The sequence below is a fragment of the Rhizobium leguminosarum bv. trifolii WSM2297 genome (genome assembly GCF_000271845.1).
The window spans coordinates 221,742-277,359 of the sequence record NZ_JH719393.1 but is presented as its reverse complement, the minus strand read 5'-3'; the positions used below and the strand labels follow the sequence as shown (position 1 = coordinate 277,359).

General features: G+C 61.4%; 54 protein-coding genes and 1 pseudogene (1 of these 55 running past the window's edge). 23 read left to right on the top strand and 32 right to left on the bottom strand.

Going from position 1 to position 55,618, the window contains the following annotated elements:
- Both putA and RLEG4DRAFT_RS05135 read right to left on the bottom strand, forming a co-directional pair.
- A protein-coding gene (gene putA, locus RLEG4DRAFT_RS05140; RefSeq protein WP_003575784.1) for a trifunctional transcriptional regulator/proline dehydrogenase/L-glutamate gamma-semialdehyde dehydrogenase crosses the window boundary here: on the bottom strand, nt 1-918 show its 5' end (the start). It extends 2,790 nt beyond the left edge of the window; the window shows 918 of its 3,708 coding nt (coding positions 1-918); its start codon is at nt 916-918; its stop codon lies beyond the left edge, outside the window.
- A gap of 28 nt (nt 919-946) precedes the next feature.
- Nucleotides 947-1,153 (bottom strand): hypothetical protein, encoded by a 207-nt coding sequence (locus RLEG4DRAFT_RS05135; RefSeq protein ID WP_003575782.1) that lies wholly within the window; start codon nt 1,151-1,153, stop codon nt 947-949.
- A 170-nt stretch (nt 1,154-1,323) separates the two neighbouring features.
- Between RLEG4DRAFT_RS05135 and RLEG4DRAFT_RS05130 the strand changes: the two genes are divergently transcribed.
- A complete protein-coding gene (locus RLEG4DRAFT_RS05130; RefSeq protein WP_003575779.1) occupies nt 1,324-1,818 on the top strand; it encodes an Lrp/AsnC family transcriptional regulator in 495 nt (164 codons plus the stop codon).
- Between the two features lie 60 nt (nt 1,819-1,878).
- On the opposite strand, the gene RLEG4DRAFT_RS05125 is transcribed toward RLEG4DRAFT_RS05130, so the two are convergent.
- Nucleotides 1,879-2,775 carry a LysR family transcriptional regulator gene (locus RLEG4DRAFT_RS05125; protein ID WP_003575777.1) on the bottom strand — a complete coding sequence of 299 codons (897 nt, stop codon included), beginning with the start codon at nt 2,773-2,775 and terminating at the stop codon, nt 1,879-1,881.
- Nucleotides 2,776-2,870: 95 nt separating this feature from the next.
- On the opposite strand from RLEG4DRAFT_RS05125, the gene RLEG4DRAFT_RS05120 reads away from it, so the two are divergent.
- The 3 genes from RLEG4DRAFT_RS05120 to RLEG4DRAFT_RS05110 all read left to right on the top strand — a co-directional run bounded on the left by RLEG4DRAFT_RS05120 (nt 2,871) and on the right by RLEG4DRAFT_RS05110 (nt 6,620).
- Nucleotides 2,871-4,058, top strand: coding sequence for an MFS transporter (locus RLEG4DRAFT_RS05120; protein ID WP_003575775.1), 1,188 nt, complete (start codon nt 2,871-2,873; stop codon nt 4,056-4,058).
- Nucleotides 4,059-4,089: 31 nt separating this feature from the next.
- The gene (locus RLEG4DRAFT_RS05115; protein WP_003575774.1) at nt 4,090-4,836 is read left to right on the top strand and encodes an SDR family oxidoreductase; all 747 of its coding nucleotides are present in this window, start codon (nt 4,090-4,092) and stop codon (nt 4,834-4,836) included.
- 131 nt (nt 4,837-4,967) lie between these two features.
- Nucleotides 4,968-6,620: an acyltransferase gene (locus RLEG4DRAFT_RS05110; RefSeq protein WP_003575771.1), complete on the top strand. Its 1,653-nt coding sequence runs from the start codon at nt 4,968-4,970 to the stop codon at nt 6,618-6,620.
- Here the strand turns inward: RLEG4DRAFT_RS05110 and RLEG4DRAFT_RS05105 are convergent, their stop codons facing one another.
- Nucleotides 6,621-7,508 (bottom strand): LysR substrate-binding domain-containing protein, encoded by an 888-nt coding sequence (locus RLEG4DRAFT_RS05105; RefSeq protein WP_003575769.1) that lies wholly within the window; start codon nt 7,506-7,508, stop codon nt 6,621-6,623.
- 107 nt (nt 7,509-7,615) lie between these two features.
- On the opposite strand from RLEG4DRAFT_RS05105, the gene RLEG4DRAFT_RS05100 reads away from it, so the two are divergent.
- From RLEG4DRAFT_RS05100 to RLEG4DRAFT_RS05090, 3 genes are read left to right on the top strand one after another with little or no spacing between them, the layout of a single operon-like run.
- Nucleotides 7,616-8,869 carry an aromatic ring-hydroxylating oxygenase subunit alpha gene (locus RLEG4DRAFT_RS05100; RefSeq protein WP_003575767.1) on the top strand — a complete coding sequence of 418 codons (1,254 nt, stop codon included), beginning with the start codon at nt 7,616-7,618 and terminating at the stop codon, nt 8,867-8,869.
- Nucleotides 8,859-9,947: a hybrid-cluster NAD(P)-dependent oxidoreductase gene (locus tag RLEG4DRAFT_RS05095; protein WP_003575765.1), complete on the top strand. Its 1,089-nt coding sequence runs from the start codon at nt 8,859-8,861 to the stop codon at nt 9,945-9,947. The genes RLEG4DRAFT_RS05100 and RLEG4DRAFT_RS05095 overlap by 11 nt, the downstream gene beginning before the upstream one ends.
- 39 nt (nt 9,948-9,986) lie before the next feature.
- Entirely contained in the window at nt 9,987-11,267 is a 1,281-nt protein-coding gene (locus RLEG4DRAFT_RS05090) for a M24 family metallopeptidase (protein WP_003575763.1), read from the top strand.
- Nucleotides 11,268-11,274: 7 nt separating this feature from the next.
- Here RLEG4DRAFT_RS05090 and RLEG4DRAFT_RS05085 read toward each other — a convergent pair whose 3' ends face one another.
- The 11 genes and pseudogenes from RLEG4DRAFT_RS05085 to RLEG4DRAFT_RS05040 all read right to left on the bottom strand — a co-directional run bounded on the left by RLEG4DRAFT_RS05085 (nt 11,275) and on the right by RLEG4DRAFT_RS05040 (nt 20,883).
- Nucleotides 11,275-12,288 (bottom strand): GlxA family transcriptional regulator, encoded by a 1,014-nt coding sequence (locus RLEG4DRAFT_RS05085; protein WP_003575760.1) that lies wholly within the window; start codon nt 12,286-12,288, stop codon nt 11,275-11,277.
- Nucleotides 12,289-12,324: 36 nt separating this feature from the next.
- A pseudogene (locus RLEG4DRAFT_RS54115) lies at nt 12,325-12,467 on the bottom strand (proline racemase family protein); the annotation flags it as partial.
- 59 nt (nt 12,468-12,526) lie between these two features.
- Nucleotides 12,527-12,721 (bottom strand): hypothetical protein, encoded by a 195-nt coding sequence (locus RLEG4DRAFT_RS05080; protein WP_037093259.1) that lies wholly within the window; start codon nt 12,719-12,721, stop codon nt 12,527-12,529.
- Between the two features lie 332 nt (nt 12,722-13,053).
- A complete protein-coding gene (gene gfa, locus RLEG4DRAFT_RS05075) occupies nt 13,054-13,623 on the bottom strand; it encodes an S-(hydroxymethyl)glutathione synthase (protein WP_003575758.1) in 570 nt (189 codons plus the stop codon).
- A gap of 55 nt (nt 13,624-13,678) precedes the next feature.
- Complete coding sequence (gene fghA, locus RLEG4DRAFT_RS05070; RefSeq protein ID WP_003575757.1) at nt 13,679-14,515, bottom strand: S-formylglutathione hydrolase; 837 nt, start codon at nt 14,513-14,515, stop codon at nt 13,679-13,681.
- 3 nt (nt 14,516-14,518) lie between these two features.
- Entirely contained in the window at nt 14,519-15,646 is a 1,128-nt protein-coding gene (locus tag RLEG4DRAFT_RS05065) for an S-(hydroxymethyl)glutathione dehydrogenase/class III alcohol dehydrogenase (protein WP_003575755.1), read from the bottom strand.
- A gap of 98 nt (nt 15,647-15,744) precedes the next feature.
- On the bottom strand, nt 15,745-16,443 hold the full coding sequence (locus RLEG4DRAFT_RS05060; protein ID WP_003575754.1) for a dimethylsulfonioproprionate lyase family protein: 699 nt from the start codon (nt 16,441-16,443) through the stop codon (nt 15,745-15,747).
- Between the two features lie 15 nt (nt 16,444-16,458).
- On the bottom strand, nt 16,459-17,388 hold the full coding sequence (locus RLEG4DRAFT_RS05055; RefSeq protein WP_003575751.1) for an electron transfer flavoprotein subunit alpha/FixB family protein: 930 nt from the start codon (nt 17,386-17,388) through the stop codon (nt 16,459-16,461).
- Nucleotides 17,389-17,411: 23 nt separating this feature from the next.
- Nucleotides 17,412-18,161, bottom strand: coding sequence for an electron transfer flavoprotein subunit beta/FixA family protein (locus RLEG4DRAFT_RS05050; protein WP_003575748.1), 750 nt, complete (start codon nt 18,159-18,161; stop codon nt 17,412-17,414).
- 34 nt (nt 18,162-18,195) lie between these two features.
- A complete protein-coding gene (locus tag RLEG4DRAFT_RS05045) occupies nt 18,196-18,801 on the bottom strand; it encodes a dimethylsulfoniopropionate lyase (protein WP_003575746.1) in 606 nt (201 codons plus the stop codon).
- A gap of 45 nt (nt 18,802-18,846) precedes the next feature.
- Nucleotides 18,847-20,883: an NADH:flavin oxidoreductase gene (locus RLEG4DRAFT_RS05040; protein WP_003575743.1), complete on the bottom strand. Its 2,037-nt coding sequence runs from the start codon at nt 20,881-20,883 to the stop codon at nt 18,847-18,849.
- 146 nt (nt 20,884-21,029) lie between these two features.
- Here RLEG4DRAFT_RS05040 and RLEG4DRAFT_RS05035 point away from each other — a divergent pair, with 146 nt between their 5' ends.
- The 6 genes from RLEG4DRAFT_RS05035 to RLEG4DRAFT_RS05010 all read left to right on the top strand — a co-directional run bounded on the left by RLEG4DRAFT_RS05035 (nt 21,030) and on the right by RLEG4DRAFT_RS05010 (nt 27,732).
- Entirely contained in the window at nt 21,030-21,659 is a 630-nt protein-coding gene (locus RLEG4DRAFT_RS05035; protein WP_003575741.1) for a TetR/AcrR family transcriptional regulator, read from the top strand.
- Between the two features lie 12 nt (nt 21,660-21,671).
- Entirely contained in the window at nt 21,672-22,466 is a 795-nt protein-coding gene (locus RLEG4DRAFT_RS05030; protein WP_003575739.1) for a pyrroline-5-carboxylate reductase family protein, read from the top strand.
- Between the two features lie 67 nt (nt 22,467-22,533).
- On the top strand, nt 22,534-23,535 hold the full coding sequence (locus RLEG4DRAFT_RS05025; protein ID WP_003575737.1) for an ABC transporter substrate-binding protein: 1,002 nt from the start codon (nt 22,534-22,536) through the stop codon (nt 23,533-23,535).
- Between the two features lie 92 nt (nt 23,536-23,627).
- A complete protein-coding gene (locus RLEG4DRAFT_RS05020) occupies nt 23,628-24,515 on the top strand; it encodes an ABC transporter permease (RefSeq protein WP_003575734.1) in 888 nt (295 codons plus the stop codon).
- Nucleotides 24,508-25,587, top strand: a complete 1,080-nt coding sequence (locus RLEG4DRAFT_RS05015; protein WP_003575733.1) for a quaternary amine ABC transporter ATP-binding protein — start codon at nt 24,508-24,510, stop codon at nt 25,585-25,587. Before RLEG4DRAFT_RS05020 ends, RLEG4DRAFT_RS05015 begins: the two co-directional genes overlap by 8 nt.
- A gap of 1,146 nt (nt 25,588-26,733) precedes the next feature.
- Nucleotides 26,734-27,732, top strand: coding sequence for an AraC family transcriptional regulator (locus RLEG4DRAFT_RS05010; RefSeq protein WP_003575731.1), 999 nt, complete (start codon nt 26,734-26,736; stop codon nt 27,730-27,732).
- 68 nt (nt 27,733-27,800) lie between these two features.
- Here RLEG4DRAFT_RS05010 and RLEG4DRAFT_RS05005 read toward each other — a convergent pair whose 3' ends face one another.
- The 7 genes from RLEG4DRAFT_RS05005 to RLEG4DRAFT_RS04975 all read right to left on the bottom strand — a co-directional run bounded on the left by RLEG4DRAFT_RS05005 (nt 27,801) and on the right by RLEG4DRAFT_RS04975 (nt 37,771).
- Nucleotides 27,801-28,085: a hypothetical protein gene (locus RLEG4DRAFT_RS05005; RefSeq protein ID WP_003575728.1), complete on the bottom strand. Its 285-nt coding sequence runs from the start codon at nt 28,083-28,085 to the stop codon at nt 27,801-27,803.
- Nucleotides 28,082-30,379 carry an FdhF/YdeP family oxidoreductase gene (locus RLEG4DRAFT_RS05000; protein ID WP_003575725.1) on the bottom strand — a complete coding sequence of 766 codons (2,298 nt, stop codon included), beginning with the start codon at nt 30,377-30,379 and terminating at the stop codon, nt 28,082-28,084. The genes RLEG4DRAFT_RS05005 and RLEG4DRAFT_RS05000 overlap by 4 nt, the downstream gene beginning before the upstream one ends.
- Nucleotides 30,380-30,465: 86 nt before the next feature.
- Nucleotides 30,466-32,394: a diguanylate cyclase gene (locus RLEG4DRAFT_RS04995; RefSeq protein WP_051040881.1), complete on the bottom strand. Its 1,929-nt coding sequence runs from the start codon at nt 32,392-32,394 to the stop codon at nt 30,466-30,468.
- Nucleotides 32,395-32,675: 281 nt separating this feature from the next.
- Complete coding sequence (locus tag RLEG4DRAFT_RS04990) at nt 32,676-34,118, bottom strand: coniferyl aldehyde dehydrogenase (protein ID WP_003575721.1); 1,443 nt, start codon at nt 34,116-34,118, stop codon at nt 32,676-32,678.
- 21 nt (nt 34,119-34,139) lie between these two features.
- The gene (locus RLEG4DRAFT_RS04985; RefSeq protein WP_003575719.1) at nt 34,140-35,246 is read right to left on the bottom strand and encodes an NAD(P)-dependent alcohol dehydrogenase; all 1,107 of its coding nucleotides are present in this window, start codon (nt 35,244-35,246) and stop codon (nt 34,140-34,142) included.
- 57 nt (nt 35,247-35,303) lie between these two features.
- Nucleotides 35,304-36,143, bottom strand: coding sequence for a p-hydroxycinnamoyl CoA hydratase/lyase (locus RLEG4DRAFT_RS04980; protein ID WP_003575716.1), 840 nt, complete (start codon nt 36,141-36,143; stop codon nt 35,304-35,306).
- A gap of 44 nt (nt 36,144-36,187) precedes the next feature.
- Nucleotides 36,188-37,771 (bottom strand): AMP-binding protein, encoded by a 1,584-nt coding sequence (locus tag RLEG4DRAFT_RS04975; RefSeq protein ID WP_003575715.1) that lies wholly within the window; start codon nt 37,769-37,771, stop codon nt 36,188-36,190.
- A gap of 198 nt (nt 37,772-37,969) precedes the next feature.
- On the opposite strand from RLEG4DRAFT_RS04975, the gene RLEG4DRAFT_RS04970 reads away from it, so the two are divergent.
- Nucleotides 37,970-38,455: a MarR family winged helix-turn-helix transcriptional regulator gene (locus tag RLEG4DRAFT_RS04970; RefSeq protein WP_003575713.1), complete on the top strand. Its 486-nt coding sequence runs from the start codon at nt 37,970-37,972 to the stop codon at nt 38,453-38,455.
- Between the two features lie 169 nt (nt 38,456-38,624).
- Nucleotides 38,625-40,031 carry an adenylate/guanylate cyclase domain-containing protein gene (locus RLEG4DRAFT_RS04965; protein ID WP_003575710.1) on the top strand — a complete coding sequence of 469 codons (1,407 nt, stop codon included), beginning with the start codon at nt 38,625-38,627 and terminating at the stop codon, nt 40,029-40,031.
- A 130-nt stretch (nt 40,032-40,161) separates the two neighbouring features.
- Here RLEG4DRAFT_RS04965 and RLEG4DRAFT_RS04960 read toward each other — a convergent pair whose 3' ends face one another.
- From RLEG4DRAFT_RS04960 to RLEG4DRAFT_RS04950, 3 genes are all read right to left on the bottom strand, one after another.
- Nucleotides 40,162-40,665, bottom strand: coding sequence for an SRPBCC family protein (locus tag RLEG4DRAFT_RS04960; RefSeq protein WP_003575707.1), 504 nt, complete (start codon nt 40,663-40,665; stop codon nt 40,162-40,164).
- A complete protein-coding gene (locus RLEG4DRAFT_RS04955) occupies nt 40,658-41,005 on the bottom strand; it encodes an ArsR/SmtB family transcription factor (RefSeq protein WP_037093439.1) in 348 nt (115 codons plus the stop codon). The genes RLEG4DRAFT_RS04960 and RLEG4DRAFT_RS04955 overlap by 8 nt, the downstream gene beginning before the upstream one ends.
- Nucleotides 41,006-41,188: 183 nt before the next feature.
- A complete protein-coding gene (locus tag RLEG4DRAFT_RS04950) occupies nt 41,189-42,088 on the bottom strand; it encodes a helix-turn-helix transcriptional regulator (protein WP_003575703.1) in 900 nt (299 codons plus the stop codon).
- Between the two features lie 224 nt (nt 42,089-42,312).
- Between RLEG4DRAFT_RS04950 and RLEG4DRAFT_RS04945 the strand changes: the two genes are divergently transcribed.
- The 8 genes from RLEG4DRAFT_RS04945 to RLEG4DRAFT_RS04910 are packed head-to-tail and all read left to right on the top strand — an operon-like array spanning nt 42,313 to nt 50,868.
- The gene (locus tag RLEG4DRAFT_RS04945) at nt 42,313-43,776 is read left to right on the top strand and encodes an aldehyde dehydrogenase (protein ID WP_171898179.1); all 1,464 of its coding nucleotides are present in this window, start codon (nt 42,313-42,315) and stop codon (nt 43,774-43,776) included.
- Nucleotides 43,777-43,836: 60 nt separating this feature from the next.
- Nucleotides 43,837-45,156, top strand: coding sequence for an ABC transporter substrate-binding protein (locus tag RLEG4DRAFT_RS04940; protein WP_003575699.1), 1,320 nt, complete (start codon nt 43,837-43,839; stop codon nt 45,154-45,156).
- 5 nt (nt 45,157-45,161) lie between these two features.
- A complete protein-coding gene (locus tag RLEG4DRAFT_RS04935; protein WP_003575697.1) occupies nt 45,162-45,914 on the top strand; it encodes an ABC transporter ATP-binding protein in 753 nt (250 codons plus the stop codon).
- Complete coding sequence (locus tag RLEG4DRAFT_RS04930; RefSeq protein WP_003575695.1) at nt 45,911-46,639, top strand: ABC transporter ATP-binding protein; 729 nt, start codon at nt 45,911-45,913, stop codon at nt 46,637-46,639. The genes RLEG4DRAFT_RS04935 and RLEG4DRAFT_RS04930 overlap by 4 nt, the downstream gene beginning before the upstream one ends.
- Nucleotides 46,636-47,550 (top strand): branched-chain amino acid ABC transporter permease, encoded by a 915-nt coding sequence (locus RLEG4DRAFT_RS04925; protein WP_003575693.1) that lies wholly within the window; start codon nt 46,636-46,638, stop codon nt 47,548-47,550. The genes RLEG4DRAFT_RS04930 and RLEG4DRAFT_RS04925 overlap by 4 nt, the downstream gene beginning before the upstream one ends.
- Entirely contained in the window at nt 47,547-48,572 is a 1,026-nt protein-coding gene (locus RLEG4DRAFT_RS04920; RefSeq protein ID WP_003575691.1) for a branched-chain amino acid ABC transporter permease, read from the top strand. Before RLEG4DRAFT_RS04925 ends, RLEG4DRAFT_RS04920 begins: the two co-directional genes overlap by 4 nt.
- Nucleotides 48,573-48,613: 41 nt before the next feature.
- Nucleotides 48,614-49,399, top strand: coding sequence for a coniferyl-alcohol dehydrogenase (locus RLEG4DRAFT_RS04915; RefSeq protein WP_003575690.1), 786 nt, complete (start codon nt 48,614-48,616; stop codon nt 49,397-49,399).
- 23 nt (nt 49,400-49,422) lie between these two features.
- Nucleotides 49,423-50,868, top strand: coding sequence for an aldehyde dehydrogenase (locus RLEG4DRAFT_RS04910; RefSeq protein ID WP_003575689.1), 1,446 nt, complete (start codon nt 49,423-49,425; stop codon nt 50,866-50,868).
- Between the two features lie 57 nt (nt 50,869-50,925).
- Here the strand turns inward: RLEG4DRAFT_RS04910 and RLEG4DRAFT_RS04905 are convergent, their stop codons facing one another.
- The 7 genes from RLEG4DRAFT_RS04905 to RLEG4DRAFT_RS04875 form a co-directional block, all read right to left on the bottom strand.
- Nucleotides 50,926-51,501, bottom strand: a complete 576-nt coding sequence (locus RLEG4DRAFT_RS04905) for a methyl-accepting chemotaxis protein (RefSeq protein ID WP_037093255.1) — start codon at nt 51,499-51,501, stop codon at nt 50,926-50,928.
- 317 nt (nt 51,502-51,818) lie between these two features.
- Nucleotides 51,819-52,529, bottom strand: a complete 711-nt coding sequence (locus RLEG4DRAFT_RS04900) for a GAD-like domain-containing protein (RefSeq protein WP_003575688.1) — start codon at nt 52,527-52,529, stop codon at nt 51,819-51,821.
- 112 nt (nt 52,530-52,641) lie between these two features.
- Entirely contained in the window at nt 52,642-52,884 is a 243-nt protein-coding gene (locus tag RLEG4DRAFT_RS04895; protein WP_051040880.1) for a PAAR domain-containing protein, read from the bottom strand.
- A 69-nt stretch (nt 52,885-52,953) separates the two neighbouring features.
- Nucleotides 52,954-53,457, bottom strand: a complete 504-nt coding sequence (locus tag RLEG4DRAFT_RS04890; RefSeq protein ID WP_003575686.1) for a hypothetical protein — start codon at nt 53,455-53,457, stop codon at nt 52,954-52,956.
- Nucleotides 53,458-53,712: 255 nt separating this feature from the next.
- Nucleotides 53,713-54,321, bottom strand: coding sequence for a hypothetical protein (locus RLEG4DRAFT_RS04885; protein ID WP_003575685.1), 609 nt, complete (start codon nt 54,319-54,321; stop codon nt 53,713-53,715).
- Between the two features lie 40 nt (nt 54,322-54,361).
- A complete protein-coding gene (locus tag RLEG4DRAFT_RS39960) occupies nt 54,362-54,889 on the bottom strand; it encodes a hypothetical protein (RefSeq protein ID WP_125869617.1) in 528 nt (175 codons plus the stop codon).
- A 366-nt stretch (nt 54,890-55,255) separates the two neighbouring features.
- The gene (locus RLEG4DRAFT_RS04875) at nt 55,256-55,558 is read right to left on the bottom strand and encodes a PAAR domain-containing protein (protein ID WP_003575684.1); all 303 of its coding nucleotides are present in this window, start codon (nt 55,556-55,558) and stop codon (nt 55,256-55,258) included.
- Nucleotides 55,559-55,618: the final 60 nt, after the last annotated feature.

Below are 55,618 nucleotides of genomic sequence, written 5' to 3'. Positions count from 1 at the left end.
GTTGAGGCCGATGTCATAAGACTTTGCGAGCGCGGCCAGCGCCTTGACCTTCGGCAGCAGCTCGCCGATCACCCGGCCGGCCTGTGCCCTCACATAGCGGGGATGCAGGGCCGAAAGCTTGATCGAAATGCCAGGGCCGTCATAGATGCCGCGTCCGTTCGACGCCTTGCCGATGGCATGGATCGCCTTCTCATAGTCCTTGAAATAACGTTCAGCGTCGGCGGCGGTCGTCGCGGCCTCGCCCAGCATGTCGTAGGAATAGCGGAAGCCGCGCGCTTCGAGCGGCCGGGCGCGTTTCAGCGCCTCTTCGATGGTTTCGCCGGTGACGAATTGCTCGCCCATCATGCGCATCGCCATATCGACGCCGCGGCGAATGACCGGCTCGCCGGCGCGCGCGATCAGCCGTGTCAGCGCCGCCGACAGGCTGCGGTCGTTGACCGTCGACGTCAGCTTGCCGGTGACAACGAGACCCCAGGTGGCGGCGTTGACAAACATGGATTTGCCGCCGCCGATATGCGAGGTCCAGTTTCCCTCGGAGATCTTGTCGCGGATCAGCGCATCGCGGGTATCGGTATCGGGAATGCGCAGCAGCGCTTCGGCAAGGCACATGAGCGCCACGCCCTCCTGGCTGGAGAGCGAATATTCCTGCACCAGCCCCTCGACGCCGGTGCCCTTGTGCTTGGCGCGCAGCGCCTCGATCAGCGTGCGGGCCGTGCTGCGAATGTCATAGCGCTTCGCCTCGGAGACGCGTGCGGCAGCCACGAGCGGCGGCAGGCATTCGGTTTCCGGACGGCGATAGGCCGCCGTGATCGCCTGGCGAAGCTCGGATTGCGGCCGGATCGGCGGGGCAAAGCCGGCGAACGGCGCCCTATCGGCGGGATCATTGGAGGATGCGGGGTCGATCGCTGCGTTCAACATGGGAGTTCCTGATCAATCAATGTTTCGTCTAACGGATAAATGGAACACCGGGCTCATCGTCCCAGTGCGCATCATCGATAAAAGCGGGGCCGGAATATTCCGTCTCGCGAAGCGGGCGCGCATCCGGCTTGTCGCGCTTCAGGGTGAATGCCGCTGCAACCGCTCTGATCGCCACCGGCCGGTAGTGAACGAGCAGGTCGGGTTTCTGATCGTCATCCGATTTTTTCTCGTGCATCCATGATCCCCATTGGTGCGGCGTCGATACCGATTTCGGCAATGCGCCAGGCGCTCACGCCTTCCTCCCGCTATCGACGCATAATCTATCATAGCCGTAAATTGCGATCTCACTTGATTTTAGCGCTTTTCAAGCTGTATGAACTTAATAAGCGATCACTGAGAGTTCAGATGGCCACAGAAATCGACGTCTTTAGTGAATTAGACCAGTTCGACAGGAAGATTCTCGCGGCGCTCGCCGAGGACGGCAGGCTGTCGATCACCGATCTCGCGGCGCGCGTGGGGCTTTCGAAGACACCCTGCCAGATCCGCTTCAAGCGGCTGATCAGCGACGGATACATCGAAGGCTTCAAGGCCGTGCTCAATCCTGCGAAAATGCAGCTCGACCATATCGCTTTCGTCGAGGTGAAGCTCTCCGACACCCGTGAGGCTGCGCTGAAAAGCTTCAACGACGCCATCAAGAAGATCAAGGAAGTCGAAGAGTGCCACATGATCGCCGGCCGGTTCGACTATCTCCTGAAGATTCGCACCCGCGATATCGGCCGCTATCGCCGCGTTCTCGGCGAGCGCATCTCGACACTGCCGCACGTTGCCAACACGTCGACGAACGTCGCGATGGAGACGATCAAGGAAGGCTGGGACAAGTTCGGTTCGAGCCTTTCGTGATTATATGACCCTGGCGGATACAACTACTTTCTCGCATGAAGCCCCGACCTGCGTTTGGGCCTACCTATGCCGGTAGCGAAAGGCTTCGACAAATGCAGAGAAAGCCGGCGATGGATGGCGCCGGCTGGGGTAATAGAGGCGATAGCCTTGAAAGGTCGGAGCCCAGTCCGCCAGCACTTCCTGCAACTGGCCGCTGTCGAGGTATGGCCGGACGAGATCCTTCGGCGCATAGGCGAGGCCGATGCCGTCAAGGGCGGCATTGATCGCCGGTCCTATATGGCTCATCGTCAGCTGGCCCTCGACCCGGACACTAAAGTCGCGACCGTCCCTTTCGAACTCCCAGGCGTAGAGCCCGCCCGAAGTCGGAAGCCGAAGGTTGACGCAATTGTGGTCCGTCAGGTCTTGCGGGGTCGAAGGCGCGGCGCGGCGCGCAAGATACTGCGGTGATCCGACGACGGCATAGGTGACGTCGGGGCCGATGCGAACAGCCACCATGTCGCGGGCAATCGCTTCTCCAAGCCGGACGCCGGCGTCGAACTGGCGTTCGACGATATTTGTGAATCCATTGTCGACGAAGAGTTCCACGGCAATCTCAGGGTAATCGCTCAGAAATGCCGGCAGTCGCGGACGGAACACCAGGTCGACGGCGTCGTCGGGACAGACGATCCGGACTTCCCCTGAGGGCCTGCCACGCAGTGCGCTGATTGCACTGATTCCGGCGGCAATGCTCTCGAAATGCGGTTGAATGCTTTCCACGAGGCGCGCGCCAGCCGCCGTCGGGGCGACATCGCGTGTCGTCCGCGACAGAAGACGGACGCCGAGCCGCTCTTCAAGCGCGCCGATCGTGTGGCTGAGCGCCGATCGCGTCACACCCAGCTTCGATGCGGCGCGCGTGAAACTCCGTTCCCGAGCCACTTCCAGGAAAGCCCGCATTTCGGTGAACTCGTCCCGCCGCATTGTTGAATCTCCTTCATCACGACATTCAGATTATAGCTCCTAGTCGCGCAAAACCAGCGCGGTTATTTATCTCCGCAACGGACAGGAGAGCATGGATGACCATTGAGCTGACATTGGATGAGGCGCCGACGATTGAAGGCGCAGCAACCCCGTGGGCGGCGGTGACCTGTCTCTCGCTTCTTACCTTTCTTCTCGTGGGGCTGGAGTTCCTGCCTGTCAGCCTTCTGATCCCGATCGCTGCGGAGCTCTCGGTGTCTGAGGGCCAGGCCGGGATGGCGATCACCGTGTCGGGCGTCTTTGCGGTTGTCACCAGCCTTTTCGGCAATGCTTTCCTGGCGAAGATCGACCGGAAGACTGTCGTCCTGCTCTATACGGTGGTTCTGGTTGCTTCGAGCCTGGCGGTTGCCCTTGCGCCGAACTTCCTCGTCTTTCTCGTCGGACGGGCTCTGGTCGGCATGTCGATCGGCGGCTTCTGGTCGCTGTCGACGGCTATTCTGTCACGCCTGGCCTCCAGCCATGACCTGCCCAAGGCTATCGCCCTGCTGCAGGGCGGCACCGCATTCGCGCTCGTCCTTGCCGCACCGCTCGGCAGCTTCCTCGGCGGGCTGATCGGATGGCGCGGTGCCTTCCTGGTCACCGTGCCGATCGGAATGGCCGCACTCGCCTGGCAACTGGTCGTCCTGCCGAGGATGCCGGCAACTGCCATCGTCTCGGCGGCCAACATCCTCGGGCTGCTGCGAAATCGCACATTCGCGGTTGGAATGGCGGCGACCGGTCTCGCCTTCATCGGCCAGAACGCACTCTCCATTTACCTTCGTCCGTTCCTCGAGGTCGTCACGGGATTGGGATTGAATACCCTGTCCATGGTGCTTCTCGGCCTTGGCGTCGGCGGCCTGGCAGGAACCTCCGTTATCGGCTTCCTCGCCCGGCGGCACCTCCTGCTCTTTCTCGTCGGATTGCCGGCTGCTCTGGCGATCCTTGCCTTGCTGCTGATCGCTCTCAGCCCGATTGCGGCGATTACCGTATCTCTGCTCGTCCTGTGGGGATTTTTCTCCACCCCTATTCCGGTCGCCTGGAACACCTGGATGGCCGCGATCGTCCCCGGCGAGCTGGAAGCGGCAGGTGGACTGCAAGTGGCGCTGATCCAACTCGCCATTGCTGGCGGCGCTTTCGCCGGCGGCGTATTGTTCGACACCACGGGATGGTGGAGCACCTTCCTTCTGGCCGCCTGCCTTCTCACCGGTTCGGCTGCCCTTGCCGCCCTAGCCGGCCGTCGTGCCTGAACCTTCCGAAGCCTCAAACCAGGAGATCGTCATGTCTGAAGGAATCACAAACAAAGTCGTCGTCATCACCGGGGCAAGCAGCGGACTTGGCGAAGCCACCGCACGTCACCTCGCCGAGCGCGGCGCCTCGGTCGTCCTCGGGGCGCGCCGCAGCGATCGCATCACCGCACTGGCTGCGGAACTGACCGGCAAAGGCTATAGGGCCAAGGCCGTCCAGACCGATGTAACGGATCGATATCAGGTCAAGAACCTCGTCGACGCGGCGGTCGATGCGTACGGTCGTATCGATGTGATGCTGAACAATGCGGGCCTGATGCCGCTCGCGCCGCTCGAACGGCTCAAAGTCGACGAATGGGATCGCATGATCGACGTGAATATAAAGGGCGTGCTCTACGGCATCGCGGCAGCGCTTCCCCATATGAAGACGCAGAAGTCTGGGCACATCATCAACGTGTCCTCGGTCTACGGCCATGTGGTCGATCCAGGTGCTGCCGTCTATTGCGCCACGAAGTTCGCCGTCCGCGCCCTCTCGGAAGGGCTGCGAGGGGAAGTGAAGCCGTATAATATTCGCACGACGATCATTTCACCCGGCGCGGTCAGCACCGAGCTCCTCGAACATATCAGCGAAAAGGACATTCAGGCGGGCACGAAGGAGTTCGTCAGCCAGATCGCCATCGGCGCCGACACCTTCGCCCGAACGGTCGCCTTCGCGGTGAACGAGCCCGACAATGTCGATATCAACGAAATCCTGTTCCGGCCTACGGCTCAGCCCGTCTGACCTGAGCGCGTTCTGGTTATCATCGTCGGCAGTCTTGCTTTCGACCGGATCACGCTGTCTGATGCCGGGCGCCAAACGACCGCTGAAGGCAGACGAATATTCGGCAGCCGAATCCGCGAATGAGGAGCAGGATGGATCACGCCAATCGTCCGCAAACATCGGCGAGCGAAGATGGGGAAGCGCGCAGGCTTCAATATCTTCCGTGGGAACGCATTGCATCCGACCTCGATCATCCCTCGCACCTCGCCCGCAAGGCGGAGCTTCGGCGGGCGTGCGGGGCTGAATTGGCCGAGACATCCTATATTGCCGAGGGTGCCGCGATCTTCACCGAAAGCCTGGCGATGGGCGAGCGGTCCTGGATCGCCGGGCACGCGCTCGTTCGAGGTGACGTGATCCTCGGCGACGACTGCAGCATCAATCCCTATGCCTGCGTGTCCGGCAAGGTGACATGCGGCAATGGGGTACGGATTGCCTCGCACGCATCGATTGTCGGCTTCAATCACGGCTTCGACGATCCTGATCGACCTATACACCGCCAGGGAGTCATCAGCCTCGGCATCGTGATCGGTGACGATGTCTGGATCGGCGCAAATTGCGTAATCCTTGATGGCGTCACGATCGGAAATGGTGCGGTGATCGCCGCCGGGGCCGTGGTCACGCAGGACATTCCCGCTTTGTCGATTGCCGGCGGCGTTCCGGCAAGGGTGCTTCGAAGCCGGGGCTCGGCGGCGAAGAAATCCGGCTCTGCAGACGTCGAAGATCAACTGGTCAGGCTTGGCCAGAAAGCCAAAGAGCAATGGCCGGATATTCTCGCACGCTGGAAAACGTCGGAATCCTATGAATCGCTGGAGGCGGACGGCGTCAGGAGACCGGCGATCCGGCATCTATGCGATGCAATCGAGATCGCCGCCGGTTTCGGCCACTTGCCGGCGGGCCTCGTTCCGTCGGAGACCGTCGCGCTTCTCCAAGGGCTTCAGGATCGCGAGACCGGCCTTTTCCCGGAAGAGCATTCCCGTGTGAATGACCGGGCGTTGAGGGAAGATCCGAAGGCACTCTACAACATCCTTTCGGTCGGCTATGCACTTGAGCTGCTTGGCTCTGGGCCACGACACCCCATCCAGGCGGTACAGCTCGGCGCTGACGAGCTGGAGCAATGGCTGAGCGCCTTGCCCTGGTCGAGCCGGGCATGGCACGCCGGCAGCGTGGTCGATGCCATCGGCACCGCCATGTACTTCAATGCCAGGCATTTCGGCATCAGAGGTCCCCGCCAGGCGCTCTTCGAGTGGCTGGGCCGCAATGCCAATACCGTCTCCGGCCTATGGGGCGAGCCGACGGCGCTGGAAGGATGGCTGCAGCCGGTGAACGGCTTTTATCGCCTGACGCGCGGCACCTACGCGCAATTCGGCCTTCCGCTTCCCCACCCGCAGGCTTCGCTCGAAACGGTTCACCTCAATTATCGCAATCACAAGGGTTTTGTTGGCGCGCAATACAATGCGTGTAACCTGCTCGATACGATCCATCCGCTGCTGCTGATTGCCCGGCAAACCGATTACAGGCGAGCCGATGGCGAGGTGATCGCCCGCAATCTCATCTCAAGAGCCTTGGGTCGATGGCGGGATGGCGAGGGCTTTCCATTCGCCGACGGCGGTGAACCGAGCCTGCAGGGAACGGAAATGTGGCTTTCCGTCGTTCATCTGGCCGCGGATTTTCTGGGTCTGTCGGATCGGTTCACCTTCGTCCCGCAAGGTGTGCACCGGACGGCAACGTCCGGGCTCGGCTTATGATCAACCGTGCAGCGATGCGGTCAGCCAGGCGGCGGCGAGGTCGCGGGCATTACTGCGCTTGGCTTTGACAGGCACTATCACGTTATAGCGATCTTCCGCGGCAAGCTCGCTTTCTTCGGCGCGCACCAGGGTTCCGTCATCGAGAAAAGTGCCGATCAGCATGCGCCATCCCAAGGCAATGCCCTGCCCGGCGCGTGCGGCGGCGATGGTCTCGGTATAATGGCTGAACCGAAGCGACGGCTTGACCTCGATATTGGCGCCGGTGAACGAAACCCATTGCGACCAGCTATACCAGGAACGATCGACAACATCCGTTTCGATGAATTCGTCCGCCGAGCCGAGCGGACCATCTCCTCGACGCCGGAGATAGTCGGGAGAGCAGACGGGGGAAATGACATCGCCGCGCGAGGCGATGACCGTTCCATCGCTGAAGGGAGGCAGGCCGTAGCGAATCGCCACGTCGACCTCCCCGCCGTCCAGCGCAATCGGGCTGTCCTGGGATATCACCCGCACCAGAATGCCAGGATTGGCGCGGCGGAATTCAGCCAGCCGCGGCAGCAACCAGAAGGAAGAGAATGCAACGGTTGCGCCGATCGTCACCACGTCCTGACTGCGCGACTGAAGCGCTTCCACACTCTCGGCGATATCGGCGAAACTCTTCGCCAGTGTCGCGCCAAGGCTGATGCACGCCGCCGTCGGCTCGATCGCGCGATGCTTGCGCACGAATAAGGCCAGGCCGAACTCCTCCTCCAGCAACGCGATCTGCCGGCTGACCGCGGCTTGGGTGACCCCGAGTTCGCTTGCTGCCAGGGTGAAGCTTTTCCTGCGCAGCACCGCCTCCAGGGTCACCAATGCGGTCAGCGACGGAAGCCGTCTTCGAAATTGCATCTCGGCCTCTTCACATGAGAAAAACTTATGCGAGCGTGATTTTTTATGCCGTTGAAAGCCCAGCACTGCAAGCGCAATCTAGGGAAACTCTCACATAAGAGGTTCTGATGCTAAACAGGCTCCCATCTTCCATTTCAGCACTGCTCGACTCCCGCTCTGAAGGTCATTCGCTTCCGGCCGGCCTCTATGTCAGAGAAGACGTTTTCGAAGCTGATATCGACGTCTTCTTCCACAAGCACTGGATTTGTGTCGGCCTCGACTGTGATGTCCCCGAACCCGGCGACGCCACGGTGATCGATATCGGCAAGACGAGCCTGATCCTGCTGCGCGACGACGACGGTGAAATTCGGGTGCTGCACAATGTCTGCCGCCATCGCGGCTCCCGTCTTCTCAACCCCGGCAACACGATCGTTTCGAAGCTCGTCTGTCCCTATCACACCTGGACCTATGAGCTGACGGGCGAGCTCAGCTACGCGCCCCATATGGGCAAGGATTTCGACAAGGACTGCCATGGTCTCAAGCCGGTTACCTTCAAATCGATCGGCGGCCTGATCTACGTCTGCCTCTCCGACAATCCGCCCGAGGACATTGCCGGCCTCGAACAGGCGATGGTCGAGCGCCTCGCGCCCTACGATATCCGCAATACCAAGATCGCGCACCAGACCGATGTCATCGAGGACGGCAACTGGAAGCTGACGATGGAGAACAATCGCGAGTGCTATCACTGCTCCGCCAACCATCCGGAACTCTGCGTCTCCTTCGTCGATCTCGACTTCGGTTTCGACCCTGAGACGCTGAGCCCGGAGGATCGCGAACAGGCCGAAGAGCATTTCAGGATGTATGAAGAGCGGACCAAGGCATGGGAAGCCGACGGCTTTCCCTCGGCTGCCGTCGAACAGCTCGCCGACTGCGCCACCAACTTCCGCACGCAGCGGCTGATCATCGCAGGCGCCGGCGAATCCCAGACCCACGACGCCACCGCCGCATCGTCTAAACTTCTCGGACAAATGACCCGCAAGGATCTCGGCGACACCCATCTCTGGGGTCATAACAGCTGGAACCACTTCATGGGCGACCATGCGGTGGTCGCAACCGTCATCCCGCTCTCGGCGGGCAAGACGCTGGTCCGTACCAAGTGGCTGGTCCACAAGGACGCCGTCGAAGGGGTCGACTACGATCTCGACAAGCTGACGGATGTCTGGGTCGCAACGACGGATCAGGACGCCGATCTCGTCGCCCGCTCTCACGCCGGCGCAACGGATCCCGCCTATCAGCCGGGCCCCTATTCCCGCTTCTCCGAGACGAACCTCGACAAGTTCGCTACCTGGTACATCGACCGGATGCGCGCTCATGGGTATTGATCTCACATCCATGCGTCTAGGTCAGAGCGCGCAGCAGGTCTGGGATCCGGAGACGGACGAGACCCTCGTCTGTCTCGACGTCCATCAGGAGACGCATGACGTGAAAAGCTTCACGTTCGCGTCGCCCGAAGGCAAGCATTTCCACTTCGATGCCGGCCAGTATTTTCTGTTCGACTTCCCGACGGGTTCGGATGGCGAGGCACGATGCTACAGCATCTCGTCGTCGCCCCATCGAAGCAACGCCTTTACGGTGACGGTCAAGCGCGTGCCCGGCGGCAGGATATCAAACTGGCTCCATGACCACATGGCGCCAGGCATGACCGTCAAGGGTCAGGGACCGCTTGGTCATTTCGTCCGGCCCAACGGCAAGAAGATCAAGCTTCTGCTACTCTCCGGAGGTTCGGGCATCACGCCCGTCATGTCGATCACGCGGGATCTGGCAGACCGCTACGAAGCGTCGGACATCGTCTTCCTGCACGCGGCGAGAACGCCTGCCGATCTGATCTTTCGCCATGACCTTTCGGGGCTCGCAGCGAGGATGAAGGGACTGCGTCTCCAGTTTCTTCCCGAGACGGTCGCCGGCGAATTATCATGGCCAGGGCTGACCGGCCGGATCTCGCCGGAATTCCTCAAGCTTGCCGTTCCCGACATCGCCGAACGCGTCGTCATGTGCTGCGGTCCCGCCCCGTTCATGGCGGCGGCGCGATCGATAACGGCTGCTCTCGGCGTCCCGGCAGAAAATTATATCGAAGAGAGCTTCGACGCCGCGGTCATCGACGAGCCAGGCCTCGAAGTCGAAGCACGGCCGACGACGAGGGCTTTCCAGGTCGAATTCTCGAAACAGAATAAGACGTTGGAAGTCCCGTCGGACCAGACCGTGCTTTCAGCGGCAAAGAAGGGCAGCGTCCGCCTGCCCTCCTCGTGCTCGAACGGGGTCTGTGGAACCTGCAAGTCGAAGCTTGTCTCCGGCTCGGTGGAGATGAACCATAATGGCGGTATCCGGCAACGCGAGATCGACGCCGGCTTTTTCCTGCCCTGCTGCTCGAAGCCGCTCAGCGATCTCGTCATCGAACGCTGAGCGACACCGCAATACTCACCGACAACAGGGATCATGCCGATGTTGCGAGACGAAAACGATTCCGTCGAGCTGACCGGCTCGGCCGTCTTCAAGGACGAGCGCAAGCAGGCCTACCTCAATCCCGATGGAGCGGACCGGCCTCTCATCAGTCCGGTGCCCCCCGCGACGCTTGACCAGGCGCGTCGCTACCGGCTGGAGCGGCTGCGCATGAAGATGCGCGAATGGGATTGCGGCGCCCTGCTGCTCTATGATCCCGTCAACATCCGCTATGCCTTCGACTCCTCGAATATGAGCATCTGGACGATGCATAATCCCTCACGTTATGCATTGATCCTGGCCGACGGCCCGGCGATCATTTTCGAATTCGAAGGCGCCGAACACGTCAATGACGGGCTGTCCGGCATCGACGAAATCCGGCCATCGAAATCCTGGATCTTCTTCACCGCGGGCAACCTCGTGGAACCCCGCCTGAAGGCCTGGGCGGACGAGATCTCCGACATCGTGAAGGGGAATGCCGCCAACAGACGCATCGCCGTCGACAGGCTCGAGCCTTCAGGCGCGTTCGAACTTACCGAACGCGGATTTACCCTTCTCGACGGCCAGGAGCTGGCCGAACGGGCGCGATCGATCAAGAGCCCCGAGGAAATCGAGCTGATGCGCTGGACGATCCGCATCTGCGAAGCCGGCATGGCGCGGATGTACGAGGTATCGGAGCCAGGCCGCACCGAGCGGGAGATCTGGGCCGAGCTGCACTTCGAAAATGCGCGTAGCGGCGGCGAGTGGCTGGAAACCAAACTGCTGACCGCGGGCACCAGAACCAATCCCTGGTATCAGGAATGTTCGGACTACGTGATCGAGCGCGGCGAGATGATCTCCTTCGACACCGATATGATCGGCCCCTACGGCTATTGCGCCGACCTCTCGCGCTCGTGGACGTGTGGACATGTGGCGATGAATTCCAAGCAGAAGGAGCTTTACGCGGCAGCCAGGGACCAGATCGAACATAATCTGTCAGTCATCAGGCCCGGCATGACGTTTCGGGAGTTCAACGAACTGTCGTGGCAAATCCCGGAGAAATATCAGCCTTATCGCTACACCCTGGCCCTGCACGGCACCGGCATGGCCGACGAATGGCCGGGGGTGCCGCTGCACCCGGATTTCGATGCCGATTTCAGCGGCATCATCGAGGAGAACATGGTGCTCAACGTCGAAAGCCTGATCGCCGAGGCCGGGTCCGAGAGCATCAAACTGGAAACCCAGGCCCTGATCACGGCCGAGGGCGCGGAGCGGCTGGACAGCTTCCCGTGGGAAGACATCTGAAGCCTGCTCAGTGCGCTCTTGAAGCCGCCGCGCGATGCTGCGACGGGGTCTGCCCGAAGGTCCGCTTGAAAGTTCGCGTGAACTGCGAGGCATTTTCGAAGCCGACGTCAAGCGCGATCTCGATCAGCGGCGCCTTCGACTGGACCAGGATCGATTTTGCCCGCTCCATGCGGACCCGATTATAGGCCTTGGCAGGAGACATTCCCGTCTTGTCGATGAAAATTCTCTCCAACTGCCGCCGTGACAGGCCAACCATCGCGGCAAGCTTCTGGATCGATATGCTGCCGTCGACGAACTGTTCCATCGTAATCATCGCCGCCTTGACGCGGGCGTCGTCATAATCGTCATACAGCGGACGGCGGGGCTGTATGTCCGCCGGCGCCCGGGCCTTTTCGATCTGAAGCACCTCAAGCGCATTTCGCTCGGCATCCCGGCTGATATATTTCCTGACCAGCAACGCCGCCATGTCGGCCGCGCTGCTGCCGCCGGCGCAGGATCCGCGCTGGCGATCGAGATTGAAGAGCCGGTCGGACCGAACGCCGAGGTCGGGAAACCGCTCGCGAAACTCCTTGTAATGCAGCCAGCTCACGCAGGACTCGTGCCGCTTCATCAGGTCCGCGGCCGCAAGAATGAACGACCCGGTGCAGACGCCGATCAACGGCACCTTCTTGGCATCCGCCTGCTTGAGAAAGGTGATGGTCTGCTGGTCGACGGGGTTTTCCACCGTCAGAAGCCCACCAACGACGACGATGTAGTCGAATTTCAACGGATCGACGAAATCGGAGGTCGGAGCAACCTGGACGCCGCAGCTCGAGGTGATCAGATGCCGCGTGCTGCCGATCACCTGCCAGTCGGCAAGCACCCTTCCGGACCGATCCTGCTCATCACTGGCAAGCCGCAGCGTGTCGATGAAGAGTGCGAAGGCCGACAGCGTAAACGACCGCGACAGCACGAACCCCACCTTGAGCCGGGCACCGGATTTCGCGGCGCCGTCTCCCTGCCGATGCTGCTCCGGTCGCATAGTCATCTCCTTGCCGCCTCTGCTCACAAGCCGCGATCATCGAATCTGAAAACCGTGCGCGAGCGGATCACGGTCGTCAACAAAATGGTTTTGTGGCCGACGACATGCGCCCAGCCTTCGATAATGCCGGCTTAAGGTCGTGTACCTGCGTCTGCGTCAACGCGGCCTGTGAAGGTTGTGTGTTGAGCCAATCGACGGCCAGCACCAGGAAGGAAGGCGCCAGGCGAAAATGAAAGGCTTACGGATTCACGAGTTCCTCCATGTTCCAGCCGAGCGAGACTCTGGTTATCCGGTCAAGCATCAGTACCATGATGCCGATCGCTCCACCGATCGGCGTGGCGATGTCGAGTGTCCTAATTGCGCCGTAGATGTCTCCCCAATGCCTGCCAAGATGCTCGGCAGCGCAAAGCCAAGCCAAATCTTGAGACGGCATGGTCCCGAGCGTCTCTTCGATGAGCTCTTTGGCGGTGCGGATATCGAGGGGATAAGGCGGATGCGGGCGGCATCGCTACGATCAGCCCTCGCCTATCCAAAGCCTAAGCATGGCGACCGCAGCAGCGGGTGGACGTATGGCGGACACGTTGGATCAAATCGAGGCCAGTCCACTAAGCCGATCAAGGTCGTCAATAGACAGTAGGAGATAACAACCGGGACGCCGATCGCCAAGGCGATCCCGGGTCGCTACTACCAAAACCACGGCGCGATATCCCGATATCCGAACAGCGGCTTTGTCGGGGAGCGCAGAGATCGGCGCTCCCCGTGCGTTTACGAGGCGAGCACGCCGCTCTTCTTGGCGGTCCAGGTTGCGATGTAGTCCATCAAGCCGGGTGACAGGCAATCATAGGGCTCGAGGCCCGATGCCTTCAGCTGCGCTCTGACCGCGTCCATCTTCGAAGGATCGAAGCCGCTTTCGATGATCGACGACACGAAGGCCGCAAAACCGGGCTTCGCCCAGCCGCCTTCCTGGAAGCGCTCCGGATGGACGAACGACAATCCCTGGAACGCATGTTCGCGCTCGACGGGCCCATACATGTGCACGCCGCATTCCTTGCAGGCGTGCCGCTGAATCAAGGCAGCCGCATCGACGACGGCGAGCTTGTCGCCGTTCTCGAGGACTTCGACGCTCTCGGTCGGCGCAACTGCCACGACCGAAAAGGCGGCCCCCTCGGGCTTCCAGCATTTGGTGCAGCCGCAGGCGTGGTTATGGGCGATATCGCCCTTGATCCTCACCTTGACGGGATTGCTCGTGCATTTGCACACCAGCGTCCCGCCGGCAAAGGCGGCGTCAGTTGCTCGAAAGCCTGAATCCAATGCCGGATGAATGGCTATGCTCATTGCTTCTCTCCTTCCCTCCCTGGCCGTTTGCGTTATGCCCGGCCGAGCTCTGCAATCAACTCCCCAACCTCTGCGCGTGCCAGCGCAGATGGTCCTCCATGAATGTCGAAATGAAAAAGTAGGAGTGGCCGTAGCCTTCCTGCATGCGAAGCTGCAGGGGAATGCCCGCCGCCTCGCAGGCTTGCCTGAGCTCGTCGGGTCGTAAGCCGTCCTCCAGGAAGCTGTCGGCCGTCCCCTGATCGACGAACAGTTCCGGGAACCGATGCCCGTCTTCGATCAGCGAGCAGGAATCATAGGCCCGCCAGGTCGCCTCGTCGGCTCCGAGATATTTACGCAATGCCGGTTTCGACCAGCCGGAGACCGAGGGATGGCTGATCGGCGCGAACGCCGAGCAGCTCCGGAAGCGGTCGGAATTCTTCAGCGCGATGGTGATCGCGCCATGTCCGCCCATCGAGTGGCCGAAAATTCCCTGGCGGCCCATATCGACGGGAAATTCCGCGGCAAGCAGGCGCGGCAACTCGTCGGTGATGTAGCTGTACATGCGATAATTCGCCGAAAACGGCGGCTCGGTGGCATCGAGGTAAAAACCGGCGCCCTTTCCGAATTGCCAATTGTCGGGTTCATCCGGCACGTGGTCGCCGCGAGGGCTGGTGTCCGGGCAGACGACGATCAGTCCGAGCTCGGCGGCAAGCCGCCGATATTCGCCTTTGTCCATGACATTGGCATGCGTGCAGGTCAGGCCGGACAGGTACCACAGCACTGGGCAATTGCCCTTATCTGCCTGCGGCGGCACGAATACCGCAAAGGTCATGTCGCAGTCGCAGGCCTCCGAGCGATGGACATAAACCCCTTGAGTGCCGCCGTAAGACTTGTCGATCGAGATGGTTTTCATGGCTTAGTACACCACCACGCCGCGGATGCTTTCGCCCTTGTGCATCATGTCGAAGCCCTTGTTGATGTCGTCGAGCGGCATCGTATGGGTGATCATCGGATCGATCTGGATCTTGCCCTGCATGTACCAGTCGACGATCTTCGGCACGTCGGTACGGCCGCGCGCGCCGCCGAAGGCGGTGCCCATCCAGTTGCGGCCGGTGACCAGCTGGAACGGACGCGTCGAGATCTCCTGGCCGGCGCCGGCAACGCCGATGATGATCGACTTGCCCCAGCCGCGGTGGGAGGATTCCAGCGCCTGGCGCATCACCTTGGTGTTGCCGGTGCAGTCGAAGGTGTAGTCGGCGCCGCCGATCAGGTCGCCTTTACGCTTGGTCATATTGACGAGATGGGGCACGATGTCGTCGCCGACCTCCTTCGGATTGACGAAATGCGTCATGCCGAACTTCTCGCCCCATTCCTTGCGGTCATTATTGATGTCGACCCCGATGATCATGTCGGCGCCGGCCAGCCGCAGGCCCTGCAGCACGTTGAGGCCGATGCCGCCGAGACCGAAGACGATCGCGGTCGAACCGATCTCGACCTTGGCGGTGTTGATCACCGCGCCGATGCCGGTGGTGACGCCGCAGCCGATATAGCAGATCTTGTCGAAGGGCGCGTCGGGATTGACCTTGGCAAGGGCAATCTCCGGCAGCACGGTGAAATTGGCGAAGGTCGAGCAGCCCATATAGTGATGGATCTTGTCCTTGCCGATCGAGAATCGCGAGGTGCCGTCCGGCATCACACCCTGGCCCTGGGTCGAGCGGATCGCCGTGCAGAGATTGGTCTTGCGGGAAAGGCAGGAATAACATTCGCGGCATTCCGGCGTGTAGAGCGGAATGACGTGGTCGCCCTTCTTGACCGAGGTGACGCCGGGACCGACATCGACGACGATGCCGGCACCCTCATGGCCGAGGATCGCCGGGAACAGGCCTTCCGGATCGGCGCCGGACAGGGTGAAATCGTCGGTGTGGCAGATGCCGGTCGCCTTGACCTCGACCAGCACTTCACCGGCCCGCGGGCCTTCCAGCTGCACGGTCATCACTTCGAGCGGTTTTCCGGCCTGAACGGCTACGGCGGCGCGAACGTCCATTTTGATATCCTTCCTTAAATTCAATTCTGACTGCTATATATTCGGACAGACTGGGCCCCTCCACCGGCCCTCGCCGATCGCCGCGAAGACCAACCTCGTCACGTCTCCGGCTCAACCTGGCACCAGACCGCGAGAAGCGGCTTTGCCGTGCATCTTATCGCGAATGATTGCCCCGCATCGTTCGCGAAGACTGTGCCAGTCGCGGCAGAAAACCACTGCGAATTGCCAAGGCAGATTTCTGCGGGCGAAAGCAGAATGAAGGCCCGAGGCTGCGTCTGAACATGATCGGGAAAACGGGTATAGCGGTCCATATAGATCACGCCGACCCTGAGATCGGCGCGCTCCTCCATGCCGCCGGGACCGACCACAACAGCATGAGAATGCGTGTTGCCGAAATTCAGGCTTGCAAACGGGCCTGAGCGGCCGCGTCGCCAGAGCAGGCTGTCGGCAAGACTTCTGAATTGGCTGGCAATCGCCTCATATTTCCGTCCTGATTTGGCAAGATGGCCAATGGCGTCATCGAGCCCCTCGGGTGCACCGGCAAGAGGCCCACTCTCCAGCGGGCGCACCTTGCCTGTTTTGAGCAGCCTCTGCAGAACCTTGCCCGCGACGAAACTGGCGACGGCAGGGGCGTCGGCCGACAACATCAGGCCGCCGACGTCGTTGAGGAATTCCTGCAGCGGCCGAGGACGCCTTTCCCTGCCGATGTCGTGCAGTCTGATATAGGCCGGCTTTTCCTCATCGTTCAGAAGAAGGTCGGCCCCACGTTTGATTGGACGTCCCACCGCGCGCGCCACGTTCAGTCCCCTCGCTTAGAGCGCCTTTTCCAATTCCGGCAGGGCCTCGAACAGATCGGCGACCAGGCCGTAATCGGCAACCTGGAAGATCGGCGCCTCCTCGTCCTTGTTGATGGCGACGATCACCTTGCTGTCCTTCATGCCGGCCAGATGCTGGATGGCCCCGGAGATGCCGCAGGCGATATAGAGATCGGGCGCCACCACCTTGCCGGTCTGACCGACTTGCCAATCGTTCGGCGCATAACCGGCATCGACGGCGGCGCGGGATGCGCCGACGGCGGCTCCGAGCTTGTCGGCAAGCGGCAGGATGACTTCCTTGAACTTCTCGGCCGAGCCGAGTGCCCGGCCGCCGGACAGGATGATCTTCGCCGAGGTCAGCTCCGGACGGTCGGAGGCCGACAGCGCATCGCCGACGAAACGCGACAGACCCGGGTCGGAGACCGCCGGGATCGCCTCGACGCTGGCCGAGCCGCTTGTCGGTGCCGAGGCAAAGGAGGCGGTGCGCACGGTGATCACTCGTCTGGCATCGCTTGCCTGCACCGTCTGAATGGCATTGCCGGCATAGATCGGGCGCTTGAAGGTATCGGCGGAAATCACTTCGATGATCTCCGAGACCTGGGCGACATCGAGGAGCGCCGCCACCCGCGGCAGCACGTTCTTGCCGACCGAGGTGGCGGCCGAGAGGATGGCGTCATAGCTGCCTGCCAGCGAGACGATCAGGTCGGCCAGCGGTTCGGCCAGATTGTTGGCAAGTTCGTCGCTTTCGGCAAGCAGCACCTTGGAGACGCCGGAGAGTTTGGCAGCCGCATCGGCCGCAGCCTTGGCGCCCTTGCCGGCGACGAGCACATGCACGTCGCCGCCGATCTGGGAAGCGGCCGTCAGCGCCTTGGCGGTCTGATCGGAAAGGCTGACATTGTCGTGGTCGGCCAGAAGAAGAATGGTCATGATGGTGTTCTCTCTTTCCTGCCTTAAAGCACGCCGGCTTCGTTCTTCAGCTTGTCGACAAGTTCGGCGACCGACTTGACCTTGACGCCGGCCTTGCGGCCGGACGGCTCCTCGGTCTTCAGCACCTTCAGCCGCGGCGTCGTATCGACACCGAAATCGGCAGGCGACTTCTTGTCGAGCGGCTTCTTCTTCGCCTTCATGATATTCGGCAGCGAGGCATAACGCGGTTCGTTCAGCCTGAGGTCCGAGGTGACCACCGCCGGCAGCTTGATCTCGATCGTCTGCAGGCCGCCATCGACCTCACGGGTGACCTGCGCCTTGCCGTCACCGATCTCGATCTTCGAGGCGAAGGTCGCCTGGGCATAGCCCAAGAGAGCCGCCAGCATCTGGCCGGTCTGGTTGCTGTCGTCGTCGATCGCCTGTTTGCCGACGATAACAAGGCCCGGCTGTTCGGCATCGGCGACACCCCTGAGGATCTTGGCGACGGCGAGCGGCTCGACCGCATCGTCGGTCTCGACCAGGATCGCCCGGTCGGCGCCCATCGCAAGCGCGGTTCTCAGCGTCTCCTCGGCCTTGGCAGGGCCGATCGAGACCACCACCACTTCCTCGGCCTTACCGGCTTCCTTCAGCCGCAGCGCCTCTTCCACCGAGATCTCGTCGAACGGGTTCATCGACATCTTCACATTGGCAAGCTCGACACCGGAACCGTCCGGCTTCACCCGGATCTTCACGTTGTAGTCGACAACCCGTTTGACGGGCACGAGAATCTTCATTTGCAAAACCCCTTTATTTCTAGACTGCCGGCCGTCAGTGCGGCCGTTCGGCAAGCAGCGCCCAGAAGGCGAAGAGCGGTGTATCCACCGACCTCATGGCATGTTTGATCCCGGGGATATTGTAGAATGATCCGCCGATACCAGGCGAAAACCAGTCTCCCTCCCCCTGCTGAAACTCCCCCTCGGAAAGCACGAGATAAACTTCCTCCGGCGCGTGGTCGTGATCGGGATAGCGCACGTGCGGCGCCAGCAATGTCACACCCAGCCAAAGGTCGCTCCGCTCCTCCAATCCTCCTGGGCCGATGAGCATGGCATTGGCATGCCCATCGACGAAATTGTCGCCGGCGGTGTGGTCATACTTGGTGCGTCGGCGCCATTCAAGCATCGGCTCGATGCCTTTGAACGCCTCGATCAATCGCACCAGCAAAGGATCATAGGAGGGATCAACCGCAAGCGCCACATCAAGCTGAGCGCAGACGGGCAACCGGCTTCCCTCCCCCGCACGCGCGACCCCCGGCTGCTCCAGCGCCGCAAAAAATTGACGGATCGACCGCCGGGCCTCCGGGGCCTTCGCGAACCGATCAAAAGCCAGAGACGCGGCATCCACGAAAGACTGGAGGCTTTGTTCACGTAAACTCATATCACCCCCCCGAAATGACCGGCCGACGAGCGGTCGCTGCTGCGATCATATATCCTTGGCGATGCGCAGACCGTCATAAATGGCGGCATGCGTATTGCGCGCAGCGACAGCATCGCCGATCCTAAACAGCTGGAACCTGCCCTCGGGATTGCGCATGATGGACTGCGGCTCTCCCGAAAGAAGCTGGTCGTGCGACATCTCGCCGAGATTGCTCGAGCTGGGCTTCAGCTCGAAATAGAGTTCGTCGAGCGGGATGGTCCCGTGATTGACGACGATCTGGTCGAAGCTGCTCTGTTTGGCAATCCCACCGTAATCGCTGCCGACATGGGCGACGAGCTGGTTGCCGCTCTTCTCGACCGCCTCCAGGCGATAGGTAACCGTGAAGGTCACGTCATGCTTCTGGAGAGAGCGCATATAGGGCACCAGGTTCATCGCCATGACCTCGGGCGCAAAGGACCGGTCCGGCGTCATGATCTCAACCTTGGCGCCCGCCTTGGCAAGAAACTCCGCCGCCTGAAGACCGGCATGGTCGCCGGCATCGTCGAAGATCAGCACGTTGGTGCCAGGCTTCACATCACCGGAGATGATGTCCCAGGAGGAGACCACCAGCTCGTTGCCGCGAGAGAGAACCTCGGTATGCGGCAAGCCGCCGGTCGCGATGATGACGACGTCGGGGCGCTCGGCTTCGATCGTGTCGGCTTCCGCCCATGTGTTGAAGTGGAAGGTGACGTCGTATTTCTCGCACTGGCTCATGCGCCAGTCGATAATGCTGATCATTTCCCTGCGGCGCTCGCTCTGGGCAGTGAGCCGGACCTGTCCGCCGGCATTGTTCGCCGCTTCGAAGACGACGACCTGATGGCCGCGCTCTCCGGCGACGCGCGCCGCTTCCAGACCGGCCGGGCCGGCGCCGACGATGACGACCTTTTTCCTGGCCTCGGCCTTCGCTACGATATGCGGCATGGTCAGTTCGCGGCCGGTCGCGGCATTATGGATGCAATAGGCGGCTCCGCCCTGATAGATGCGATCGAGACAATAATTGGCGCCGACGCAGGGACGGATATCCTCTTCCCGCTTTTCGATGATCTTGCGGACGATGTGCGGGTCGGTCATGTGGGCGCGGGTCATGCCGACCATGTCGACCTTGCCGGCCGCGATCGCGTGGCGGGCGGTGGCGACATCGGGAATCTTCGCCGCATGGAAGGTCGGGAAGTTGGTCGCGGCGCGGATCTCGCCGGCGAAGTCGAGATGCGGCGAATTCGCCATCCCCTGGATCGGGATCACGTCGGTGAGACCCGCATCGGTATCGATGTGGCCGCGGATCACGTTCAGGTAATCGATGAGGCCGCTTTCCTTCAGGCGCTTGGAAATTTCGATGCCTTCGGCCTTGCCGGTACCGCCGGGAAGACATTCATCGGCGGTATAGCGCAGGCCGAGAATGAAATCGTCGCCCACTCTTTTGCGGATCGCCTTGAACACGTCGAAACAGAAACGCAGGCGGTTATCGAGCGAGCCGCCATAGGGGCCGTCGAGTTCGTTGGTGAGCGGAGATACGAACTGGTCGATCAGGTGGCCGTAAGCCTCCAACTCGACGCCGTCCATGCCGCCCGCCTTCATGCGTTCGGCCGCGTCGGCGAAATCCTTGATGATGCGCTCGATATCCCAATCTTCCAACTTCTTCGGGAAGGCGCGGTGCGAAGCCTCGCGATGATGCGAGGGGGCGACGACCGGCAGCCAGTCGCCCTTGTCCCAGCGCGTGCGCCGGCCAAGATGGGTCAGCTGGATCATGATTGCCGCACCCTCTTCGTGTACGGCGTCAGTCATCTCCCTGATCCACGGAACGATCTCGTCCTTATAGGCAAGCAGATTGTTGAAAACAGGCGGACTATCCTTGGAAACGGCCGCCGAGCCCGCCGTCATCGTCACAGCCACCCCGCCCTTTGCGCGCTCCACCGTATAGGCGCGATACTTCTCCTTCGGCATGCCGTCTTCCGGATAGGCCGGCTCATGAGACGTCACGATGATACGGTTGCGCAACTTCAAATGCTTGAGCTGATAGGGCTGCAGAAGGGGATCATTCGACATGGGCCGTGGTTCCGGATTAAAACATCGAGGGGAACGCTAAGCGCAATGTACATATGTGTCAACGATGAAAACAGTAAAGTCGTCACATTCGACACTGATGTACATTTTCCTTGTGCGCGGCTTCATAATTTGATAGGAGATAGTGCATGGATCAGGCTTTGAACGACACCGGCTGGCGCGGATCGCAGGAGGGATGGCTGGAAGCAGCTTACCACTCCCTGCTGGAATCCGGCGTGGATTCGGTGAAAATTCTGCCGCTGGCGAAGAAGCTCAATCTCTCGCGCACCAGCTTCTACTGGTTCTTCAAGGATCGGGAGGAGCTGCTGAGCGCGCTCGTGGCGCTATGGCGCGACAAAAACACCGGCAATATCGTCAAGCGGTCGGAAGCCTATGCGGAATCCCTGGCCGAAGCGATGCTCAACGTCTTCGATTGCTGGCTCGACAACGATCTGTTCGACGCAAAATTCGAGTTTGCCGTGCGCAGCTGGGCGCTGCAATCCGACGAGCTTCTCGCAGAGGTCCAGCAGGCCGATCAGATCCGGCTGGAGTCGCTGAAACGCATGTTCATGCGGTTCGGGTTACCAGAAACGACATCGGATGTCAGAGCGCGGACAACTTACCTCGTTCAGATCGGATATATCTCCATGCAATCGAGGGAGGAACTTGCCGTTCGCATGAAACGGATTCCGGAATATATCGCGATCTACACGGGCGAAGTGCCGCAGCAGAGGGAGCTTGATCGCTTCTTCTCCCGGCATAGCTATCGGCCCGGTTAAAAGGAGGCCCGGATGAGCGTTTCCTTGAGGATCGGCATAATTGGCGGCGGCGGCTGGCTGGGCGGAGCAATCGCCGGCTCGATTGTCGACGCCCGCCTGGTCGAGCCCCAGAATCTCTCACTCTCCTATCGCAGCCAACAGCCGGATCGCTTGCCGAATTCTTTCTGGACTTCCGACAATCAGGCGCTTGCCGACCGCTCGGACGTGATCGTTCTCTCCGTCCGGCCCGATGACTGGCGCGCCCTTGACGTCGATGCCGGCGGCAAACTGGTCATATCGGTCATGGCCGGCATCGGTCTCGCCGCCCTTTCGCAACGCTATAAGACCGGCCGTGTCGTCCGTGCCCTACCGAATGCTGGTGCCGAAGTTGCTAAGTCCTATACGCCCTGGATTGCTGCGGACGAGATCACGGAAGGCGACCGCGCCGTCGTCCGCGCCATTTTCGAGGCGTGCGGATCGCAAGACGAGGTCGCCAGAGAAAGCGACATCGATTACCTCACAGGCCTTTCCGGTTCCGGACCGGCGTTCCCGGCGCTGCTTGCGGCCGCCATGATGGGCGACGCCGTCGCCCGCGGCCTGCCAGCCGAGATTGCGCGCCGCGCCGTCAATACGGTGATATCAGGCGCCGGCCGCCTTTTGGAGCGCCGTGACGAGAGCCCGGATAACGTCGTACAAACCTTTCTTGACTATCGCGGCACCACAGCGGCAGCTATCGAAGGCATGCGCGCTGCGGGGTTCGACGCTTCGGTCGCCAAGGGATTGTCGGCAGCATTTCAAAAATCGGTGAGTATGGGAAAGCTTTCCTGACGACCGTTGGGGCGGGCACTGCGGCACCCCGTTCGGCAAGACAAGCCGCTAAACAGAGGGAACGAGAATGAAGAAATTACTTGCATCGACGTGTTTGACGTTCGGCCTGATCGGCGGCGCGTCATTCGCCAGCGCCGCCGAATGCGGCAGCGTGACCATCGCCAGCATGAACTGGCAGAGCGCCGAAGTTCTCTCCAACCTAGACAAGTTCATCCTGAACGAAGGCTATGGCTGCAGTGCTGACATCACCGTCGGCGACACCGTCCCGACGATCACCTCCATGGCCGAAAAGGGCCAGCCGGATATCGCGCCGGAAGCCTGGATCGACCTGTTGCCCGACGTCGTCAAGAAGGGCACGGATGAAGGCCGCATCGTCCAGGTCGGCTCGCCGCTGCCGGACGGTGGTGTGCAGGGCTGGTGGATTCCCAAATATCTCGCTGATGCCCATCCGGATATCAAGACGATCGGCGACGTGCTGAAGCACCCGGAACTCTTCCCCGATCCGGAAGATGCGAAGAAGGGCGCCATCTACAACGGCCCGCAGGGCTGGGGCGGCACCGTGGTAACCTCGCAGCTCTATAAGGCTTTTGACGCCGAGAAGGCGGGCTTCACCCTCGTTGATACCGGCTCCGCCGCCGGTCTCGACGGTTCGATCGCCAAGGCTTACGAGCGCAAGGAAGGCTGGGCCGGCTACTACTGGGCGCCGACCGCGCTGCTCGGCAAGTATCAGATGGTTAAGCTCGAAGCCGGCGTGCCGAACGACGCTGCCGAATGGAAGCGCTGCAACACCGTTGCCGACTGCCCCGACCCGAAGCCGAATGCATGGCCGGTCGATCACGTCGTCACACTGGTTGCCAAACCTTTCGCGGAAAAGGTCGGACCTGATGTCATGGACTACCTGAAGAAGCGCTCCTGGAGCAATGACACGGTCAACAAGCTGATGGCCTGGATGACCGACAACCAGGCGACCGGCGAAGACGGCGCCAAGCACTTCCTGAAAGAAAACAAGGACCTCTGGACCAAGTGGGTCTCGCCTGAGGCAGCCACGAAAATCGAAGCTGCTCTCTAAAGCCAAATGGCGGTGCGCGAAAAGTGCACCGCCTCTCGCTGCCGATAAAATGAAAAAGACTGCCACGGCTCTTTAAAGATAAGGGGAACAGAATGGAATGGTTTTATAAATTCCCGCATATGGATGACGACGCGCTTCGCAATCTGAAGAAGGCGATCGATGACGGTTTTCGCACGTTTACCCGCAGCTACGGCGACGCGATCGAAAGCCTCTTCACGCCGCTGCAGCATTTCCTCATCGCCGCCGACCGCTTCATGACGCAGACGCCGTGGCCAATCATCACCCTCATCATCCTAGTCATCGCATGGTTTGCGAGCCGCAACCTGAAGATTGTTCTCGGCTGTCTCGTGACGCTGCTGCTGATCGGCTATTTCGACATGTGGGACGATACGATGCGGACGGTCTCGATGATCTTCGTCTGCACCGTGCTCTCCATCGCCATCGGTATTCCGATGGGAATATTCATGGCACGCTCCGACCGGCTGCAGCGCATCATCAATCCGATCCTTGACGTCATGCAGACGATGCCGAGCTTCGTCTATCTCATCCCTGTCGTCATGCTGCTCGGCATTGGCAAGGTGCCGGGACTGATCGCCGTCGTCATCTACGCCATTCCGCCGATGATCCGTCTTACCGATCTCGGCATTCGACTTGTCGACAAGGACGTGCTGGAAGCGGCCGACGCTTTCGGAACGTCGAGTGCGCAGAAGCTGTTCAAGGTACAGCTGCCGCTGGCACTGCCGACCATCATGGCCGGCATCAACCAGACCATCATGATGGCGCTCGCCATGGTGGTCGTCGCCTCGATGATCGGCGTCCAGGGACTAGGACAGCCGGTGCTGAAGGCGATTGCCAACCAGTACTTCACCCTAGGTATTTTCAACGGCCTCGCCATCGTCGGCATCGCCATCATCTTCGACCGGGTCAGCCAGGCGTATGGCAAGAGGCTCCAGAAGCATCGGGAGATCGTCCATGGCTGATCAACGTTTCGGCGGCATCAAGATCCGCCATCTCTACAAGATCTTCGGTCCCAACCCGGCCGCGCATGTCGACGCGGTCCAGAAGGGATTATCGAAGACCGAGCTCAACGCAAGGTACGGTCACGTGCTCGGCCTCAAGGATATCAATGTCGAGATACCCTCCGGCCGGATCCAGGTGATCATGGGTCTTTCGGGGTCGGGCAAGTCGACGCTCATCCGCCACATCAACCGTCTTATAGACCCGACGGCCGGCGAGGTGCTCGTCGACGGCGTTGATGTCGTGAAGATGAATGAGACGGAATTGCGAACTTTTCGCCGGCACCAGACCGCAATGGTGTTTCAGAAGTTCGCGCTTCTGCCGCACCGGAACGTTCTCGACAACACCATCTTCGGCCTTGAAGTCCAGGGCATGGAGCGCCCGAAAGCCATCGACGTCGCGATGCGCTGGCTGGAGCGTGTCGGGCTCAAGGGCTTCGAGCAGAAATATCCCAACCAGCTCTCCGGCGGCATGCAGCAGCGTGTCGGCCTTGCGCGCGCCCTTTCCAACGATGCGCCGGTCCTTTTGATGGACGAAGCCTATTCGGCGCTCGACCCTTTGATCCGCATGGATATGCAGACGGTCCTTCTCAACATTCAGAAGGAGATCAAGAAAACCATCGTCTTCATCACCCACGATCTTGATGAAGCCCTTCGCCTGGGCGACCAGATTGTGATCCTGCGCGACGGCGAAGTCATCCAGCAGGGCACCAGCCAGGACATCGTCCTGCGGCCAGCCGACGACTACATCGCCAACTTCGTCAAGGAGGTTAATCGCGGCCGGGTCATTCAAGTCGAAGCCGTGATGACGCCGCTGCACTCAGGTGCGGCGCCGGTTGGACTGGCGATAGTGGCGGGAACGACCGTCGAAGAAGCCGTCCGCATGCTGTCATCGGCGCCAGAGGGCGACGCCAGGGTGGTTTCGCCTTCCGGGGAAACCTTAGGGCTCGTCACCTTCCGCCAGCTCGCAAGTGCGATGGTGAACTCACACGAGGTTGCTCCGGAGCGCGACAGCGCCCTGTCGGTCGCCCTCTGAAGCTCCGAATGCGGCCGTCTTTCCGTTTCGCTGGCGACACCGATATCTCGCATGTTGCCATTTCGGGAAATGGGAAGCCGGCCGCCGCCGGACCGTGAAGATGCTTGAGGTCAAATGGCTTCTTCAGACCTGCCCGATTACAACACTGTCTGGGTGAGGAATTGCGCCCGCAGCGTGTCGATGTCATAGAGATCGGAGACCGCGCCGCGCCAAGCGCCTATGCCTTCTGTGAGGCCACGCGAGCGGCCTTGGAGCTGTGACGCCGGAGCGCTCCCGCTGCTTCCTGAGCAAGCTCTTCCAAGTGGCAAATGAGACATTCACGGTCGTCATCCGCTTTGCGCAAGCCGCGGCGCGAACATGCCTCCAGCCAGCGTTAACCTATACATTTTGCGCAAAACCAGTCCAGACTGCGTCGCGAAAAGCCGCTTGACCGACTTTATCGGGGGCCGACAATTGCTCGATGGCCACGGTGCAATAAGATGGTTTTCGACCAAGGCCATGATGGTTGCGGTCCTCAAGCCCAACCCCGTTCATCCATCACCCCCAAACGGATGGAAGGGATCGTACATACGCACCCCATCCCGTGCGTATGCGTGCATGCCTGTCTGCCTGCCGAAGGCTATAAGCGGTCCACTATAGAACCTTCGGCAGGCGACTGCGCAGATCGCGAAGTGGGGCGTTCTCCATAACTCCAGCCTCTCGGCAAGACCGCCGCGTTTGAGCCTTTCGTGGCCTCACGGATACACCCCTTAAATTTGCCCTTCTGCGTAATCGTTTCATCACCGACAGCCGGCGGCCCGAAGACTTGCCTATTATTCCGAGTTCTGCCAGTTCCTGCCGTCGGGCTAAGAAACTGATCGGATGGAAGATGTCGACAATGCATTCAACGGGTTGGTTTTTTGACGCCTGCCACGTCCGAATTCGGCCTTTATCGGCTTGAGCAAATCGCTGATCCCGCTGCCGATACCGCGCGGAGATCCTCCTGCCCCGCTGAAGTGTGCTGCACTCCACGCCCCGATCGGCTAGGATATTGCCAAGTCTCGCCCATCCGCATCAATCCATCGGCAGCGATCGCGCCTCTCGCGGGGATGTGCGGGCAGTTGAGAAGAGCAGAGCAACGCAGCCACACTGAACAAGGGGAGCAGCATGTCCGAAACTAGCCATGCGCCATTCTCGTTTCGGTTTCGCGGTTCTTCGTTCGACAACATGGTCGAAACGCTCGGCGGCGCCTTCGGCGCATTCGATGCCGCGCCTGTCGGACGCGCCCAGGACTTCCACTGGGGGTTGGATTTTTCCGCCAGTGACAGCGCTGTCCTGCTGACCGGATATCACGAGGCGGAGTTTCAGTTCAATATCGAGCCAACCGTCGATACGGCGGAGTATCTGTCGATCGTCGTGCCGCGCAGCGGCGGCATGGGGGTGGCATATGGATCCCGCGTCGCCGAGGCGGGAGAAGGAAAACTGCTTCTTTATAATAATTTCGAACCAGACAGCGTCATCATGTACGGCCAGTCGAATGTCATCGACGAATTGCTGATCAACTGGTCGGTGATCCTGCAGACGATCGGCCAGACGTTCGAAATACCGTTCAGCGGCTCTCTCGATCTGCTGCCCGAGTTGGATCTGTCGACGCCGGTCGGCCGGACGATCGGCAATTTGACCGAAACGATCGCCATCGGCATGCGCGACGACGGCCCCTTGCTGCAGTCGCCGATCGCCATGGCGCATATGACGCAGGCGCTGGCCGATCTTGTCGTGCGCATGGTGCCTAACCGACTGTCGCATTTCCTCGACAAGGGGCCTGCCCTCATCGCTCCCCGCCATGTGCGCAAGGCGATCGAATTCATGCAGGCCAATATCGACCAGCCGATCACCATGCCGAAGGTCGCCGAAGCGGCCGGCGTCTCCAGCCGGGCGCTCGAAACCGGCTTCCGTGCCTTCAGGGGCACCTCTCCCGCCGTCTATCTGCTGACACTTCGTCTGCGCGCGGCGCGCCAGGACTTGCTCGATCCGGAGAGCACCGAAACCATGAAGACGATCTGTCTCAAATGGGGCTTCTTCCACTTCGGCCGGTTTTCCGCGGTCTATAAATCGACCTATGGGGAATATCCTTCCGACACCAGGAAGCGCGTCGGCCGTCGATAAAGCATATTGTCAGGAAGTGTGCGGGGGGTCCGGGACAATGCATAAAAACAAGGAGCGAAAGCCCTCGCTTACGGCGACGTAGACGGCGGCAACATATAGTGCACTCTCATCGTCCGCGGATCCCGCTTGACGATCTCAAGCACGTCTTGGCTCTCCGCCAGCGCATTGAGTTCACGCAGTACGAGGGAATGGGCGATCCCCAGCTTGCGCGCAAAGACGCGGCTGTCGCGCGCGATCCCGAGTTCGGCGGCAACGAGGAGACCGGCCTGGATGGATGTCAGCCTGATATCGCCCTCTTGCGCTGAAGCGACGAGGGCGAGAAACCGATCGACGTCGGCCGGCTCTTCACTCACGAGGCGTTTCGCCCGCGGAAGGACACCATGATCGACTTCGAGGTCGGCGTATCGCTTTCCTTGCCGGCGCTGCCGAGCGGCACCAGCACGTTCAGCTCGGGATAATAACCGGCGATGCTGCCCCGCGGAATGTCATAGGGCACCAGGCGGAAATCCTCAGCGATGCGCTCGATGCCATCATCATGCTCGCCGATCACGTCGACCCGGTCACCGGCCTCGGCATTCATCGCCTTCAGGTCGGCGGGATGAATGAAAATGACCTGCCGTTCTCCGTAGACGCCACGATATCGGTCATCGAGACCGTAGACCGTCGTATTGTATTGATCATGCGACCGGAAAGTCTGCAGGGCAAAACGATGCCCCTCACCCTTTCGCGCACGCTGATGCACCGTCTCCTCGGGAAGCGCCTCGGAGGAGAATGAGGCCTTGCCCGCCGGCGTATCCCACTCGCGATGGGCCGCCGCATTGCGCAGGTGGAAACCGCGCGGCTTGCGCAGGCGCTGATTGTAGTTTTCGAAGCCCGGAATGGTCGCCTCGATATGATCGCGGATAAGGTCGTAATCCTCGGCGAGCTCCGCCCAGTCGACCACGGCGGAACCGACCGTCGCTTCCGCAATGCCGGCAATGATGGCGACTTCCGACAGCAGGTGCGGCGAGGCCGGACGATTGATGCCGGCGGAGCCGTGCACCATGCTCATCGAATCCTCAACGCTGATGAGCTGGGACTTGCCGGCTTCGTTGAGGTCCATCTCGGTGCGTCCGAGGCAGGGCAGGATGAAGGCCGCCTCGCCCGGCATGAGATGCGAATGGTTGGGTTTGGTCGCGATGTGCACCGTCAGCTTCAGCTGCCGAAGCGCCTTTTCAACCAGGGCGCTGTCGGGCGTGGCGCGCGCGAAATTGCCGCCAAGCCCGATGAAGGCTTCGGCCGAGCCGTCGAGCATCGCGCCGATCGCGGCAAGGACATTGTGGCCATGTTCGCGGGGAACGGTGAAACGGAAGTGTTTCTCCAGCGCATCGAGGAAATCGTCCGCCGGCTTTTCGTTGATGCCGACGGTGCGGTCGCCCTGCACGTTGGAATGGCCGCGCACCGGGCAAAGACCGGCGCCCGGCTTGCCGATATTGCCGCGCAGGAACATGAAATTGGCGATCTCGCGGATCGTCGCGACCGAATGAAGATGCTGGGTGACACCCATCGCCCAGGTGCAGATGACGCGTTCGGCGTTGATATAGACATCGGCTGCCCGTTCGATCTCTTCCCGGCTCAGTCCCGATTGGTCCTCGATCTCAGCCCAGCTCGTCGCCTCGACCGCTACCTGATACGCCTGAAAATCCACGCAGTGTTCGGTGAGAAATGCATGGTCGAGAACGGAGGGAAGACCGGCGGCGACCGCTTTGTCTTCCGCGGCGAGCACAGCCTTCGCCATCCCCCGAACCGCGGCCATGTCGCCGCCGAGATCCGGCTGCAGGTATAGGCTGGCGATCTCGGTCGAACCGCCCCGCAGCATCTCGATCTTGTCCTGCGGATCGGAAAAACGCTCCAGGCCGCGCTCGCGGATGGGGTTGAAGACGACGACACGCGCGCCGCGGATCGCCGCCCGGCGCAGGTCGCCGAGCATTCGCGGATGGTTGGTGCCCGGGTTCTGCCCGATGACGAAGATCGCGTCCGCCTCTTCGAAATCCTCCAGCAGCACCGTGCCCTTGCCGACGCCGACGGCTTGGTGCATGGCGATGCCGCTTGCTTCGTGGCACATGTTGGAGCAATCGGGAAAATTGTTGGTGCCGTAGACGCGCACGAACAGCTGGTACAGGAAGGCGGCTTCGTTGCTGGCCCGGCCCGAGGTGTAGAATTCCGCCCGGTTGGGGGTATCGAGGCCCTTCAGGATGCTGCCGATCTCGGCAAAGGCATCCTCCCACGAAACCGGCAGATAACGGTCGCTCGCCGCATCATAGCGCATCGGATGCGTGAGGCGGCCGTTGAGTTCCAGTTCATAATCTGACCGCCGGCGAAGCTCAGACACCGTATTGTCAGCGAAGAAGGCCGGCGTTGCCCGCTTTTCCGTCGCCTCCCAGGCGACCGCCTTGACGCCGTTTTCGCAAAACTCGAACGACGATCCGTGTTCCGGATCGCCCCAGGCGCAGCCCGGGCAATCGAACCCATCGGGCTGGTTCGCTTTCAGCATGGTGCGTGCGCCTGAAATGGGCATGCCGCTTTGCAGCAATTGCTTGCCGCAGCTCTTTAGAGCGCCCCAACCGCCGGCTGCCGCCGATTTTTTGCCGATGAATTTTGTATCCATGCGCCTCTGTATTGTCGAAGCGCTAGAAACATCAAGGCCACAGAAATGATGGTTCGATAGAAAAAATCTATCGAAGCAGGATCCGGTTAACCGGCTTCCTTCACGGCATGCCGTTCGCCATTGGGCGAATGGGCCAGAATGCGGTTGCGGCCCTGGGTCTTAGCCTCATAGAGCGCGGCGTCGGCTTCGGTCAGAAGACGGTTCGGGTTGGTTCGAAGAACGGCTCCGGTCGCGCAGGAGATGCCGATGCTCGCCGTCACCCGGGCGAATTCGCTGCCGGAATGAGCGATATTCTCCTGGGCCAGGCGACGGGCGAATTGCTCGGCGACGATCATTGCGCCTTTGGCGCTGGTGTCGGGGAGGAACACCACGAATTCCTCACCGCCGTAACGGGCGACGATGTCTGCCGGCCGGCTGACCGATTGGCGCAGGCACTTGCTGACGTCACGCAGGCATTGGTCTCCGGCGGGATGACCATAAGTGTCGTTATAGGCCTTGAAGCGGTCGATATCGACCATCAGCAGGCTGAACGGCGTGTTCTTTCTGGCGCTGCCTGCGGTCTCGCGGGCGAAAGCTTCGTCGAAGGCGCGGCGGTTGACCATGCCGGTGAGGCCATCGGTTTCGGCAAGGCTCTTCAACTGCTCCGCCGACAGCCTGAGCGCGATTTCCGCCTGTTTCGTCGCCGTGATGTCGGAGACGACGGCCATGGCCGTGCCATCCTCGGCAAGCCTTGTCCGGATGCTGCGCCAGTCGCCGTTATGAAGCTGAACCTCTTCGTCCTTGTTGCTGTGCAGCGAGGCACTGGCGGCCTTGATCCACCCGTCCACATCCTCGGGGATACCGGGCCGCTCGCCGGTTTCGGCGACGCGGCGCAGGATGTCGCTAATATGGGCCCCGACCACACGGGCCTCTCCGGAGAGCGGGAAGGCATTGCGATACTGCTCATTGCAAAAGAGGATAAAACCATTGCGGTCGTACATGGCGATGCCATCGGACATGCCGGCCATCGCATGCGAAAGTAGGTTCTTGCTTTCACGCAATTCCCGCTCCAGGGCGGTGCGCTCGGTAACATCGCGCGTTACCCCGGCAAGGCCGATCACCCGCCCCTGCTTGTCACGCAGCGGCACCTTGGAAGCGAGCAGGAATCTGCCTTCGATATACTCGGTGGAATCGATCAGCGGCGCTCCGGTGTCCATGACCTGCTGCTCGAGATAATATAATTCCTCGGCGAGCGGCCGCGACATCAGATTGAAATCCGATAATCCGGTCATCTCCGCCGTCGTCCTGAAACGGAAGAGACGGGTCATGTTTTCATTGACGGTGATGAACCGGCTGTTTCGGTCCTTCACATAGAGATAATCGGGCGACTGCGAAAATGCGGTCACCAATATGCTTCGCTCCAGCTCCCATTGCTGCGTCTTCAGCAGAACGAAACCGCCGAGAACAGTCGCGAGGCAATTCAGTGCGATCAGGGGAAAACCGACGCCGGCCAGCACATGGGCATTCACCAAGGTGGGAAGCACGGCCATCGACAGGACCAATGCAGCGCCAAGGGCAAGGCTGAGCAGCGCAACGTCCTTAAGCCCTGGTGATCTCTTGCGGGTCCAGAAATGACCGGCCAAACCGATGCCGACCGCGACGGCCATTGTGATGATACCGTCGACCATCGCTGTGCCGCCGACGGCAAAACGAAAGGCCATCGCCAGCGCCGCGGCAAAAGCCGCCGCGATCGGCCCCCCGAACATGCCGGCCAATGCAAGCGGCGAAAAACGCAGGTCGATATAGATGCCGGGATGGAATTCAATGGCCAGCAATATGGATCCGATGGAGGCGCCGCCGGCTATGATTCCGAAAGCAATTTTTTCCTGCCTGAAGGACCGGCGCTGAAACTCGATCGAAAAAAGCGCCCAGAGCGAAATTGCCAGGCACACGAAAGAAAGGTTGCCACCGAATTGCGTCCAATTGCCATTCACCGCGCTGGATCCACCTTCCATTTCATGTAACGAACTCACCATAGGCGAAACTGGTTTGAGCTTGGTTAAACGGCTGCATTTTCCGATCTCATGGGGCGGCATGGAGTATCGACCAGCCAAGGTCTGGCACGCCGGCCATAATGCATGCTCAACAAACGCCCTGCTCTTCGTCCGGACATGGTTGCGACGGCGCAATATTGCGCTATTCGGATAGGCCTGCGCAATCGGACCATTATTGCGCGACCAAAAGGCTCACAGATGCCGATGGTTGCAGCGCGTTCCGCTGCCCCAGGCCAATGCCGGCATGGCCCGCCGGGCCTGCGTTACTTGCAGATCGCCCCGGCCAGAAAGCCGCGCATCGCCTCGCCAAAGGGCGGCCGCATCATATATTCCGCCTCCACCATCTTGCTCTGGCGATAGACGGCGCGCGGATGCGAGAAGGTGAGGAAACCGAACTTGCCGTGATAGGCGCCCATGCCGGAGTGGCCGACGCCGCCGAAAGGCAGGCCTTCGGCCGTGACGTGGCTCATGCAGTCGTTGACCGTCACCCCGCCGGACGTCGTATTGTCGAGAACGCGGCGCTCCTCTTCGCCATCCTGGCTGAAATAATAGAGAGCGAGCGGCCGCGGCCGGGCGTTGATGCGATCGATGACGTCGGCGATATCGCGATAGGCAAGAACCGGCAGCACCGGCCCGAAGATTTCCTCCTGCAGCGCACGCATATCTTCGGTGGGATCGAGGATCAGGATCGGCGGCATGCGATGGGTCGGTTGCTGCGAAAAACTCTCTCCCGCCGGATTGATCTCGACGATACGGGCGCCCTTGGCCCTGGCGTCGTCGACCAGGCCCTGGACGCGGGCATGATGGCGGCCATTGACGATCGAAGTGTAATCCGGATTTTCCTTCAGCGTCGGATACATTGCGGCGACCGCCGCCACCGCATGTTCGGCAAAGGCTTCGACGCTTTCCGCCGGCACGTAGACATGATCCGGCGCCAGGCAGATCTGGCCGGCGTTCAGCGTCTTGACCGTCATGACGCGCCGCGCCGCATCTGCCAGATCGGCCGAGCGGCCGACGATAACAGGCGACTTGCCGCCGAGCTCGAGCGTCAGCGGCGTCAGGTTTTCCGCCGCCGCGCGCATGACGTGATGGGCGACCGCGGTGCCGCCGGTGAAGATCAGGTGGTCGAAAGCAAGTGATGTGAAGGCCGTGCCAGTGGCCGGTCCGCCCTGCACAACCGCGATCTCCGCTTCGTCGAAGGCGCGAGCGATGAGTTCCGCCATCAGCGCTGATGAAGCCGGTGTCACCTCCGACGGTTTGATCATGGCCCGATTGCCGGCGGCGAGAATGCCGGCAAGCGGCGCAAGGGCGAGCTGATAGGGGAAATTCCAGGGGCTGAGGATTCCGACAACGCCTTTCGGCTGATAGACCACTTTGGCGACCGCATCGGGGAACCGTGCCTCGTGTTCTTCCGGCTTCAGCCATTCGGCGAGATGGGCCTTGGCATATTTGAGCGAACCGACGCAGGTGAAGACGTCGAGAAGCAGGCTCGCCTCGACACTGCGGCTGCCGAAATCCTCCGAGAGCGCCGCGGCAATCGCGTCCTTGTTGTCGACGAGAAGGGCGATGACGCGGTCGATGCGATCGATGCGGGTTTCAATGCTTGGCGGCCCTTCCGTAAGGAAAGACATTCTTTGCCGGCTAAGCAGAGCCTTCATGGCATCGGCGCTGGTATCGGTGGCGGTGATCGGGGTGACGGTGTTCATTGTTTCCTCCCTTGAACGGTGTCAGGCGGCCGGCTGGCGCACGACCGGTTTCAGCACGATGCCTTTTTCCGAATCCTCCACCGCCCGGTTGATGTCGGCGAAATCGTAGAAGGTAACGAGCCTGTCGAAGGGAAAGCGGCCCTGTCTGTGAAGGTCGATCAGCAGAGGGATCAGCACATCGGGATTGGAATCGCCCTCGACGATGCCGCGCACCCGGCGTCCGCCAGACAGGATATGGGTGAGGTCGAGCGTCAGCGTCGCCCCGTGAGGCGAAGCGCCGACGATGCCGCAGGTGCCGCGCGGCGCGAGCACCCGTACGCATTGATCGATCACGGCAGGCACGCCGGAGGCATCGATCGCATAATCGACGCCGGCGACGGTCAGCGCCATGATCGCGACAACCGCGTCGCCCGACTTGCCGTTGACGATATCGGTCGCGCCGAGTTCGGCGGCAAGCGCCAGCCGCGTCTCGTTGATGTCGACGGCGATGATTTTGGAGGCGCCGACGATCCTTGCCGCCATGACGGCGGCAAGACCGACCGAACCCATGCCGAAGACCGCGATCATCTTTCCCGGTTCAACCTTGAGCGCATTCATCACAGCACCCGCGCCGGTCTGGATGCCGCAGGCGAGCGGCCCGAGCAGCGTGAGATCGGCATCGCTCGGCACTTTCACGATATTGCGCTCATGGCAGAGCGCGTGGCTGGCGAAAGAGGACTGTCCGAAAATATTGCCGTGAACGCGTTCCCCTCGATAGGAGAGCCCGCTCGAACCATCTGCGCGCGCACCGAAGAAATTGCGCGGGAAGAATTCGTGGCAATAGGTCTCCTCGTGATCGTTGCAGCTCGGGCAATGACCGCAGGAATTGAAGGTCATGACCACGTGATCGCCAGGCTTCACCTTGGCAACGCCCGGCCCGACGCGCTCGACGATACCAGCACCTTCATGGCCGAGCACCACCGGCTGCGGCACCGGCAGGTGCTGGTCGCGCATGACGATATCGGTGTGGCAAACCCCGGTGGCAACGACGCGCACCAGGATTTCCCCCTCGCGCGGCTCCTCCAGATCCAGACTTTCCAGCGAAAGCGGCATATGCGGCGCACGCGCCACTGCGGCATGGATTTTCATTGTTTTCCTCCTCCCGATGATCAGCCCTCAAACGGCCCGGCGTGCCGGGCCATACCTTCAACTGCCGCGCTTGTAGGCGCCGAGCCCCGGCTGATAGGTCTTGTCGTCGAGGAACTGTTTCAGCCCCTCGTCGCGCCCCTTGGTTTTGTCGAGAAACAGCATCTGTTCTAGCTTGGCGTAGATGTAATCGTCGGCGAGATCCCATGGCAGGTTGCGCACGCGCTTGTAGGTGTCCTTGGCGGCCTTCAGCGTCACCGGGTTCTTTTCGAGCAGGCTCGCGCAGATCTTGCGGACGCGGGTTTCGAGATCGGCGAGCGGCACGGCCTCGTTGACGAGACCCATTTCCGCCGCCTTGCGCCCGCCGAACAGTTCACCGGTCATGATGTAGTAGAGGGCATCGCGATGGCGCATCACCTCGGCGACCGCGCGGGTGACATTGCCGCCCGGCAGGATTCCCCAGTTGATCTCGGAGAGGCCGAAATTCGCCTCCTCGGCGGCGATTGCAAGATCGCAGGAAACCAGCGGCGTGAAGGCGCCGCCGAAGCACCAGCCGTTGACCATGGCGATCGTCGGCTTTTCGAAATACATCAGCCGGCTCCACCAGTTGCCGGACTGGCGCCGCGCCTTCAGGGTGGCATCGCGCGGCTTGCCGTCATTGTCGCGAAAATATTCCTTGAGATCCATGCCGGCCGACCAGGATTGCCCGGCACCGCGCAGGACGAGCACACCGCAGCGCGCGTCACCCTCGAGTTCGTCGAGCACCTCGAGCATCCGGGCATTGAGAGCCGGGTTCATCGCATTGCGCTTTTCAGGACGGTTGAGGGTCACGAAGGCGATGCCGTTGTCGAAGTCGACAAGAACCGCCGATTGGTTTTCAGTCTCGTTCTTTTCAGTCATGGGGTCACTCCATTGGTTTCGGCATGAATGCCGGGGCCGCTTGATCAGGCCTTTTGTTGAAAGGTTTCTTCGGAATGCAGCTGGCGCAGAACATGTTTCTGCACCTTTCCGGAGGCTGTGCGGGGAATGGTTTCGACGAAGAAGATGCGCGCCGGGCGCTTGAAGGCGGCAAGCCTTGCGGCGCAATGGCCAGCGATCGCCTCGCCCGTTGCCGCAGCACCCGGCCGCAGCACGACATAGGCGATTCCGCATTCGCCCCACCTGGCATCGGGAATTCCGACGACTGCGACGTCGAGAATATCGGGATGACTTGCGAGCGCGGCTTCGACCTCGGCGGGATAAACATTCTCGCCGCCACTGATATACATGTCCTTCAGCCGGTCGACGATGCGATAGAAACCGTTGGCTTCGCGCCTTCCGAGATCGCCGGTGCGATACCAGCCGTCGGTGAAGGCGGCGGCGGTTTCAAGCGGCTTGTTCCAGTAGCCCGGCGTCACCGCCGGCCCGCGCAGCCAGAGTTCGCCGATCCCGCCTTCTCCGACGTCACGGCCCTCTTCGTCGACGATGCGGATGTCGAGCAGGGGCGCCGGGAGACCGACGCTGCCGGGATTGTCCTGCACTGCGCGCCGGTCGATCGGCACGTGCAGCACTGTTCCTGCCTCGCTCATGCCGTAACCGTTGACCAGCGCGACGCCATCGGCGAGATAGCTTTCGATCAGCACCTGCGTCAGCGGAGCACCGCCGACAAAAAGCGCGTGCAGGCCGGAAAGAGCCGCGGCGCTATAGGCGGGGTCGCTGCGCAAGGCGAGTGCGATCTGCGGCACCGCGAAATAATGGCTGATGGCGCGCTGCCGGTCTGCAAGGGCTGCGAGCGTTCGCGCTGGGGTGAAGCGGTCGGAGACGACAAGCGTGCCGCCCAGCATCAATGTGGTGCGCGCCACCGCAATCAGGCCGATGGTGTGGAAGAACGGCAGGTCGCACAGAGCGACGGTTTCAGGCCCGATCTCCCCGACAAAGGAAAAATTGATGGCGGCGAAGAGGGCGTTGCGGCGGGTGATGACGACGCCCTTCGGCTGTCCCGTTGTGCCCGAGGTGTAGAGAAGCACGCAAGGTCCATCTGCATCGGCCGGCAACGGAGCAGCCGGAAGGCTCGCTTCGATCCGCGCAGCGAGGCCGGCCGGACCATCGGCCGTCGAGATCGCCGCCATATTGGGATGGGCGTCCGCAAGGCTCGCCACATCAGCCGAAAACTCCTCGTCGTGGACCAGGAGCGCCGGGGCACAATCGGCAAGGATCGGCCGAAGCTCGGCGGCGTTGAGGCGCCAGTTGAGCGGCACGTAGATGGCGCCGGCACGCTGGCAGGCAAAGGCCAGCACGATCGCATCCATCGAGTTGCGCGCCAGCATGGCGACCCGCGCTCCGTCCCGCCGCGCCCCCAACATATCGCTCAGGAGGCCGGCGCAACGGGCGATCCGGGCATCGAGCTCGGCGTAGGTGAGTTGGCGGCCGGTGGCGATCTCGAACAGCGCCAGACGATCCGGCGCGAGGCGGGCGCGGTAAAGGATCGGATCATCCGTCACCAGCCCGCAATCCGCCGGCGAAGCCATCCCGGAAAAGGATTGTGCCATATTCTCCTCCCATGCCCACCGCTCCCACAGCAGGCATCAAATTTGTATGTAACACATACTAATATCTTTTCCCGGATATGCAAGAGCCGTTTACGGCGATCCGATCATTCGAACGGGCGCGGGAAATATTGCCACCGCCGATATTGACTAACCCGCTGATTTTGATGGTTATGGCGCCTGAGCGAGGCGAGACGAACGATGACCAGGAAAGCACCCCAGGACGATTTGGAGGACGAGGAGGCCGCCGCAACGCCGCCGCTCGACATCGGCCGGCTCGGCGATCTCCTCGGCTTTCATCTGCGCATGGCGCATGTCGCTATCTATCGCGACTTCGCCGAAACCATGGAGGAGCTGGCGCTGACGCAGAAGCAGCTCGCGGTGATGGAACTCGCCGCCGGCAATCCTGGCGCATCGCAGATCGACCTTGCCAACACGCTCGGCACCGACCGGGCGACGATGATGGCCCTCGTCAACCGGCTGGCAGCCCGCAACCTGATCGAGCGCCGGCCTTCAGCCGCAGACCGCCGGCGCCAGGAACTGCATCTGACGGAGGCCGGACGCGCGATGCTCGCGCAAGCGCGCGAACTGATCGACAGGCACGAACAGCGTTTCATCGATCTGTTTTCGCCCGACGAAATGGATGGCCTGCTGGTCGCACTGAAGCGGATATATAAGGCGAAGTGAAACCCGCCTTCGCTCCGGCCCGAAGCGGCCGAGATATCGTCGGCGCTCAATATGGACAATCAGGTAGTCGGGAAGCGGGCAGCATCCATAGATTTCTATTCGGAAATTCCCGTGTTATGATCCCGGCCCTGGCGTCGTCCGCCGTGGGTTATGCGCACGGAGACTTGTTATGAGCGAACTGGACGTGCTTTTTGCCTCCCTGAGACAGGCGGCTGACCCGCAGACGGTCGAGTGCATCGAAAATGTCGTCCTGCATGGCTCGGATCGCGATCTCAATCGCATCAATGTGCTCGCCTTCGCCGATGCGCATCATCTCGATCAGGAAAAAACCATCGCAGCGTTTCTGCATGCAGCCCGCATAGGCGCGTTCGAGATGACCTGGAATGTGCTTTGCCCGGGATGCGGCGGCGTCCTCGACAGCGGTGCGACCCTGAAAACCGTCGACCAGGACACCTATCATTGCGCGCTCTGCGCGGCCGGATACCAGCCGACCCTCGACGAGATGGTCGAGGTGACGTTCACGGTCAGTCCGAGAGTGCGCAGGATCGCCGCCCACGATCCCGATCGGTTGCCGCCGCTCGAATATTACCGCCAGATCTTCTTCAGCTCCGGAGTCGACCTGCCTGACGATCTCGAAGCGCGGTTTAAACGCATCCAGCTGGAGATGATCGAGCTGGATCCGGGCGAAAAGGCTTTTGTCTCGCTGCAATTGCCGGCGCAATTTGTCATCATCTTCGATGCGGTGACGCACGCGGCGCAATTCATCGACGTGCAGGGTGAGCCCACCGACGAACGTCAAACCCTCTCGATGGTCATTCGTCACGGGCATGCGCTGAACGAAACGCTAACCCTGCGTCCGGGCTCGCTGCGGCTCACGCTCGAAAACCACACCGATCGCAGAGTGGTGCCGAACGTCTGTGTCGCCGGAGACGAACTGCACGACATACTGGGCCGCAGACGCGCCTTCCTGACGGCCAAGCGCCTGCTGACGAACCAGAGCTTCCGCGACATCTATCGGACAGACACGCTCGACGTCGACCAGCGCCTCAAGATCACCAGCCTGACGTTCCTCTTCACCGACTTGAGGGGCTCGACCGCGCTTTACGAGCGCGTCGGAGATCTCGCTGCCTTCGATCTGGTGCGGGCGCATTTCAGGGTTCTTCACGAGATCGTCGCCACAGAGGCCGGAGCCGTCGTCAAGACCATAGGCGATGCCGTGATGGCGACCTTTCCGAGCCCGGACCGCGCGGTGGCGGCCGCGCTCAAGATGCGCGAAGCGATGCTTCGGCTGAATGCCGAACATGGCAGCGACGATCTTCTCCTGAAGATCGGCATCCATGAGGGACCATGCCTCGCAGTCAACCTGAACGACCGGCAGGACTATTTCGGCCAGACCGTCAACATCGCCTCCCGCGTCCAGGGCCTTGCCGATCCCAATGTGATCATGACGACGGAGGCGATCGTTGGGGATGCCCAGGTTTCGGACATCCTGCGTGACAGCGGCATCACCTCCGCCTCCCGGATGGCGGAACTTCAAGGCATCGGGAGAGAGGTCAGAATCTTCGCCCTCTCGTGACCGTCTGCTCGTCAACGTCAAGCCAGCCTTCGCGGTTTCTGCTAAGGGGCCGAAGCGAACTTTTTCGTTGTCGAAGGATAGACTGCTTTGCGCACTCCTTCCGGCCAGAAAGGCCGGTGGAATCACTTCCCTATTCGCCCAGGCTGGAAACCAATTCGTCGAGCTGCTCCAACTGCTCCGGCAATGCGGCCGCCGAACCCTGCAGTGCTTCCTCTAGCGCCTCCTTGGATGGATAGACTTCGCGGAAAGTCAGTAGGGTCCTCCCGCCTTGGTCCTCGAAGGTCACGGTCGTGATCGCGCCCTCTTCGCCCTCGTCGTTGGTCCAGACGATGCGCTCGTTCGGCACCACCTCGAGATATTTGCCATAGAAGGCCATGGTGTCGGAATCGACGGCGCCGAATTCCAGCCGATATTTGCCGCCGGTACGGACGTCCATATCGCATGATACGAGCGAAACGCCGGATACGGATTTTGGCACCCACCAGCGCTGGAACAGCTCGGGCTGGCTCCAAGCCTTGTAAACTGTGCTCGGCGGCGCATTGAATGTCCGGGTTACCACGAGTTCGCGATCCCCTCTGCGCTCGACTGACGTGCGGTTCTGCGGACCACCTGTTCTGTTAACTTGCTCAGTCATCGCTTCCCTCCTGTTTCATTTCACTGATGATTTCGTCCAATGCTTCGAAACGGGCCTCGAAGAGCTTGCGGTGCGCCTCGATCCACTCGGCCTCCGCCTCGAGGCCGCGTTTCCCAAGCCTGCAGGTTCTCACCCGTCCGACCTTCTGCGTGACGACGAGCCCCGCTCGCTCGAGAACCTGGACATGCTTCTTCATGCCGGTCAGCGTCATCTGGAACTTATCCGCGAGACTGGTGATCGACGCGTTCCCTTGCCCAAGCTGATCGATGATCCCGCGGCGGGTCGCATCGGACAGCGCCGCGAACGAGAGATCGAGGGGAGGACTTCCATACTGAACCATATAGTTCAGTGTATAACCTGCTCGCGCAGGAAGCGCAAGCGTCCGGAACTTTCCCTGCCGTGGATCGGTCATCCGAGGTCATGCGCCGCGGCGCCGGCAGCAAAAAATCGCCTAGCGCGGGCCGACAGCTGCATGATTTGTGACTCAAGATTGCGCAAGCTATTGCTTTGATGATGCCAGAGCTTAAGGCCAATCCGCATAGCCCGAAGACAGCATACTATTTCCCGACCCAGCCGACGCCCGGGCTATTTCGCGATAGCCGGCGGGGGAGAGGCCGGTCTTGCGCTTGAAGAAATGGCTGAAATAGGTCGGGTCGCGGAAGCCGAGGCTGTCGGAGATTTCCTGGATATTGCGGGCCGAGCGCTCCAGTCTTAGCTTGGCCTCCTGGACCACGCGCTCGTGCAGAAGTTGGATCGGCGAGCGGCCGAGCGTCCTTTGGCAGATCGAATGCAGCCGGTCGGCAGTGACGCCCAATTCCGCGGCATAATCGCTGATCGGCCGGTGCCGGCGGAAGCCGGCCTCGACCAGCTGGCGATAGCGCTGCAGGATCGATCCGGTTTCGCCCTGCCCGCGCGGCTCGTTTCTCTCGCCGTCGGAACCGCGCCACAGCGTCATCAGGATCAGCCTGATATAGGCCGATGCGACCATCCAGGAGGAGCGGGAGGGATCACCGAGCTCCCGCACGAAGCCCGAAATCAGCGGGCTGATTTCGGCCACCAGCGCGGGATCCACTGCCTCGACCAGCTTGCGCTGTTCGGTGAAGATGCGCAGCGAATAGGATTCCACCTTGTCGCCGATCGCATCGACCATGATCTGCGTCGACACCCCGACCAAATGGGCCGCGGTTCCGGCTCCGATCGACAGGTCGCAGCGCGCCTGTGGCGGCAGGAAGGCAAGCAGCGGCCCCTGCAAGGGCCTATCTTCGCCATTGTCGAAATGAAGCTCGGCCGCCCCTTCGCCGAGCAGCAGGAAATGGTGGAAATCGGCATACAACCCTTTTTGGAAACGGATGCGCCGGTGCGACAGCGGCGGTGCGTGCCACTCGCCCCTGGCATAGTGATGAATGCCTCCGTCCGTCGCCAAGGCCTCTCCTCCGTTCGCCTGCCAAATATTGCGGCAATCACCGGATAATTACAATATTAACCCAGTAAATCGCATTCCATCCGAAATCGATCGGCGTAACCTTACCTTCATCAGCCTTTGGGAGGAGGCACTCCGACAGACGCAGGAACGCTCAGGCGGCCTTTGGGCCGTGGCGTCGGCTCGTTTTCTCCCATGGCAACAATGCAAACGCCGGTAAATGGCGAGTGGGTAAAACAGTGTTTTCGGCAAAACTGATGATCAACAACGAGGCGATGGATGCTTCCGAGGGGGCCACCTTCGAACGCATCGATCCGCTGACCGGCGATGTCGCAACGATCGCTTCGGCAGGATCCGTAGCCGACATGAGGCGGGCGGCCAATGCGGCCGCGGCGGCTTTTCCCGGCTGGTCGCAGACCGGCCCGGGCGAAAGGCGCAGACTGCTGAACGCCGCCGCCGATATTCTCGATATCAGGACCCCCGAACTCATCGCCGCCATGACCGGCGAAACCGGCGCCACGGCACAATGGGCAGCGATCAATTGCGGGCTCGGCGCAGATATTCTTCGCGAGGCGGCGGCGATGACCACGCAAATATCGGGCGAGCTCATTCCGTCAGGCATTCCTGGAAGCCTCGCCATGGCGGTGCGTCAGCCGGCCGGGGTCTGCGTCGGCATCGCCCCGTGGAATGCGCCGATTATTCTTGGCACCCGCGCAGTCGCCATGCCGCTTGCCTGCGGCAACACCGTCGTCCTCAAGGCCTCCGAACTCTGCCCGAAGACCCATGGCCTGATCGGCGACGTCCTGCGGGATGCCGGTTTCCCTCGCGGCGTCGTCAATGTCGTCTCCAATGCGCCGAGTGAAGCCGCTGCAGTCGTCGATGCGCTGATCGCCCATCCCGCCGTGCGCCGTATCAATTTCACCGGCTCCACCCGCGTCGGCAGGATCATCGCCGAAACGGCGGCAAGGCACCTGAAGCGCTGCCTGCTCGAGCTCGGCGGCAAGGCACCCTTCATCGTCCTTGCCGACGCCGATATCGACGAGGCGGTTGGTGCCGCCGCGTTCGGCGCCTTCATGAACCAGGGCCAGATCTGCATGTCCACCGAGCGGATCATCCTGATGGACGAGATCGCCGACGGCTTCGTCGGCAAATTCCGGACGAAGGCCGAAACCCTCGTAGCGGGCCACCCCGGCGACGGCAACACGCCGCTCGGCACGCTGATCAACGCCGAAGCCGTGCGCCGTGTCAGATCGCTGATCGATGATGCCTTCCAGAAGGGCGCGACCCTCGTCTGCGGCGGCGAAGCCCATGGCACGCTGATGGATGCGACGGTCATCGATCACGTCACGCCTGCCATGCGCATCTACCGCGAGGAGAGCTTCGGGCCGGTCGCGGCGATCATCCGGGTCGGCAGCGTCGACGAGGCGGTGACGGTTGCCAACGACAATGAATACGGGCTGTCGGCGGCGGTTTTCAGCGCCGATGTCAATGCGGCGATGGCCATCGCCATGCGGCTCGAATCCGGCATCTGCCACATCAATGAAGCCACGGTTTCCGACGAGCCGCAAATGCCGTTCGGCGGGGTCAAATCAAGCGGTTATGGCCGCTTCGGCGGCAAGGCCGCGATCGATGAATTCACCGAGCTCAGATGGGTCACCATGGCATCGGGAAAACGGCAATACCCGATCTGAATTCGGATCGGCCGAGAATAATGGGAACGGGCTGGGAGGCCCAAACGGAGGATTGATTTCATGAACGGCCTTTTCCGCAATGGAAAACTCAAGACGGCGTCTCTCACCCGCCGCTCTTTCATCGCATCGGCGGCCGCAGGCAGCGCGGCGCTGGCGCTTTCCGGCCGCACGGTTTTCGCCCAAGGTGGCGATACGTTGAAGGTCGGCTTCATCAGCCCGCGCACCGGCCCCCTAGGCGGCTTCGGCGAGACCGACGGCTACGTGCTCGATCTGGCGCGCAAGGCGCTGGCGAACGGCTTGCAGGCGGGCGGCAAGACCTGGAAGGTCGAGATCCTCGATCAGGACACCCAGTCCGACCCCTCGCGCGCCGGCCAGCTGGCCAAGGACCTGATCAACAACCAGGCGATCGACCTGATGCTCGCCGTCTCCACCCCCGAAACCATCAATCCGGTGGCCGACGCCTGTGAAGCGGCTGGCATCCCCTGCCTGTCGACCGTCATGCCCTGGGAAGCCTGGTATTTCGGCCGCGGCGCCAAGCCCGGCGCGCCTTCGCCGTTCAAGTGGACCTATCATTTCGGCTTCGGGGTCGAAGAGTTCCACAAGGCCTATGTCTCGCAGTGGAACCTGATCGAGACCAACAAGAAGGTCGGCGTCATGTATCCCAACGATGCCGACGGCAATGCGATCCGCACCCATCTGGCGCCCGCACTTGCCAAGGCGGGCTTCACCATCGTCGATCCCGGCGCCTATGAAACCGGAACCACCGACTTTACCGCGCAGATCGCCCTTTTCCGGCAGGAGGGCGTCGAGATCTTCAACTCTTTCCCGATCCCGCCCGACTTCGCCGCCTTCTGGCGTCAAGCGGCACAGCAGGGCCTCACCCAGCAGATCAAGATCTGCCAGGTGGCGAAGACCGGCCTGTTTCCTTCCGACATAGAGGCGCTCGGCGATCTTGGCTTGAACATCGGCAGCGCCGCTTACTGGCACAAGGCCTTCCCCTACAAATCCACGCTGACCGGCGTCTCCGGAACCGAACTCGCCGACGGTTATGAAGCCGCAAGCGGCAAGCAATGGACGCAGCAGCTCGGCGCCAGCCTTGCGCTCCTCGACGCCGGCTTCGATGTGTTGAAAGCCAGCACCGACGCCAAGAGCAAGGAGGCGGTGGCCAAGGCCTTGGCAACGCTGAAGACGACGACGATCGCCGGCAAGGTCGACTTCACCAGCGGTCCCGTCGCCAATGTCTCGCCCGGGCCGATCATCGGCACGCAATGGGTGAAGGCGGCGGAGGGCTCGAAATTCGCGCTCGACTACGTCGTCACCGAGAACGCCACGGATCCCAATGTCCCGGTCGGCGCCAAGCTTACCGCTTACAACGGATAACCAAAGTGCGGCAGGAAGCTCAAAATCGGCCGGGAGGAGCCTTTCTCTCGGCCAAAGGGATCCACAAGCAGTTCGGCGCCCTCGTCGTGCTGGAGAACCTCAATTTCTCCATGGGCGATGGCGAGGCGGTCGGTATCGTTGGGCCGAACGGTGCGGGCAAGTCGACGCTGCTCTCAGTGCTTGCCGGCGCCTTCCCGCCGAGTGCGGGAAGCATCACCTTCGACGGCGTCGATGTCACGAGCCGGACGGCGGCGGAACGCTGCCGGTCGGGGCTCGTCCGCACCCATCAGATTCCCAAACCCTTCAGCGGCATGACGACCTTCGAAAACGTCTTCGTCGCCGCATCGCATGGCAATGCGGCAAGCCGCGACGAGGCCTATGAGCGCGTGGTGGATTCGCTTTCGCTCTGCGGCATGCTCGGCGTCGCCAACCGCCAGGCCGACACACTCGGTCTTCTCGATCGCAAACGTCTGGAGCTTGCGCGTGCGCTTGCCACGCAGCCGAGGCTGCTGCTGCTCGACGAGATCGGCGGCGGCCTGACCGATGGCGAGGCGAGCGAACTGGTGGAAACCATCCTCGAATTGCGCCGTCGCGGCATCGGCATCGTCTGGATCGAGCATATCGTTCATATCCTGCTGCAGGTGGCGGAACGGCTGATCTGCATGGATGCCGGCAGGATCATCGCCGATGGCGAACCGAAAACGGTCATGAGCGACGCTGAAGTGGTCAAGGCCTATCTCGGAGGCACACCCGCATGAGCCTTCTCTCCATCCGCAACCTCGACGTTCGCCACGGCCTGCTGCAGGCGGTGCGCGGGGTCAGTTTCGATATCGCCAAGGGCGAGGTGCTGGCACTGGTCGGCGCCAACGGTGCGGGCAAGACGACGCTGCTGAGGTCGATCGCCGGAGCCCACCTTCCCTCCTCCGGCCAGATCCTTCTCAACGATGAAGATCTGGCTGCCATCCCGTCGCACAAACGGATCGCCAAGGGCATCGCTCTGGTGCCGGAAGGCCGGCGCCTGTTTTCGCAGATGACTGTCGAAGAGAACCTGCTTCTCGGAAAGAGCTGCGGCCGCAAGGGCGAGTGGAGCATCGATCGCGTGCTTGACGCCTTCCCCAACCTCAAACCCCGCCGTCACGCCAAAACCGGCCACCTCTCCGGCGGCGAGCAGCAGGCGACCGCGATCGGCCGGGCGCTGATGAGCAACCCGGATATTCTGCTGCTGGACGAGGTCTCGCTCGGGCTTTCGCCTTTGGTCGTCGACCGCGTCTACGCCCAGCTGCAGGCATTGCTGACCTCGGGAACGACAATCGTGCTCGTCGAGCAGGATCTTGCCCGCGCCATGGGTGTCGCAAGCCGGATCATCTGCATGCTGGAGGGACGCATCGTCCTCGACAGGCCGGCAGCCGCCGTCGCGCGCGCTGATGTCACCAACGCCTATTTCGGATTGCACCGGGCAGCCGGCGAAAGGAGCGTGTCATGATCAACACCCTGATCCAGGGTCTCCTGCTCGGCGGTTATTACGCCGTCATCGCCTGCGGCCTGTCCTTCATGTTTTCCGTCATGCGGATCATCAATCTCGCCCATGGCAGCCTGGCGGTCGCTGCCGCCTACGGCCTGTGGCTGCTCGCCGCCAAAGCCGGCATTCCGCCTTTCGCCGGCCTGCTGATCGTGCTGCCCGTCATGGCGTTGATCGGCTGGCTGCTGCAGCGCTTCATTCTCGAACGCAGCGCCCGCGGCGGCACACTGCTGCCGATTCTCACGACCTTCGGCCTGTCGATCGTCATCGACAACCTGCTGTTCGAACAGTTCGGCGCCGACACACGATCGCTGGCGCCCTTCATCGGCAACCTCTCCTATGCCTCCTGGCAACTGCCCGGCCACAACTTCGTCGGCAAGCTTGCGGTGATGATGATGGTGACGGCGATCCTCATTCTCGGCGGGCTGCAATTCTTCCTCAGCCGCTTTGCGCTCGGCCGCGCCATCCGCGCCACGTCCGAAGATCCGGACACGGCAGGGCTCGTCGGCATCGATGCGCGCCGCGTCAATGCCGTCGCGACCGCAATCACCATGGTGACGATCGGGATCGCCGGCGCCTTTCTCGGCATGCGGGCGACCTTCAGCCCCTATGCCGGCGGCCCGCAGCTTCTCTTTGCTTTCGAGACGGCTGTCATTGGCGGAGCGGGGTCGCTCTGGGGCACGCTTGCCGGCGGCATCGTTCTCGGCCTTGCTCAATCGCTCGGCGCGCAGCTGCATCCGCAAGGTTTCCTGATCGGCGGCCATGCGGTGTTCCTGCTGGTGCTTTTCGTCCGGCTATCTCGGTTCGGGATGCCTCAACTCGATAAGCTCGGCGCGTTCCTCAATTTTCGCGCCCGTCTTCGGAGCCCGACATGACATTCGTCTCCAACGGAATATCGATCGAGCGCTGGACGAAATCGTCGCGGATGGCGCTCACCTCCATGGCGGCGGTTCTCTCGCTGCTGATCTTCGCCCCCGCCGTACTCGGCGCCGGTGCGATCGACCGGATGACCGCCCTGTTCATCTATGTGATCCTGGCCGCCATGTGGAATGCACTCGCCGGCTTCGGCGGACTGGTATCGGTCGGCCAGCAGGTGTTCTTCGGCCTCGGCGCCTATTTCACCATACGACTGGCCGATGCGGGGCTCGATCCCTTCGTCTCGCTGTTTGCCGCAGCGGTCGTGACCGGCGTCTTGTCGATCCCGCTTTCGCTGTTCATGCTGCGGCTGAAGGGCGGCTCGTTCGCGATCGGCATGTGGGTCGTGGCCGAACTCGCCCATCTGCTCGTCAACCTCGACCGGCTCATCCAGGGGGAAACGGGGACCTCGCTAATTTCGCTCAATGTCTATGACAGCGGCACGCGGCGGGCGGCGATCTACTGGCTTGCGCTCGCCTCCATGGCGGCCCTGCTCGGCGCCCTCTTCGTGCTGATGCGCAGCCGCGCGGGTGCGGCCATGCAGGCGATCCGCGACAATGAGGAGGCGGCGACCTCGGTCGGCGTGCGGGTGATCGCCACCAAGCGGCTGCTCTTCGTGCTTGCCGCCTTCGGCATCGCCATCGCCGGCGGCCTGTGGCTGGCGACTGCGACGACTTTCCAGCCGAAGACCTATTTCAGCGTCCAGTGGACGGCCTACATGATCTTCATGGTGCTCGTCGGCGGGATCGGCAAGTTCGAGGGCGCGATCCTCGGCGCCATCCTGTTCTTCGTCATCGAGACCTTCTTCGGTGCAGCCGGCGTCTGGTACCTGATCGGCCTCGGCGCCACCGCCCTGATCTTCTCGCTCTACCTGCCGCGCGGCCTATGGGGCGAAATCGAGCGCCGCTTCGATTTCCAGCTTCTGCCCGTCGGCTACCGGCTGAAATTGCCCGGCCCGACCAAGATCAAATGGACAGAATGAGCCGGTTTTCCTGCCGGACTCTTTAGCGAAAGGTGACGTTCATGCTTTTTGGTAAAACAATCCTGGTGACCGGAGTGGCTTCCGGCATCGGCGCCCGGACGGCGGAATTGGCCGGCCAGATGGGCGCCGAGGTGATCGGCGTCGATGTGCGCGAACCGGCCAGCGGAAGTTCCGCCTTCATCAAGGGCGATCTATCGACACCATCGGGTGTCGCCGAGATCGTCGCGCAGTTGCCGGCGCGCCTCGACGCGCTCGCCAATGTCGCTGGCCTTTCCGGCAGTACCGGTGTCGTCTCGACGCTCGCCGTCAATTTCTACGGTCTTCGCGCCCTGTCGGAAGCCGTGGCACCCCGCCTGCGCGAAGGCGGCGCCATCGTCAACGTCGCCTCGATCGCCGGCTACGGCTGGCGCGCCAATATCGAACGGGCGAAATCGCTGACATCAATCGACGGCTTTCCGGATGTGGCGGCCGTTGTCGCCGAACACGGCCTCAAGGAAGAGGAGGGTTATCCGCTTTCCAAGGAGCTGCTGCTGCTCTGGACCATGCGCGCGGCTCACCTGCCATTGTTCAAAGCGCGCGGCATCCGCGTCAATGCGGTCAGCCCCGGGCCGGTGGAAACGCCGATCCTCAAACAGTTCCGCGCCGTGCTCGGCGATGCCAGGGTCGATAGCGACATTACCCGCGTCGGCCGCGCCGGCACCGCCGCCGATATCGCGCCCGCCGTGCTCTTCCTCTGCTCGGATGGCGGACGCTGGATCAACGGCGCCAATCTTGCCGCCGACGGCGGCCTCGAAGCATTGATCAATGCTGACGTCCTCGGCTTCTAGTCAATTCTCAAAGGAGATCCACGATGAATATTTCCCTGCTGATCAATGGCGCAGACCGACCGGCCTCCGACGGCCGGACCTATGACCGGATCGATCCCTTCACCGAAAAGCTCGCCAGCCGCGCTGCCGCGGCGAGCCTGGAGGATGCCGCAGCCGCCGTCGACGCCGCAGCCGCCGCCTTTACCGCCTGGTCGAAAACCGGCCCGGGGCAGCGCCGCGCGATCCTGATGAAGGCCGCCGACATCATGGATTCCAAAGTCGGCGAGTTCACCGGGCTAATGATCGAGGAAACCGGCGCCACGGCGCCCTGGGCCGGCTTCAACGTCATGCTCGCCGCCAATATCCTGCGCGAGGCCGGCGCCATGACGACGCAGATTTCAGGCGAAATCATCCCTTCCGACAAACCCGGCACGCTCGCCATGGGCGTTCGCCAGGCCGCCGGAGTCTGCCTGGCGATTGCCCCCTGGAACGCGCCCGTCATCCTCGCGACCCGCGCCATCGCCATGCCGATCGCCTGCGGCAACACCGTCATCCTCAAGGCATCCGAGCAATGCCCGGGCACGCATCGGCTGATCGCAACAGCGCTCACCGAAGCCGGCCTGCCGGCCGGCGTCCTCAACGTCATCACCAACGCACCGGAGGATGCGCCTGAAATCGTCGCCGCGCTGATCGCCCATCCCGCCGTCAAGCGCGTCAACTTCACCGGGTCGACGAAGGTCGGCAGGATCATCGCCGAGACCTGCGGCAAATATCTCAAGCCTGCCCTCCTCGAACTCGGCGGCAAGGCGCCGCTTGTCATTCTCGACGACGCCGATATCGACGGCGCCGTCAATGCCGCGATTTTTGGCGCCTTCATGCATCAGGGCCAGATCTGCATGTCGACCGAGCGGATCATCATAGACGAGACGATCGCCGATCAGTTTGTCGCCAGGCTGGCCGCCCGCGCCAGCCAGCTCCCGGCCGGCGATCCACGCGGCCACGTCGTTCTCGGCTCGCTGATCAGCCTCGATGCGGCGAAGAAGATGGAAGAGCTCATCGCCGATGCGACCGCCAAGGGCGCAAAACTTGTGGCCGGCGGCAAGCGCTCCGGCACCGTGGTCGAGGCGACGCTGCTCGATCACGTCACATCGGACATGCGCGTCTATGCAGAAGAATCCTTCGGCCCGGTCAAGCCGATCATTCGCGTCTCGGGCGAGGAGGAAGCGATCCGCATCGCCAATGACACCGAATACGGCCTGTCATCCGCCGTCTTCAGCCGCAACGTCCAGCGGGCGATGGCGGTTGCGGCGCGCATCGAATCCGGCATCTGCCACATCAATGGCCCGACCGTGCACGACGAAGCGCAAATGCCCTTCGGCGGCGTCAAGGGCAGCGGCTACGGCCGCTTCGGCGGCAAGGCGGCGATTGCTGAATTCACCGACCTTCGCTGGATCACCGTCGAGGATTCCGCCCAGCATTACCCCTTCTGACGACGAAACGCGTCAGCGCGCCACAACGGCCATTGCAGTTGTGGCGCGGTCCGGTGCTCAGGCCGAAAACCCATCCAGCGCATCGGCAAGCTTCAGCCATAGATCATGGGGAGGCGAAGGAATTGGCCGCGATTCTTCGTCGGAAACGCGGATTTCGAAAGCAGCGACGTTCCACCCAACGCCGGCCAGCATCCGGCGAAATTTCGTCGCCTTATCCTCAAACTGGTCTGAACCCCGTTCTCCCAGCACCGTGCGGATCGTCACCAGGGCGAGATTGAAGTTCTTCTGCAATTGTCCGAAGGCGCCGCGATGTTTGTCCCGCATGCCTTTATGGAGATCGCCGTGGGCGAGAGCGGCCATCGCGTCGTTGAAATCGGACAGATTATCGCCGATCGACATGATCAGCTCATTGAGGACGGCGGCCGAACGGGAAAGATCCGGATCGGCGTAGTCGGCTTTCATCCGCCGCGTCAGATCTCCACCCAGGACAGCCGTCGCCAATGCCGCGATCTCAGCGGAGAATCTGGCTTTCTGATCGTTGAGATCGGTTGGCGCTTCGACGCTGTCTAGATCGTCAGGAACTCGATCCCGATACGCCGCATTCCACCCCGAGCCGTTCGTTGTCTCGACCATGCACACCGGGCCTTAGCGCAATGCACCGCCACCGCAAGACCAGCGGCGGCTCACAAGTGCACAACCGCTATGGGCCATGTCGTATTCCCCGTACCCTTAGACCCTGTGCCGCTGCCCAACACACAGTGACAAGCGCGGTTGCATCCAAGGCGCCAACGCTTAAGAAAGTGCTTCGGTGCTGCCCCGGTCGGATTTTTTGCGCGCGAAACGGATAGCTCGACGTATTTTGATTATGCCGGGGCGGCCCGTTGTCGCCGCCGCAGCGACGCCCTCTCCGCGCGTCACACACGATTCGCCAAATCGAACGAGTGCACATCTCATCCGATCACGCGTACCGCCGTATATTGCCCCCGCTCCAACCACATCAAGCGGAACGTGCCCAACTGGGCCAGGATGGCAAAATGCTCCAGCGCCGCCACGCGTTTAATGTTCTCGACGTGCCGCATTGCGCTGTCCAGACCGACTGTTGCGAGTGCAGGGAAGTACCCATAACAATCTGTTCGTTCAAGACTGCCGTGCATGGCGCGGCAACGTTCAAACATAGGCTGATCCCGAGCGTCGAACTCCTCATAATCCTTGCTCTCATACGGCAAGAGCGAGCGAGCCAGAATATTGGGATCCGTGCTCCTTTGCCGATTTGCAAGGTGTGGCGGCAGGACCAATTGCGTTGGCGCCAGTTTACTGGATGAGAGACGCATATCGACAAGATCGATCTCGAAATGGTCATGTCGTTTCGACCAGCACACAAGCCGACCAAAAGCGGAGTGGCCAACTACAAAACAATCCTTATGGCTGAATTCTGGGTCGTTGCCGAAAACCAGCGCTAGAACGGGTGAGAACTCGGTGGGATCACAATATTGCAGTTTGCGATCGAAATAATCGCCAAACCCGAAGGTTCGTAAGAATTCCAGGAAACTATCGGGCAGGTGAAGGGAAAGCCGGGCATCTCGCTCCGCAGTCAGAGGAATGCGGCGCCGCGGAGAGCCGATGCGTTCAATTCTGTCTGAAAAATTCTTGTCCATTGCCATTCACGGTATCTCGATGCTAGTCGTCGCTAGTCGCGCCGAGCCCGAACATGCTCGATCCAGAAACCGTGACGTCAGCCGCTATCGCTATCTCGGCGACCCGATCCACGAGCAGCTAAATATAATCGGATGTGAACCAGCCGAGACCCTCGACGACACGGCCGCCATCGCCGATGCGGGCAAGCGCGTTGCCTTCGATAAAGACTATCGACGAGCCGCCGCTAATCGTGTCGGGCCCGGCGACTACGCAGGTGCATTTGTCGCCGACAACCGCAACAGGAACCCCTTCCACCGTCACCAGTGTCTGCGTTTCCGAGATCGGGCCGCCCACATGCGGCTTCGGCCCAGGTTCGACCATCGGACAAACATGGTTATGGCCCCTGAGCGAAACATTCGTCACCGGCTCACCTCGTTTCGCAAAGATTGCCTAGGATTGCTCTGCACGCAGCCTCGGTAGATCTGCCGTCGAGGGCGTGTTTGGAAATTCCTGACGGAACTTTCTGTCCACTGCGTCAAAAAGGGCATCGGCAGGCCATGGGACCGGTTTCGGAAGCTCCTTGAAGACCCCCATCTGGAACAGGTCGTGATTGAGATAGCCGGGGTTCTGCAAGCCCTCCCATTCGCGCATGCGCAGGATCATCAGCAGCAGGACGGGAAACGCCCAATAGGCGTCCGGCTCGATTTCGTAATGCTTCTCGCGCTTGTTGCGCTTGTCGCCGGTGGTCGTCATGTCGCTGCTCTGTGCCACGTGGTAGTCGGCCGCCTTGGCGAGGATGCGGTGGAAAGCAACCGCGTCCGGCTCCCGCCAGTGCTCGACAAGCTCGCTCCAGCCGCCATAACCGCCGGCATATTCGTCGTAAACCTTCTCGCGCCACTCGGTCATTGTCGCGGCCTCGTCCGCCTTCAGCCAGTCCGCGACGATATCCATCATCGCATAGCAAACCCGAAACTGGTAACGCCCTGCCCCAGGGCTCCGCCATGGAACTTGCCGCGTTGGATCGCATCCTTCTCCAGCTCCTGCAACGCAAGCCGGCCAAGCAACTCGCTCCAGAAGGGTCTGGAAACAACCGACGAGCAGCACCCTGTCGCAGCTGACGCAATGAATATCGAGCAAATGTCACAGGTCGGAGAAGCAAGAAAATCGAGGTGAGAGACCTTGTCGCGGCCGATTAACACTAAGGTCGCTTTAAAGGCTCATCGGCTTATAGAGCGATAGATCGGCACCCGCACTGCGAGGCGTGGATCGCCATATAATCGATCGGTCCCTCGGGTTACCCTGAGCATACTCGTGCCCGCTAGAAGGCGAAGTCCGGGCCTCGACGACGAACTCGAACAAGTAGATGCAGTTAGATGTAAAGACAACTTCGCTTTCATTTATGACCGGAGTTTCTCCAAGAGAGGTTGCCATATGCATTATGAAGGCAAGGGGGTCGTGCTGAAATACGAGCACACCCCTGTAGTTCAGGTGTTCCGTATTCACGTCCGCCAGTATTTCAGTCAGCCCAGATCGTTCATATTCAAGAACCAGCCCATTGTTACGACTGTCAGTAATGATGTCAGAGCTGGCAAATGTCGCCTGCGCACCAAGAGCACCCGAGATATTCTCATCGGCAAAGCCGAGCGACCGCAGGAAGGCGGTCGCCTCGTCATCAGGTATAGGAGCACTGTCTCGTGACACCGCCACCTCACCGTAGGCTGTGAGCTTGTTGACGGCGTCGCGTTCCATGCCGAACATTATCTCGCCTAAACCGAGTTTGGGTTTCAGTTCCCAGATAGGCGTATTGAAATTGCTCATCGAATAATCCCATGCGATTGGAGGCACCGAGCATACAGCATCATTTGAGCGATTGCGGAATCGCTCCTTCCGTTTCCACGGGGCAGGTATCCTGAAGATAGAAAACTCGACGCCTGCGAGCGGCAAGGCGCCGATAGTTTTCAATCCTTACTACCTCTTCAGAACTCAATTTCAGCGGCGCCGCATTTGGCAGCGGCATGTCATTCGCGCGCCGAATACTCATAGGCTTTTCACTCCAATCCGCGTCGGCAGAGTAGAGGATCTGGTCCGCAGGACCGAGAACACGAGACATGTTTGCGTAAGAAAGACTGGGCATGACCTGTGCCATGACATTGGCATCCGCATGACGAAACAAAACCCGTTCATCCCCACTATGTTGTGCGTGATCAACCTCTTGCGAAAGCGGGTTTTGCTCGTAGCTTTTGCCTCGATCGATCTGCGATGTCGCAGGAATGAGGATCATGTTGATCGTCCGAAGGTGCCGGTAGAGAACGTCGCCACCTTCACCGCACATCCAGAAAACAAGTGCTGGGCGATCGCGCACAATATCGATCAGACGATCCACCATTTGGGAAACCTTTGGGCGAGATCTACCTGTGTCGTCTTTGTCGACGCTATAGGAGTCACGATCGAGCCAGACAAGTTGCGGCGCCGTGAGGACGTGAGTCTGATGACCATCTCCGCGACCCAGATAAAGCGACTTGCACACGAAATCGGCGTCAAACAAAGCACGCGGTAAATCCTCGAATTGCGCGCCATCCAACACGGCGAAACAGGTTGCTGCGTCTCTAGAATTAATTGTTTCAGTTGCGCATTGTTAGCCATGTCTCACCGCTCGCAGATGTGGAGATTGCTGCGCAGCCTGCCTGAGACGGAGGCTCCCTCTCCTGGCCCGCGCCTCTCGAACTTGATTCTGATTATCTTTCGAGGTCGGCTAATCGAATGTCAGCCAAGGAACCCCTTGCACCAGCCGGCCTCCATGCTCGCAGGCATCGCCGAAGCGGGCAACCTTCTGGCCGCCGATCTTGGCAACCGACGACCCGCTTGTAATGCCGGCTGTCGTTGGAACGCCCGTGCATGTGCACTTGTCGCCCACCGTTGCGATTGGCACGCCGTCCACGCAGACGAAAGATTGGGATGCCGAAGACACCGGCCCTCCAACATGCGGCCGCGGACCGGGATCGACCATTGGGCAGACATGCATATGGCCCTTGAGCGTGACCGGACGGCCGACCATTCTGCAACTCCTCTTCTTTGTGCCAACTAACCGGCACCGAGACACAAGCCTTTGGCTTCT

Bases quoted from the DNA above. Each gene is read 5' to 3' on its own strand.
- RLEG4DRAFT_RS05000 (WP_003575725.1), bottom strand. From the start codon at position 30,379: ATGGATACAAAATTCATCGGCAAAAAATCGGCGGCAGCCGGCGGTTGG.
- RLEG4DRAFT_RS05110 (WP_003575771.1), top strand. From the start codon at position 4,968: ATGGATCACGCCAATCGTCCGCAAACATCGGCGAGCGAAGATGGGGAA.
- RLEG4DRAFT_RS05065 (WP_003575755.1), bottom strand. From the start codon at position 15,646: ATGGACGTTCGCGCCGCCGTAGCCGTTCAGGCCGGAAAACCGCTCGAA.
- RLEG4DRAFT_RS05135 (WP_003575782.1), bottom strand. From the start codon at position 1,153: ATGCACGAGAAAAAATCGGATGACGATCAGAAACCCGACCTGCTCGTT.
- RLEG4DRAFT_RS05035 (WP_003575741.1), top strand. From the start codon at position 21,030: ATGGATCAGGCTTTGAACGACACCGGCTGGCGCGGATCGCAGGAGGGA.
- RLEG4DRAFT_RS04955 (WP_037093439.1), bottom strand. From the start codon at position 41,005: ATGGTTCAGTATGGAAGTCCTCCCCTCGATCTCTCGTTCGCGGCGCTG.
- RLEG4DRAFT_RS04890 (WP_003575686.1), bottom strand. From the start codon at position 53,457: ATGATGGATATCGTCGCGGACTGGCTGAAGGCGGACGAGGCCGCGACA.
- RLEG4DRAFT_RS04990 (WP_003575721.1), bottom strand. From the start codon at position 34,118: ATGAACACCGTCACCCCGATCACCGCCACCGATACCAGCGCCGATGCC.
- RLEG4DRAFT_RS05090 (WP_003575763.1), top strand. From the start codon at position 9,987: ATGTTGCGAGACGAAAACGATTCCGTCGAGCTGACCGGCTCGGCCGTC.
- RLEG4DRAFT_RS04925 (WP_003575693.1), top strand. From the start codon at position 46,636: ATGATCAACACCCTGATCCAGGGTCTCCTGCTCGGCGGTTATTACGCC.
- RLEG4DRAFT_RS05045 (WP_003575746.1), bottom strand. From the start codon at position 18,801: ATGAGTTTACGTGAACAAAGCCTCCAGTCTTTCGTGGATGCCGCGTCT.
- gfa (WP_003575758.1), bottom strand. From the start codon at position 13,623: ATGAGCATAGCCATTCATCCGGCATTGGATTCAGGCTTTCGAGCAACT.
- RLEG4DRAFT_RS04970 (WP_003575713.1), top strand. From the start codon at position 37,970: ATGACCAGGAAAGCACCCCAGGACGATTTGGAGGACGAGGAGGCCGCC.
- RLEG4DRAFT_RS05050 (WP_003575748.1), bottom strand. From the start codon at position 18,161: ATGAAGATTCTCGTGCCCGTCAAACGGGTTGTCGACTACAACGTGAAG.
- RLEG4DRAFT_RS04975 (WP_003575715.1), bottom strand. From the start codon at position 37,771: ATGGCACAATCCTTTTCCGGGATGGCTTCGCCGGCGGATTGCGGGCTG.
- RLEG4DRAFT_RS39960 (WP_125869617.1), bottom strand. From the start codon at position 54,889: ATGGTGGATCGTCTGATCGATATTGTGCGCGATCGCCCAGCACTTGTT.
- RLEG4DRAFT_RS05125 (WP_003575777.1), bottom strand. From the start codon at position 2,775: ATGCGGCGGGACGAGTTCACCGAAATGCGGGCTTTCCTGGAAGTGGCT.
- RLEG4DRAFT_RS04995 (WP_051040881.1), bottom strand. From the start codon at position 32,394: ATGGTGAGTTCGTTACATGAAATGGAAGGTGGATCCAGCGCGGTGAAT.
- RLEG4DRAFT_RS05085 (WP_003575760.1), bottom strand. From the start codon at position 12,288: ATGCGACCGGAGCAGCATCGGCAGGGAGACGGCGCCGCGAAATCCGGT.
- RLEG4DRAFT_RS04920 (WP_003575691.1), top strand. From the start codon at position 47,547: ATGACATTCGTCTCCAACGGAATATCGATCGAGCGCTGGACGAAATCG.
- RLEG4DRAFT_RS04985 (WP_003575719.1), bottom strand. From the start codon at position 35,246: ATGAAAATCCATGCCGCAGTGGCGCGTGCGCCGCATATGCCGCTTTCG.
- RLEG4DRAFT_RS04875 (WP_003575684.1), bottom strand. From the start codon at position 55,558: ATGGTCGGCCGTCCGGTCACGCTCAAGGGCCATATGCATGTCTGCCCA.
- RLEG4DRAFT_RS04910 (WP_003575689.1), top strand. From the start codon at position 49,423: ATGAATATTTCCCTGCTGATCAATGGCGCAGACCGACCGGCCTCCGAC.
- RLEG4DRAFT_RS05020 (WP_003575734.1), top strand. From the start codon at position 23,628: ATGGAATGGTTTTATAAATTCCCGCATATGGATGACGACGCGCTTCGC.
- RLEG4DRAFT_RS05115 (WP_003575774.1), top strand. From the start codon at position 4,090: ATGTCTGAAGGAATCACAAACAAAGTCGTCGTCATCACCGGGGCAAGC.
- RLEG4DRAFT_RS04885 (WP_003575685.1), bottom strand. From the start codon at position 54,321: ATGAGCAATTTCAATACGCCTATCTGGGAACTGAAACCCAAACTCGGT.
- RLEG4DRAFT_RS05015 (WP_003575733.1), top strand. From the start codon at position 24,508: ATGGCTGATCAACGTTTCGGCGGCATCAAGATCCGCCATCTCTACAAG.
- RLEG4DRAFT_RS05095 (WP_003575765.1), top strand. From the start codon at position 8,859: ATGGGTATTGATCTCACATCCATGCGTCTAGGTCAGAGCGCGCAGCAG.
- RLEG4DRAFT_RS05100 (WP_003575767.1), top strand. From the start codon at position 7,616: ATGCTAAACAGGCTCCCATCTTCCATTTCAGCACTGCTCGACTCCCGC.
- RLEG4DRAFT_RS04930 (WP_003575695.1), top strand. From the start codon at position 45,911: ATGAGCCTTCTCTCCATCCGCAACCTCGACGTTCGCCACGGCCTGCTG.
- RLEG4DRAFT_RS04915 (WP_003575690.1), top strand. From the start codon at position 48,614: ATGCTTTTTGGTAAAACAATCCTGGTGACCGGAGTGGCTTCCGGCATC.
- RLEG4DRAFT_RS04965 (WP_003575710.1), top strand. From the start codon at position 38,625: ATGAGCGAACTGGACGTGCTTTTTGCCTCCCTGAGACAGGCGGCTGAC.
- RLEG4DRAFT_RS05105 (WP_003575769.1), bottom strand. From the start codon at position 7,508: ATGCAATTTCGAAGACGGCTTCCGTCGCTGACCGCATTGGTGACCCTG.
- RLEG4DRAFT_RS05010 (WP_003575731.1), top strand. From the start codon at position 26,734: ATGTCCGAAACTAGCCATGCGCCATTCTCGTTTCGGTTTCGCGGTTCT.
- RLEG4DRAFT_RS04940 (WP_003575699.1), top strand. From the start codon at position 43,837: ATGAACGGCCTTTTCCGCAATGGAAAACTCAAGACGGCGTCTCTCACC.
- RLEG4DRAFT_RS05055 (WP_003575751.1), bottom strand. From the start codon at position 17,388: ATGACCATTCTTCTTCTGGCCGACCACGACAATGTCAGCCTTTCCGAT.
- RLEG4DRAFT_RS05040 (WP_003575743.1), bottom strand. From the start codon at position 20,883: ATGTCGAATGATCCCCTTCTGCAGCCCTATCAGCTCAAGCATTTGAAG.
- RLEG4DRAFT_RS04980 (WP_003575716.1), bottom strand. From the start codon at position 36,143: ATGACTGAAAAGAACGAGACTGAAAACCAATCGGCGGTTCTTGTCGAC.
- RLEG4DRAFT_RS05130 (WP_003575779.1), top strand. From the start codon at position 1,324: ATGGCCACAGAAATCGACGTCTTTAGTGAATTAGACCAGTTCGACAGG.
- RLEG4DRAFT_RS04905 (WP_037093255.1), bottom strand. From the start codon at position 51,501: ATGGTCGAGACAACGAACGGCTCGGGGTGGAATGCGGCGTATCGGGAT.
- RLEG4DRAFT_RS05080 (WP_037093259.1), bottom strand. From the start codon at position 12,721: ATGCCGTCTCAAGATTTGGCTTGGCTTTGCGCTGCCGAGCATCTTGGC.
- RLEG4DRAFT_RS04895 (WP_051040880.1), bottom strand. From the start codon at position 52,884: ATGGTCGAACCTGGGCCGAAGCCGCATGTGGGCGGCCCGATCTCGGAA.
- RLEG4DRAFT_RS05120 (WP_003575775.1), top strand. From the start codon at position 2,871: ATGACCATTGAGCTGACATTGGATGAGGCGCCGACGATTGAAGGCGCA.
- RLEG4DRAFT_RS05030 (WP_003575739.1), top strand. From the start codon at position 21,672: ATGAGCGTTTCCTTGAGGATCGGCATAATTGGCGGCGGCGGCTGGCTG.
- RLEG4DRAFT_RS04960 (WP_003575707.1), bottom strand. From the start codon at position 40,665: ATGACTGAGCAAGTTAACAGAACAGGTGGTCCGCAGAACCGCACGTCA.
- fghA (WP_003575757.1), bottom strand. From the start codon at position 14,515: ATGAAAACCATCTCGATCGACAAGTCTTACGGCGGCACTCAAGGGGTT.
- RLEG4DRAFT_RS05025 (WP_003575737.1), top strand. From the start codon at position 22,534: ATGAAGAAATTACTTGCATCGACGTGTTTGACGTTCGGCCTGATCGGC.
- RLEG4DRAFT_RS04900 (WP_003575688.1), bottom strand. From the start codon at position 52,529: ATGGCAATGGACAAGAATTTTTCAGACAGAATTGAACGCATCGGCTCT.